50 protein-coding genes and 1 pseudogene (1 of these 51 running past the window's edge) are annotated in these 48,843 nt (G+C 71.4%); 29 read left to right on the top strand and 22 right to left on the bottom strand.

The annotated features are described in order from the left end of the window. Positions 1–626 (bottom strand): annotated as a pseudogene (locus tag BM339_RS44285) (lysine 2,3-aminomutase); the annotation flags it as partial. Positions 627–1,016: 390 nt separating this feature from the next. Between BM339_RS44285 and BM339_RS44280 the strand changes: the two are divergent. The 6 genes from BM339_RS44280 (at position 1,017) to argS (ending at position 6,720) form a co-directional block, all read left to right on the top strand. Beyond that, positions 1,017–1,739: a DUF998 domain-containing protein gene (locus tag BM339_RS44280; protein ID WP_143118837.1), complete on the top strand. Its 723-nt coding sequence runs from the start codon at positions 1,017–1,019 to the stop codon at positions 1,737–1,739. A gap of 17 nt (positions 1,740–1,756) precedes the next feature. Further along, the gene (locus BM339_RS44275) at positions 1,757–2,629 is read left to right on the top strand and encodes an alpha/beta fold hydrolase (RefSeq protein WP_256255830.1); all 873 of its coding nucleotides are present in this window, start codon (positions 1,757–1,759) and stop codon (positions 2,627–2,629) included. Then, positions 2,626–2,997 carry a hypothetical protein gene (locus BM339_RS44270; RefSeq protein ID WP_021600153.1) on the top strand — a complete coding sequence of 124 codons (372 nt, stop codon included), beginning with the start codon at positions 2,626–2,628 and terminating at the stop codon, positions 2,995–2,997. Before BM339_RS44275 ends, BM339_RS44270 begins: the two co-directional genes overlap by 4 nt. 117 nt (positions 2,998–3,114) lie before the next feature. Continuing rightward, positions 3,115–3,546 (top strand): hypothetical protein, encoded by a 432-nt coding sequence (locus tag BM339_RS44265; protein WP_075024728.1) that lies wholly within the window; start codon positions 3,115–3,117, stop codon positions 3,544–3,546. A gap of 239 nt (positions 3,547–3,785) precedes the next feature. Then, positions 3,786–4,904, top strand: a complete 1,119-nt coding sequence (plsX, locus tag BM339_RS44260; RefSeq protein ID WP_420883418.1) for a phosphate acyltransferase PlsX — start codon at positions 3,786–3,788, stop codon at positions 4,902–4,904. Positions 4,905–4,974: 70 nt separating this feature from the next. Continuing rightward, complete coding sequence (argS, locus tag BM339_RS44255) at positions 4,975–6,720, top strand: arginine--tRNA ligase (protein WP_021600100.1); 1,746 nt, start codon at positions 4,975–4,977, stop codon at positions 6,718–6,720. Between the two features lie 18 nt (positions 6,721–6,738). On the opposite strand, the gene BM339_RS44250 is transcribed toward argS, so the two are convergent. Further along, positions 6,739–7,641 carry an LLM class flavin-dependent oxidoreductase gene (locus tag BM339_RS44250; protein WP_143118835.1) on the bottom strand — a complete coding sequence of 301 codons (903 nt, stop codon included), beginning with the start codon at positions 7,639–7,641 and terminating at the stop codon, positions 6,739–6,741. Then, positions 7,638–7,883, bottom strand: a complete 246-nt coding sequence (locus BM339_RS44245; protein WP_021599930.1) for a DUF2630 family protein — start codon at positions 7,881–7,883, stop codon at positions 7,638–7,640. Before BM339_RS44245 ends, BM339_RS44250 begins: the two co-directional genes overlap by 4 nt. 94 nt (positions 7,884–7,977) lie before the next feature. Between BM339_RS44245 and BM339_RS44240 the strand changes: the two genes are divergently transcribed. After that, entirely contained in the window at positions 7,978–8,865 is an 888-nt protein-coding gene (locus BM339_RS44240) for a hypothetical protein (RefSeq protein WP_143118834.1), read from the top strand. Positions 8,866–8,877: 12 nt separating this feature from the next. On the opposite strand, the gene BM339_RS44235 is transcribed toward BM339_RS44240, so the two are convergent. The 3 genes from BM339_RS44235 to deoC are packed head-to-tail and all read right to left on the bottom strand — an operon-like array spanning position 8,878 to position 12,096. Continuing rightward, entirely contained in the window at positions 8,878–9,741 is an 864-nt protein-coding gene (locus BM339_RS44235; protein WP_075024721.1) for an aldehyde dehydrogenase family protein, read from the bottom strand. Further along, on the bottom strand, positions 9,734–11,164 hold the full coding sequence (locus tag BM339_RS44230) for an aldehyde dehydrogenase family protein (protein WP_075024720.1): 1,431 nt from the start codon (positions 11,162–11,164) through the stop codon (positions 9,734–9,736). The genes BM339_RS44235 and BM339_RS44230 overlap by 8 nt, the downstream gene beginning before the upstream one ends. Before the next feature lie 2 nt (positions 11,165–11,166). Then, positions 11,167–12,096: a deoxyribose-phosphate aldolase gene (gene deoC / locus BM339_RS44225; RefSeq protein WP_024935625.1), complete on the bottom strand. Its 930-nt coding sequence runs from the start codon at positions 12,094–12,096 to the stop codon at positions 11,167–11,169. Between the two features lie 143 nt (positions 12,097–12,239). Here deoC and BM339_RS44220 point away from each other — a divergent pair, with 143 nt between their 5' ends. Genes BM339_RS44220 through BM339_RS44210 form a run of 3 tightly spaced genes read left to right on the top strand, consistent with a single transcriptional unit; the run spans position 12,240 to position 14,553 of the window. Continuing rightward, positions 12,240–12,632 carry a GntR family transcriptional regulator gene (locus BM339_RS44220; protein WP_021592740.1) on the top strand — a complete coding sequence of 131 codons (393 nt, stop codon included), beginning with the start codon at positions 12,240–12,242 and terminating at the stop codon, positions 12,630–12,632. Further along, the gene (locus BM339_RS44215; RefSeq protein WP_021592741.1) at positions 12,629–13,504 is read left to right on the top strand and encodes an ABC transporter ATP-binding protein; all 876 of its coding nucleotides are present in this window, start codon (positions 12,629–12,631) and stop codon (positions 13,502–13,504) included. Before BM339_RS44220 ends, BM339_RS44215 begins: the two co-directional genes overlap by 4 nt. Beyond that, positions 13,501–14,553, top strand: a complete 1,053-nt coding sequence (locus BM339_RS44210) for an ABC-2 transporter permease (RefSeq protein ID WP_021592742.1) — start codon at positions 13,501–13,503, stop codon at positions 14,551–14,553. The genes BM339_RS44215 and BM339_RS44210 overlap by 4 nt, the downstream gene beginning before the upstream one ends. Before the next feature lie 22 nt (positions 14,554–14,575). On the opposite strand, the gene BM339_RS44205 is transcribed toward BM339_RS44210, so the two are convergent. Next, positions 14,576–15,334 (bottom strand): IclR family transcriptional regulator, encoded by a 759-nt coding sequence (locus BM339_RS44205; RefSeq protein WP_021592743.1) that lies wholly within the window; start codon positions 15,332–15,334, stop codon positions 14,576–14,578. Positions 15,335–15,458: 124 nt separating this feature from the next. On the opposite strand from BM339_RS44205, the gene BM339_RS44200 reads away from it, so the two are divergent. Continuing rightward, positions 15,459–17,420 carry an acyl-CoA dehydrogenase family protein gene (locus BM339_RS44200; protein ID WP_021592744.1) on the top strand — a complete coding sequence of 654 codons (1,962 nt, stop codon included), beginning with the start codon at positions 15,459–15,461 and terminating at the stop codon, positions 17,418–17,420. 197 nt (positions 17,421–17,617) lie between these two features. Then, entirely contained in the window at positions 17,618–18,442 is an 825-nt protein-coding gene (locus BM339_RS44195) for a class I SAM-dependent methyltransferase (protein WP_021592745.1), read from the top strand. Between the two features lie 281 nt (positions 18,443–18,723). Here BM339_RS44195 and BM339_RS52395 read toward each other — a convergent pair whose 3' ends face one another. Continuing rightward, positions 18,724–21,591: a helix-turn-helix transcriptional regulator gene (locus tag BM339_RS52395; protein WP_075024719.1), complete on the bottom strand. Its 2,868-nt coding sequence runs from the start codon at positions 21,589–21,591 to the stop codon at positions 18,724–18,726. A gap of 57 nt (positions 21,592–21,648) precedes the next feature. Continuing rightward, positions 21,649–22,683, bottom strand: a complete 1,035-nt coding sequence (locus tag BM339_RS44185; protein ID WP_075024718.1) for a CaiB/BaiF CoA transferase family protein — start codon at positions 22,681–22,683, stop codon at positions 21,649–21,651. Positions 22,684–22,814: 131 nt separating this feature from the next. On the opposite strand from BM339_RS44185, the gene BM339_RS44180 reads away from it, so the two are divergent. Continuing rightward, a complete protein-coding gene (locus BM339_RS44180; RefSeq protein WP_075024717.1) occupies positions 22,815–24,485 on the top strand; it encodes an LLM class flavin-dependent oxidoreductase in 1,671 nt (556 codons plus the stop codon). A gap of 83 nt (positions 24,486–24,568) precedes the next feature. On the opposite strand, the gene BM339_RS44175 is transcribed toward BM339_RS44180, so the two are convergent. The 4 genes from BM339_RS44175 to BM339_RS44160 form a co-directional block, all read right to left on the bottom strand. Then, the gene (locus BM339_RS44175; RefSeq protein WP_021592749.1) at positions 24,569–25,309 is read right to left on the bottom strand and encodes a hypothetical protein; all 741 of its coding nucleotides are present in this window, start codon (positions 25,307–25,309) and stop codon (positions 24,569–24,571) included. Between the two features lie 59 nt (positions 25,310–25,368). After that, the gene (locus BM339_RS44170; protein WP_075024716.1) at positions 25,369–26,232 is read right to left on the bottom strand and encodes a glutamate ABC transporter substrate-binding protein; all 864 of its coding nucleotides are present in this window, start codon (positions 26,230–26,232) and stop codon (positions 25,369–25,371) included. Between the two features lie 16 nt (positions 26,233–26,248). Then, positions 26,249–27,589: a hypothetical protein gene (locus BM339_RS44165; RefSeq protein WP_075024715.1), complete on the bottom strand. Its 1,341-nt coding sequence runs from the start codon at positions 27,587–27,589 to the stop codon at positions 26,249–26,251. A gap of 111 nt (positions 27,590–27,700) precedes the next feature. After that, positions 27,701–28,033: a cupin domain-containing protein gene (locus BM339_RS44160; RefSeq protein ID WP_024935627.1), complete on the bottom strand. Its 333-nt coding sequence runs from the start codon at positions 28,031–28,033 to the stop codon at positions 27,701–27,703. Between the two features lie 54 nt (positions 28,034–28,087). On the opposite strand from BM339_RS44160, the gene BM339_RS44155 reads away from it, so the two are divergent. Beyond that, a complete protein-coding gene (locus BM339_RS44155) occupies positions 28,088–29,074 on the top strand; it encodes a GlxA family transcriptional regulator (RefSeq protein WP_218163920.1) in 987 nt (328 codons plus the stop codon). On the opposite strand, the gene BM339_RS44150 is transcribed toward BM339_RS44155, so the two are convergent. After that, positions 29,046–29,639 (bottom strand): TetR/AcrR family transcriptional regulator, encoded by a 594-nt coding sequence (locus BM339_RS44150; protein ID WP_075024713.1) that lies wholly within the window; start codon positions 29,637–29,639, stop codon positions 29,046–29,048. The genes BM339_RS44155 and BM339_RS44150 overlap by 29 nt on opposite strands. 77 nt (positions 29,640–29,716) lie before the next feature. Here BM339_RS44150 and BM339_RS44145 point away from each other — a divergent pair, with 77 nt between their 5' ends. Then, positions 29,717–30,097 (top strand): ester cyclase, encoded by a 381-nt coding sequence (locus tag BM339_RS44145; RefSeq protein WP_075024712.1) that lies wholly within the window; start codon positions 29,717–29,719, stop codon positions 30,095–30,097. Between the two features lie 5 nt (positions 30,098–30,102). On the opposite strand, the gene BM339_RS44140 is transcribed toward BM339_RS44145, so the two are convergent. Next, entirely contained in the window at positions 30,103–30,537 is a 435-nt protein-coding gene (locus tag BM339_RS44140) for an ATP-binding protein (protein ID WP_218163919.1), read from the bottom strand. Positions 30,538–30,712: 175 nt separating this feature from the next. On the opposite strand from BM339_RS44140, the gene BM339_RS44135 reads away from it, so the two are divergent. Both BM339_RS44135 and BM339_RS44130 read left to right on the top strand, forming a co-directional pair. Continuing rightward, positions 30,713–31,522 (top strand): helix-turn-helix domain-containing protein, encoded by an 810-nt coding sequence (locus BM339_RS44135; protein ID WP_075024710.1) that lies wholly within the window; start codon positions 30,713–30,715, stop codon positions 31,520–31,522. Then, positions 31,519–31,719 carry a DUF397 domain-containing protein gene (locus BM339_RS44130; RefSeq protein ID WP_075024709.1) on the top strand — a complete coding sequence of 67 codons (201 nt, stop codon included), beginning with the start codon at positions 31,519–31,521 and terminating at the stop codon, positions 31,717–31,719. Before BM339_RS44135 ends, BM339_RS44130 begins: the two co-directional genes overlap by 4 nt. Positions 31,720–31,889: 170 nt before the next feature. Here the strand turns inward: BM339_RS44130 and BM339_RS44125 are convergent, their stop codons facing one another. Then, the gene (locus BM339_RS44125; RefSeq protein WP_256255832.1) at positions 31,890–32,555 is read right to left on the bottom strand and encodes a Uma2 family endonuclease; all 666 of its coding nucleotides are present in this window, start codon (positions 32,553–32,555) and stop codon (positions 31,890–31,892) included. A gap of 170 nt (positions 32,556–32,725) precedes the next feature. On the opposite strand from BM339_RS44125, the gene BM339_RS52560 reads away from it, so the two are divergent. Next, positions 32,726–33,235, top strand: coding sequence for a DUF397 domain-containing protein (locus tag BM339_RS52560; RefSeq protein ID WP_075024707.1), 510 nt, complete (start codon positions 32,726–32,728; stop codon positions 33,233–33,235). On the opposite strand, the gene BM339_RS44115 is transcribed toward BM339_RS52560, so the two are convergent. After that, positions 33,168–34,700, bottom strand: a complete 1,533-nt coding sequence (locus BM339_RS44115) for an MFS transporter (RefSeq protein WP_075024706.1) — start codon at positions 34,698–34,700, stop codon at positions 33,168–33,170. The genes BM339_RS52560 and BM339_RS44115 overlap by 68 nt on opposite strands. A 460-nt stretch (positions 34,701–35,160) precedes the next feature. On the opposite strand from BM339_RS44115, the gene BM339_RS44110 reads away from it, so the two are divergent. After that, entirely contained in the window at positions 35,161–35,385 is a 225-nt protein-coding gene (locus BM339_RS44110) for a DUF397 domain-containing protein (protein WP_075024705.1), read from the top strand. Here BM339_RS44110 and BM339_RS51010 read toward each other — a convergent pair. Continuing rightward, complete coding sequence (locus BM339_RS51010) at positions 35,377–35,700, bottom strand: hypothetical protein (RefSeq protein ID WP_218163918.1); 324 nt, start codon at positions 35,698–35,700, stop codon at positions 35,377–35,379. The two genes, BM339_RS44110 and BM339_RS51010, sit on opposite strands and share 9 nt — an antisense overlap. On the opposite strand from BM339_RS51010, the gene BM339_RS44100 reads away from it, so the two are divergent. Genes BM339_RS44100 through BM339_RS44085 form a run of 4 tightly spaced genes read left to right on the top strand, consistent with a single transcriptional unit; the run spans position 35,699 to position 38,932 of the window. Beyond that, on the top strand, positions 35,699–36,418 hold the full coding sequence (locus BM339_RS44100) for an ABC transporter ATP-binding protein (protein WP_075024704.1): 720 nt from the start codon (positions 35,699–35,701) through the stop codon (positions 36,416–36,418). The genes BM339_RS51010 and BM339_RS44100 overlap by 2 nt on opposite strands. Then, a complete protein-coding gene (locus tag BM339_RS44095) occupies positions 36,415–37,134 on the top strand; it encodes an ABC transporter permease (RefSeq protein WP_075024703.1) in 720 nt (239 codons plus the stop codon). The genes BM339_RS44100 and BM339_RS44095 overlap by 4 nt, the downstream gene beginning before the upstream one ends. Continuing rightward, positions 37,131–38,267 (top strand): sensor histidine kinase, encoded by a 1,137-nt coding sequence (locus BM339_RS44090; protein WP_075024702.1) that lies wholly within the window; start codon positions 37,131–37,133, stop codon positions 38,265–38,267. Before BM339_RS44095 ends, BM339_RS44090 begins: the two co-directional genes overlap by 4 nt. Then, complete coding sequence (locus tag BM339_RS44085) at positions 38,264–38,932, top strand: response regulator (RefSeq protein ID WP_075024701.1); 669 nt, start codon at positions 38,264–38,266, stop codon at positions 38,930–38,932. The genes BM339_RS44090 and BM339_RS44085 overlap by 4 nt, the downstream gene beginning before the upstream one ends. 58 nt (positions 38,933–38,990) lie before the next feature. On the opposite strand, the gene BM339_RS52915 is transcribed toward BM339_RS44085, so the two are convergent. Together BM339_RS52915 and BM339_RS44075 are read right to left on the bottom strand one after the other, a co-directional pair. Continuing rightward, positions 38,991–39,248, bottom strand: coding sequence for a VOC family protein (locus BM339_RS52915; protein ID WP_177287921.1), 258 nt, complete (start codon positions 39,246–39,248; stop codon positions 38,991–38,993). A gap of 51 nt (positions 39,249–39,299) precedes the next feature. Further along, a complete protein-coding gene (locus tag BM339_RS44075) occupies positions 39,300–40,238 on the bottom strand; it encodes an AraC family transcriptional regulator (protein ID WP_075024700.1) in 939 nt (312 codons plus the stop codon). 130 nt (positions 40,239–40,368) lie between these two features. On the opposite strand from BM339_RS44075, the gene BM339_RS44070 reads away from it, so the two are divergent. The 6 genes from BM339_RS44070 (at position 40,369) to BM339_RS44045 (ending at position 47,283) form a co-directional block, all read left to right on the top strand. Next, entirely contained in the window at positions 40,369–41,316 is a 948-nt protein-coding gene (locus BM339_RS44070; protein WP_218163917.1) for an NADP-dependent oxidoreductase, read from the top strand. Positions 41,317–41,862: 546 nt separating this feature from the next. Next, complete coding sequence (locus tag BM339_RS51005; protein WP_256255826.1) at positions 41,863–42,468, top strand: LuxR C-terminal-related transcriptional regulator; 606 nt, start codon at positions 41,863–41,865, stop codon at positions 42,466–42,468. A 21-nt stretch (positions 42,469–42,489) separates the two neighbouring features. Beyond that, positions 42,490–43,023 (top strand): YciI family protein, encoded by a 534-nt coding sequence (locus tag BM339_RS44060; RefSeq protein WP_075024699.1) that lies wholly within the window; start codon positions 42,490–42,492, stop codon positions 43,021–43,023. 207 nt (positions 43,024–43,230) lie between these two features. Next, a complete protein-coding gene (locus BM339_RS44055) occupies positions 43,231–44,583 on the top strand; it encodes a B12-binding domain-containing radical SAM protein (RefSeq protein ID WP_075024698.1) in 1,353 nt (450 codons plus the stop codon). A gap of 1 nt (position 44,584) precedes the next feature. Beyond that, positions 44,585–46,840 carry a phosphotransferase gene (locus BM339_RS44050; RefSeq protein WP_075024697.1) on the top strand — a complete coding sequence of 752 codons (2,256 nt, stop codon included), beginning with the start codon at positions 44,585–44,587 and terminating at the stop codon, positions 46,838–46,840. Beyond that, a complete protein-coding gene (locus tag BM339_RS44045; protein WP_075024696.1) occupies positions 46,837–47,283 on the top strand; it encodes a nucleoside 2-deoxyribosyltransferase in 447 nt (148 codons plus the stop codon). The genes BM339_RS44050 and BM339_RS44045 overlap by 4 nt, the downstream gene beginning before the upstream one ends. 3 nt (positions 47,284–47,286) lie before the next feature. Here BM339_RS44045 and BM339_RS44040 read toward each other — a convergent pair whose 3' ends face one another. Both BM339_RS44040 and BM339_RS44035 read right to left on the bottom strand, forming a co-directional pair. Further along, the gene (locus BM339_RS44040; protein ID WP_075024695.1) at positions 47,287–48,594 is read right to left on the bottom strand and encodes a hypothetical protein; all 1,308 of its coding nucleotides are present in this window, start codon (positions 48,592–48,594) and stop codon (positions 47,287–47,289) included. Then, positions 48,569–48,843: the 3' end of an SMODS-associated NUDIX domain-containing protein gene (locus tag BM339_RS44035; RefSeq protein ID WP_021592774.1), read on the bottom strand. It continues 403 nt past the right edge of the window; 275 of the gene's 678 nt are visible here — the last part of the coding sequence; the start codon falls outside the window, past its right edge — the gene reads right to left on this strand; the stop codon is at positions 48,569–48,571. The genes BM339_RS44040 and BM339_RS44035 overlap by 26 nt, the downstream gene beginning before the upstream one ends.

The following is a 48,843-nucleotide window of genomic DNA, read 5'->3' as shown; positions in this document are numbered from 1 at the left end:
ATGATCATCGCGTCGCCGCCGGTGAACAGCACACTGGTCACCTGCGGATGCGCCAGCAGGTAGTCGCGCAACGCGGCCGGCTGGTCCCCGGCCATCTTCAGATCGGCCTCGCCCACGAACTGGGCCCACCGGAAGCAGTAGGTGCAGTACGCGTGACAGGTCTGCCCCTGCTTGGGGAAGTACAGCACCGTCTCGTCGTACTTGTGCTGCATCCCGGGGATCTTGCCGTCCCCGAAGCTGGGGATGTTCAGCTCCATCTGCCCGGCCGGATGCGGGTTCAGCTTCATCCGCACCCGATGCGCCGCCGCCTCCACCTCGGCCTTGGGCGCCTGGCGCCGCAACAGATCCGACAACACCGCCACATCCTCGGCCGGCAGCATGTCCTCTTGGGGGAACACCAGCCGGTACATCGGATCATCGGGCGCCGCCGACCAGTCGATGAGCTCCTCGACCACATAGGCGTTGGTCCTGAACGGCAGCACCGTGGCCACCGCCCGGGTCGCCAGCCGCTGCTCGGGCGACAACCCCGCCCGAGCGGTCAACTCCTCCAGGTGCTTGGCCGTGAAGGCACGGAACTTGCGACCGGTGGATCCCACCGCGGGAGCCGCGTCGTTCACCAGTGTCACGTGTTGGTACTCCTTGCTGTCAGCGGGGAAACGCACAGCCGGCGGGAAGCGCACCCCCGGTGCGTCGTCACGGACCGTGATCCGGTCTGCTCAGGACACCCCCATTCAACCGTTTGGGACATGTATATGCCGAATTGATACCCTCTCCAACTCGGAGACAAAGCCAGGTCACGGACGATTCAGACGAATGCCTCGTCATCATCGTTGACGTCCTGCCGGTTGTACAACGACTACGGGACGTCAACTTCTCCCTCACCAGGCGGTAAGCCCTCGGCCAGCGGATACGCGCCGAACACCGGCCCCGGTCACCGGCAGTCGTGATCTTCATAAATACTGGGCTGGGCGGGCATGACCGATCGGCGCACGGGAGTGCGGGCGTGAGGGGGCCGGGTGGACTCTGACGGACGGGACGGACCGGGCGTCGTCCCCATGCGCGTGATCGCCCTCGCGGCGGTCGCGGCGGTCACCTACGCCACGTTCGTGCTGGAGAACCTGCTCAGCCCCAAGCTGGACTTCTTCAACGGCTACGTGAGCGAGCTGTCGGCCGTCGACCAGCCGTTCCACCTCGTCTACAGCGCCGGCGACCTCGCCACCGGGGTCCTGTCGATCATGGTGGCGACCGGGACGCTCCGCCGGCTCACCCGCAGGCCCCTGGCCACCGCCGGGTGGACGTTCCTCGGCCTCTTCGGCGTGTGCGCCATCGGCGACGCGTCCTTCCCGCTGGACTGCGCGCCGAGCCTGGAGACCTGGTGCGCGCTGCGGGAGCGGTCCGAGCACGTCTCGTTCTCCCACGAGTTCCACTCGGTGACCAGCAGCGCCGTGATCGTCTGCGGGGTGGCCGCGCTGCTGCTGCTGTCCCTGGCGGCCCGCCGGTACGGATGGTGGCCGGCGCTCGCCCGCTGGGGCTGGCTGCTCGCGCTCGCCGAGACCGTGCTCGCGCTCGGCACGCTGGTGGCGATGTACCTGGGACAGTGGCTCGGGGTGATCCAGCGGGCCCAGATCAGCGTGCTGTGTCTGGGGCTGCTGACCATCGCGTGGGCGCTGTACGCGGACCGGAGGGACGCGGCGCGGGCCGCGCGGAGGGCGGCGGCGCACGAGGGGGCGTACCTGTGACGCGAGGGGGCGTACCGGTGAGCGGTGCGGGCGAGATCGTGAACGTGGGCCGGGAGCAGGTGCACCTGGTCGAGTCGGGGCCGGCGGACGGGCCGCCGCTGCTGCTCTCGTCCGGGCTGGGCGGCGCGTGGTTCGACTGGACGCCGTCCGTCGCGCTCCTGCGGGACGAGTACCGGGTGACCGCCTTCGACCGTCCCGGCCTCGGGCTCAGCCCGGCGGCGGCCGCGCCGCCGTCGCTGCGCCGCGACACCGGTGTCCTGGCGGCGCTGGCGGAGCGGGCGGGGCGGCCGGTGGTCGTCCTCGCGCACTCGATGGCCGCCTTCCCCGCGGAGGCGCTGGCCCGGCTCCGTCCGGAGCTCGTCGGGGGCGTGGTGCTGGTCGATCCGAGCTACGAGCGGAACCCGCGGGTCGTCGTTGGGGTCGCCAGGGTGCTGACGCCCCTGGCCACGGCGACCGGGGCGGTCCTCGGCGCGACGCGGCTGGCGCGGGTCGCCGGGCCGTTCGGGCGGCGGATGGTCCTCAAGCACACCAGCCGCCGCGACGAGGCCGTCCCGGCCTCGGTGGTGCGGTCGGTGTACGGGCGCGGGACGGTGATCGGCACGGTCATCGCCGAGGAGCTGGCGTACCGGGAGATGGCCGCCGACCTGGCGCGGCTGCGGGAGCGGCGGCCGTTCCCGCCCGTCCCGCTGGCCGTCGTGACCGCGCTCGGCGACGTGCGCGAGCCGGAGAAGAGGCGGGAATGGTCCGAGGGGCACGCGCGGCTCGCCCGCATGAGCCCGCACGGCCGGCGGATCGAGCTGCCCGACGCCCTGCACATGGTCCCGCTCGACCGTCCCGACGTGGTGGCCGACGCGGTCGCGGGCCTGCACCGCGCGGAGGAGCGGGCGTGAGGCGCGTCCCGGCCGTCGCGCTGGCCGTCCTGCTCGCCGTGACCCTGTCCGGCTGCAAGGTCATGCAGAGGATCTCCGACGGCGCGTACCGCAACGCCGTCACCGACGGAGTCGTCGACGAGCTGAAGGCCAAGGGCATCGAGCTGCGGGACCGTCCGGCGTGCGAGTCGCCCGGCCGCGAGACCGACTCGGTGGTGCGGGTGACCTGCACGGCCGAGACCACGACCGGCGAACCGGTCGCCGTGAACGGGATCGCCCTGGCCGCCGACACCGACCGCCCGCGCGAGTCGTACGTCGTCACGGTGGACGGGCGCGAGGTCCTGCGCAAGGACTGCCTCGGCCTCGGCTGCGACCGCCGGGGCACCTGACGCCGCCCCACCCGGCGGGGCAAGGAATCCGCATACGGGACGGAAAAACCCACCACGTCACGCATACGATCACCTACCGTCGGTGACGTAGCCGATGTGAAGATTCCACGCGTGAAGATGCCTCCTTTCCAACTGCCGGCCCGCCTGAAGGTCGGCCGCAGGACGGCGCTGATCATCGGTTCCGCCGGCCTCCTGGTCCTCGTCGCGGTGGGCGGCGGCGCGTTCGTGCTGCTGTCGGGCCGCGACGAGCTGACGTACAAGACGCAGGCCGCGCTGCGCAACGCGCTGCCCGTGACCGCCGCCGCCGAGCTGCGCGAGCGCGGCGTGACGCTGGCGTCCCCGCTGAAGTGCGCGGACCTGCCCGGCTGGACGAAGACGAAGATGCGCGTGTCCTGCCACGGCACGACATCGGACAAGCGGCCGGTCGAGGTCATCGGCAGCGGCGAGCAGCGGACCAAGAAGAGCTACTACACGATCCTGGTCGGCGGCCGCCCCGTGGTGGAGAACGCGCCGTGCCTGGGCGCGGACTGCGCCAAGGAAGAGGGCTGACCGCGGCCGGGTGATGATCGCCACTCCGGCAGGGTGCCGTCAAGGCGGGTGAAAGAACGCCATACGATGCGATGAGCTGCGTTCTTGCGGTGCACCGCATTTCCTTTCACCCTCCTGGAGCGGCCATGACCGGCACTGGCGAGCCGCCGCGCCCGGCGGCGCCTCGCCCCGCGGCGGCCCGCGTCCCGGGGGCGCGCCGCCCCGCGACGGCGCGTCCGCTGCCGATCGCGGTCGACACGATGGGCGGCGACCACGCCCCGCGCGAGATCATCGCGGGCGCCGTCGAGGCCGCCACCGAGCACGGCGTCCGGCTGGTCCTGGTCGGGCAGGCGCCGCGGATCCGGCGGGAGCTGGACCGCTACGGCTTCCTCGGCAAGATCCCGATCGTGCACGCCGACGAGGCCCTGGACATGGGCGAGGGCGCGCTCGCGAGCTGGCGCAAGCCCCGCTCGTCCATCGCGATCGCCTGCCACCTCATCAAGCAGGGGCGGGCGTCGGCGCTGGTGTCGGCGGGCAGCACCGCCGGGGTGGTGGCGACGTCGCGGCTGCGGCTGAAGGGCCAGCAGGGCGTGATGCGGCCGGCGATCGCGGTGGCGCTGCCGACCCGCCCCCGCCCGACGATCCTGCTGGACGCGGGCGCCACCGCCGACGTCAAGGCAGAGGGGCTCGTCCAGTTCGCCGCCCTCGGCACCGCGTACGCGCAGATCCTGCTGGAGGTCGACCGTCCCACCGTGGGGCTGCTCAACATCGGCGCCGAGCCGGGCAAGGGCAACAAGCTCACCAGGCGGGCGCACGAGCTGCTCGCGGGCGGCAGCCACGGCCTGGAGTTCACGGGGAACGTGGAGGGCCACGACCTGCTGGCCGGCCGCGCGGACGTCGTCGTCGCGGACGGTTTCACGGGCAACGTCGCGCTCAAGACCATGGAGGGGACGATCGGCACCGCGTTCAGCGAGGTCCGCGACGCGATGACCGCCAGCCCGGCCGCGCGGATGGGGGCCCTGCTCCAGCGGCGCCGCCTCCAGGACCTCCGCGACCGCCTCGACCCCGACACCTACGGCGGCGGCGTGCTGCTCGGCCTGAACGGCACGGTCGTCATCGCGCACGGCGCGTCCCGGGCCCGCGCGATCACCTCGGCGTGCGAACTCGCGCACCGGCTGGCCGCGGGGCGGATCGTGGAGCGGATCCGCGAGCAGGTCGCCGCCACCCGCACGTCCCGGTTCGGCCGCTGGACGCACGGCGAGCGCGACGGCGACCGGGCCGCGCGGAACGCCGACCGGCCCGCCGAGGCGGCGCCGGACCCGGAGCTCTCGCCCGCCGACACCATGCCCGACCGCATCGAGCCGCCCGGCACGCCGTAGCCCGCGCCGCAGTGGCCGGGCCGCGAAAAACCGGGTCCGGGCCGGGGCGCGTCGCCGATAACCTTGGGACATGCCCGATCCGCAACTCGTACTCGCCGCCCGGGTCCAGGAGGCGCTGAGCGCCGCCTTCGGACCGTCGTACGCGGACGCCGACCCGGTCATCCGGCCGTCGCAGTTCGCCGACCTTCAGGCCAACGTGGCGCTGCCGCTGGCCAAGAAGCTGGGGCGCCGGCCGCGAGAGGTGGCCGAGGAGATCGTCAAGAACCTCGACACGGCCGATGTCGTGGCGGAGGTGGAGGTCAGCGGGCCGGGCTTCATCAACCTGACGCTCAGCGACGCGTGGATCGCCGCGGCGGCGCAGCAGGCCCTGGAGGACGAGCGGCTCGCCGTCCCCCTCGCGGACGAGCCGCAGAAGGTCGTCGTCGAGTACTCGTCGCCGAACGTGGCGAAGGAGATGCACGTCGGGCACCTGCGGACCACGATCGTCGGGGACGCGATCGCGCGGATCCTGGCGTTCCTCGGCCACGACGTCGTCCGGGACAACCATGTCGGCGACTGGGGCACCCCGTTCGGGATGCTGATCGAGCACCTGCTCGACCTCGGCGAGGACGCGGCGGAGCGGGGCGACTCGTCCGTCAGCGACCTGACCGCGTTCTACCAGGCCGCGCGGGAGAAGTTCGAGAGCGACGAGGCGTTCGCCGACCGGTCCCGGAGCCGGGTCGTGGCGCTCCAGGCGGGCGACCCGGAGACGCTGCGGCTGTGGAACGTCCTCGTGGAGGTGTCCAAGCAGTACTTCAACGCCGTCTACGGGCGGCTCGGCGTCACCCTCACCGACGACGACATCAGGGGCGAGAGCTTTTACAACGACCTGCTCGCCCCGACCGTCCAGGAGCTGGAGGACAAGGGCATCGCGGTGGTCAGCGACGGGGCGCTGTGCGCGTTCCCGCCCGGGTTCACCGGCCGGGAGGGCGAGCCGCTCCCGGTGATCATCCGGAAGAGCGACGGCGGCTACAACTACTCCACCACCGACCTCGCGACGATCCGGTACCGGGTCGACACCGAGCACGTCGACCGGATGGTCTACGTGGTCGGCGCGCCGCAGTCGCTGCACTTCGAGATGGTGTTCGCGGTCGCCCGGATGGCGGGCTGGCTGGGCGACGAGGTGAAGGCCGAGCACGCGAAGATCGGCAACGTCCTCGGCACCGACGGCAAGATCCTGCGGACCCGGGCCGGCGGCACCGTCAAGCTCTCCGAGCTGCTGGACGAGGCCGTCGAGCGGGCCGGCGCCGCGTTCGACGAGATCCAGCACGACGAGCCGTTCGACGACGCGACCCGCGCGGAGATCGTCCAGGCGGTCGGCATCGGCGCGGTGAAGTACGCCGACCTGTCGGTGGCGCTCGACAGCGAGTACGTCTTCGACTTCGACCGGATGATCTCGTTCCACGGCAAGACCGGCCCGTACCTGCAGTACGCGACGGCACGGATCCGGTCGATCTTCCGGAAGGGCGGCCTGTCCCCCGAGGACGCGACCGGCCCGATCACGCTCGCGCACCCGGCCGAGCGGGCGCTGGCGCTGGAGCTGCTCGGGTTCGGCGCCGTCCTGAAGCAGGCCGGCGAGACCGCCGAGCCGCACCGGCTGGCGAGCTACGTCTACGCGGTCGCGGACGCCTACACGACGTTCTACGAGAACTGCCCGGTGCTGAAGGCTCCGGACGAAGCGACGAAGGCGTCCCGCCTCGCCCTGTGCGCCGCCACGCTGCGCACCCTCGTCACCGGCCTGGACATCCTGGGCGTCCCCACCCCGGAACGCATGTAGGGCCGAGCGCCGCCGGAGTCAGGACTGGAGGACGGCCCCGCGCTCGCGGGCGACCTGTTCGCGGACGGCGGGGACGACCTCCAGGGCGAAGATCGGCAGGTGCTCCGGGTCGCCCGCGAACAGGAACGAGTCGACGCCGTGGCCGACGGCCAGCTCGGTCAGCTCGTAGATCCACTGGCGGGGCGGGCCGTGCAGGAAGCCCCGCGACTCGCGGGCGTCCACCGCCCCTTCGAGGACGTAGACGCGGCGGAGGTCGGCGGGGTCGCGGCCCGCCCGCAGCGCCGCGTCGGCCAGCCGGCGCTGGCCGTCCGCGAGGCGCTTCGGCGGGATCAGCGACGACGGCGCGATCCAGCCGTCGGCGACGCGCCCGGCGAGGTCGAGGCCGCGCGGCCCGGTGACGCCGAGCCAGATGCCGATCTGGTGCGCGGGCGCCGGGCCGGCCTGGGCCGCCGCGAACCGGTAGTGCTCGCCCTGGAACCGGAGCCCGTTCTGGTCGCTCCAGTGCAGCCGGATGATCTGCACGGCCTCCTCGACGGCCCGGCGCGCGGCGGCGGCGCCGAGCCGCGGGCCGCCGTAGGTCTCGATGCCGTCCGGTGCCGCCCCGGAGCCGAGGCCGAGCTCGACCCGGCCGCCGCTCAGCCGGTCCATCGTGGCGAGCGCCTTCGCGAGCACGGCCGGCGGGCGCAGCGGCAGGCACGCCACCGCGGGCAGCACCCGGATCCGGGACGTGGAGGCGAGCACGGTGGCCATCAGCGTGAGCGCGTCGGCGGTGTCGCGCCGGTACGGCTCGTCGCGGACGCCCAGGAGGTCGAGCCCGAACCGGTCCGCGTCCTGCGCGACGCGGATCAGCGGGACGGACGGGTCCGGGGCCAGCGACACGCCGAACCGCAGCGGTCCCCGCGTCGGTCGGGCCGCCGTCACTGCAGGTAGCCTTCGACCTCGTCCGGCGGCCGGGCCTCGGTGTCGTCCGGGTCGGCGCCGGCCTCCAGCCTGGCCCTGCGGCGGCGCAGCAGGTCCCAGCACTGGTCGAGCGCGACCTCCAGGGACTCCAGCCGCCGGTGCTCCTCCTCGCGCCCGAGCTCGTCGCGCTGGTACCGCTCGCGGAGCCGCTGCTCCTCGCCGACGTACTCGCCGATGCGCTCCAGGACGTCCTTCTCGTCCATCGGCTCTCAGCGCTCGCGGTTCGCGTCGGTGAGCCCGCTGAGGAACCCGCCGTCGGTCCGCGTCGAGTGCTGCATCGAACCGGTCTTCGGCTCGATGACGGGCGACGCGGGCGGCGCGGCGGCGGCGCTCGACCCCGCGGCGCGCCGGGCGGGCGCCTTGCGGGACGCCGTGCCGGATCTGGCGCCCCCCTTCGCCGTGCCGGACTTCGTGCTCGCCGTCGTCCGCCCCGCCGACGTGGACTTGCGCGCGGCGGTGGTCCTGGACTTCGGCGCCGCCTTCTTCGCCGTGCCGGACGCCGAGGTCTTCCGGGTCGTGGACGACTTGGACGCCGTCCGCGTGGACGTCGTCGACCGCGACCGGCTCGACGCCGCCGACGTGCGCGCCGTGCCCTTGCTCGCCGTGCTCCGGCTCCCGGCGCTCCTGCTCCCGGTGCTCTTGCTCGCGGTGCTCCTGCCGGACGAGGGCGTCCGCGCCGCCGTGCTCCGCGTGCTCGCGGACTTGGCCGACGTGGTGATGACCTTCGCCGCCGCGTCCATCGCCTTCGCGGCGTCGGACATGGCCTTGGTCGCGCTTGTCATCGCCTTGGTCATCGCCGTCATGGCCTTGGCCGACGAGGACGCCTTGGTCGCCACCGACTTCATCTGCGTCGCGGCGGTCTTGGCCTGGCTCGCGGCCTTGGTGACCCGGGTCGCGGCGGCCGACGACGAGGCCGTCGTCCGGCCGGACGAGGCGGGCTTGCGCGCCGTGCTCCTCGTCCCGGTCGACCGGGATGTCGTGGACCTCGACGACGACGCCGAGGTCCGCTTCGCCGCCGGCTTCTTCGCGGTGCCGGACTTGGTGGCTGATGTGCTCTTCGTACGAGCGGCCGTCCCTCGGCCCGTCGTCGTACGCGCTGCGGTCTTGGTAGGCACTGATCTCCCCCCAGTGATGATCAGTTACGGGGAGATCTATTCCACAGTTCGTGACCCTCTACACACGTAGCGTCATACCAACTCAGACGCCCACCGGATGCCAGACGGTCTTGGTCTCCAGGAACGCGGTGAGGCGGGCGGTTCCGGGCGGTGCGGTCCAGTCGGTCCCGGCGGGGTGGTGGACGCGCTTGAGGTTGCCGGCGGCCTTGTCCTCCAGGTCGGCGACCTGGTCCTCCGGCACGCCGGTGAGGTCGATGGCGTTGACGTCCATGTGGGAGGCCAGCCAGGGCGCGAGCTCGGCGCGGCGCCCGGTCAGGATGTTGACCACGCCGCCGGGCAGGTCGGAGGTGGCCAGCACCTCGGCCAGGGTGATCGCGGGCAGCGGCGCCGGCTCGGCGGCGACCACGACGGCGGTGTTGCCGGACACGATCACCGGCGCGACGACCGAGACCAGGCCGAGCAGCGGCGAGTCGGGGGCGACGACGGCGACGACGCCGGTCGGCTCGGGGGTGGAGAAGTTGAAGAACGGCCCGGACACCGGGTTGGCGGCGCCAGCGACGGCGCTCAGCTTGTCGGCCCATCCGGCGTACCAGACCCACCGGTCGATCGCGGCGTCCACCTCGGCGGCGGCGCCGCTCTTGGACGCGCCGGTCCGGCGGAGCTCGCCGGTGAACTGGTCGCGGCGGCCTTCGAGCATCTCGGCGACGCGGTAGAGGATCTGGCCGCGGTTGTAGGCGGTGCGTCCCGACCAGCCGCCGAACGCCTTGCGGGCGGCGGCCACCGCGTCGCGGGCGTCCTTGCGGGACGCGTGGGAGGCGTTGGCCAGGAACCGGCCCTTGGCATCGTTCACGGGGTAGGACCTGCCGGACTCCGAGCGCGGGAACGCGCCGCCGATGTACAGCTTGTAGGTCTTGCGGACGGCGAGGCGGGCGGGCGGGTTAGACATCGAGGTAGGCCTCCAGTCCGTGGCGTCCGCCCTCTCGGCCGAACCCCGATTCCTTGTAGCCGCCGAACGGGGAGGCGGGGTCGAACTTGTTGAAGGTGTTGGCCCACACCACCCCGGCCCGGAGCCGCTGCGCGGTCCACAGGATCTGCGAGCCCTTCTCGGTCCAGATCCCGGCCGACAGCCCGTAGGGGGTGTTGTTGGCCTTGGCGACCGCCTCGTCGGGGGTGCGGAAGGTCAGGACCGACAGCACCGGCCCGAAGATCTCCTCCCGCGCGATCCGGTGCGACTGGGCCACGCCGGTGAACAGCGTGGGCGCGAACCAGAACCCGCGGGCGGGCAGCTCGCACGGCGGCGACCAGGCGTCGGCGCCCTCGGCCTCGCCGGCGGCGGTGAGCTCGCGGATCTTGGCGAGCTGCTCGGCGGAGTTGATCGCGCCGATGTCGGTGTTCTTGTCCAGCGGGTCGCCGACCCGCAGCGTCGCCATCCGCACCTTGAGCCGGTCCAGGACCTCGCCGGCGACCGATTCCTGCACCAGCAGCCGGGACCCGGCGCAGCACACGTGCCCCTGGTTGAAGAAGATCCCGTTGACGATGCCCTCGACGGCCTGGTCCAGCGCGGCGTCGGCGTACACGATGTTGGCGGCCTTGCCGCCCAGCTCAAGGGTCAGCTTCCTGCGGGTGCCGGCCAGGGTGCGGGCGATCTGGCGGCCGACCTCGGTGGAGCCGGTGAAGGCGACCTTGTCGACGCCCTCATGGGCGACCAGGGCGCGGCCGGTGTCGCCGGCGCCGGTGATGATGTTGACCACCCCGGGCGGCAGGTCGGCCTGGCGGCAGATGTCGGCGAACAGCAGCGCCGTGAGCGGCGTGGTCTCGGCCGGTTTCAGCACCACCGTGTTGCCGCAGGCCAGGGCGGGGGCGATCTTCCACGCCAGCATCAGCAGCGGGAAGTTCCACGGGATCACCTGCCCCGCCACCCCGACCGGCCGCGGGTCCGGCCCGAACCCGGCGTGGGGCAGCTTGTCGGCCCACCCGGCGTAGTAGAAGAACCACGCCGCCACCAGCGGCACGTCCACGTCCCGCGACTCGCGGATCGGCTTGCCGTTGTCGATCGACTCCAGCACCGCCAGCTCGCGGGACCGCTCCTGGACGATCCGCGCGATCCGGTACAGGTACTTGGCCCGCTCGGTGCCCGGCATCGGGCCCCACACCCGCTCGTAGGCGGTGCGCGCGGCCCGCACGGCGCGGTCGACGTCGGACTCGTCGGCGCGGGCGATGTCGGCGAGGACGCTCTCGTCGGCCGGGTTGACGGACTTGAACGGCTCCCCGTGCCCGTCGGTGAACTCGCCGTCGACGAACAGGCCGTAGGAGGCCCGGATGTCCACGACGGAGCGGGATTCGGGTGCGGGCGCGTACTCGAAGACCATGATCAGTCCACCGTGAAGTAGTCGGGACCCGAATAGACGCCCGTGGCCAGCTTGCGGCGCTGCATCAGCAGGTCGTTCAGGACGCTGGACGCCCCGAGGCGGAACCGGTCCGGGGTCAGCCAGTCGGGGCCGGCGGTCTCGTTCACCAGCACCAGGTACCGGATCGCGTCCTTGGTGGTGCGGATGCCGCCCGCCGGTTTCACCCCGACCTGCCGGCCGGTGGCGGCGCGGTAGTCGCGGACCGCCTCCAGCATCACCAGCGTCACCGGCAGCGTCGCGGCCGGGGAGACCTTGCCCGTGGAGGTCTTGATGAAGTCGGCGCCGGCCCGCATCGCCAGCCAGCTCGCCCGCCGCACGTTGTCGTAGGTGGCCAGCTCGCCGGTCTCCAGGATCACCTTCAGGTGCGCGTCCCCGCACGCGTCCTTGACCGCGACGATCTGGTCGAACACGGTGCCGTAGTCACCGGACAGGAACGCGCCCCGGTCGATCACCATGTCGATCTCCGCCGCCCCGGCCCGCACGGCCGCGCGGGTGTCGGCGAGCTTGGCCTCCAGCGGCGCCCGCCCCGACGGGAACGCCGTCGCCACGCTGGCGACGCCGATGCCCGTCCCCGCGAGGGCCGCGACGGCCGCCTCCACCATGTCGGGGTACACGCACACCGCCGCGACCTTCGGGACGGACGGGTCCGCCGGATCGGGGTGGGCGGCCTTGGCGCACAGCGCCCGCACCTTGCCCGGGGTGTCCGCGCCTTCCAGCGTGGTCAGGTCCACCATCGAGATCGCCAGATCGATCGCCTCGGCCTTCGCCGACGTCTTGATCGACCGGGTCGCCAGCCGCGCCGCCCGCTCCTCGGCCCCCACCTGGTCCACACCCGGCAGGCCGTGCAGGAACGCGCGCAGGTCGGCCGCGCCGTTCAGAGTCTCCGTTGACACGCCCCCAGCATCGCCGAACTACGCCCCAGGCACAAAACAGACACCTAACGAACCGATGTCACCGGAGTCTTCCCTCCCGCGCCTTGACAGCGGATAGAGCCATACATCTAAAGTACTAGCATCCTAGTTAAATGGAGGTGAGGATGATCGAGTTCCATCTGGACTCCGGCTCGGGCGTGTCGCCCTACATGCAGCTGGTCCGGCAGGTGCGGCACGCGCTGCGGCTGGATCTGCTGCGGGTCGGCGATCAGCTGCCCACCGTCAAGGACGTGGTGGCGCAGCTCGCGATCAATCCGAACACGGTGCTCAAGGCCTACCGGGAGCTGGAGCACGAAGGGCTGGTCGCACCGCGGCCGGGCCTCGGGACGTTCGTGACGCGGACGCTGGCGGGCGAGTCGCTGCACGCCCACGGCCCGCTGCGCAAGGACCTGGAGCGCTGGCTCGCGAAGGCGCGGCTGGCGGGGCTCGACGACGAGAGCATCGAGGCGCTGTTCATGACCACATTTCGGTCCGCCCGACAGGAGGACATAGCGTGACCGCCGTCCTGAAAGCCCAGGGGCTGGGCAAGAGATACGGGCAGCGCTGGGCGCTGGCCGACTGCACACTGGAGATCCCCGCCGGGCGGGTCGTGGGGCTCGTCGGGCCGAACGGGGCCGGGAAGACCACGCTGCTCAACCTGGCGGTGGGGCAGATGGCGCCGACCGCCGGGAGCATCGAGGTGCTCGGCGGGCGGCCGGCGAGCGGGCCGGACCAGCTGGCCAAGGTCGGGTACGTCGCGCAGGACACGCCGACGTACTCCGGGCTCAGCGTCGGCGACCACCTCACCCTGGGGGCGCGGCTCAACCCCCGCTGGGACGACGCCGTCGCCCGCGAGCGGATCGGGCGGCTCGGGTTCGACCTGCGGCACAAGGCCGGGAAGCTGTCCGGCGGGCAGCGCGCCCAGCTCGCCCTGACGCTGGGCATCGCCAAGCGGCCCGAACTGCTGGTCCTGGACGAGCCCGTCGCCGCGCTCGACCCGCTGGCCCGGCGCGAGTTCCTCCAGGGCCTCATGGAGGCCACCGCCGAGCATTCGCTGAGCGTCGTCCTGTCGTCCCACCTGGTGTCGGACCTGGAACGCACGTGCGACTACCTGATCGTCATCGTGGACTCGCGCGTCCGGGTCGCCGGGGACGTCGACGATCTCCGCGCCGCCCACCACCGGCTCACCGGCCCGCGCCGGGACGCGCCGCCGTCCGATCAGCACGTGGTGTCCGAGAGCCACACCGACCGGCAGAGCACCTTCGTCGTCCGGTCGGACGGTCCGATCCACGACCCGGCATGGACGGTCGGGCAGATCGGGCTCGAAGACCTCGTCCTCGCCTACATGACCCCGGGCCAGTCCCGTCCCGCTCTGGAGGCCGTCAAATGATCTGGCTGACGTTAAGGCAGTTCCGCGTCCAGGGCGCCGCCCTGTTCGGCGCGCTCGCCGTCCTCGGCGTGGCCCTCGCCCTCACCGGGCCCGGCCTCGCGGACGACTACGGCAAGGGCCTCGCGTCCTGCGGCACCGAGGACGCGTGCGCGCACTTCAGCAGGCGGTTCTTCACCGACCACGAGGTGTACTACGGCGCCATGATCGCGATCGTGATGATCGTGCCCGCCCTCATCGGGCTCTTCTGGGGCGCGCCGCTGATCACCCGGGAGCTGGAGAGCGGCACGCACCGGCTCGTCTGGAACCAGAGCGTGACGCGGTCCCGCTGGCTGGCCGTGAAGCTCGGCGTCGTCGGCCTGGCCGCCATGGTCGCCGCCGGGCTCACCGCGCGCGCCGCGAACTGGTGGTCCGAGCCGCTGGACAAGGCCGTGGCCGACCGGTTCGCGCGGGTCGAGCCGCTGAACTTCAGCGTGCACGGCATCGTCCCGATCGGGCACGCCGCCTTCGCCTTCGCGCTCGGTGTGACGGTCGGCGTCCTCACCCGCCGCACCCTGCCGGCCATGGCGATCACGCTCGCCGTCTTCGCCGGCGTCCAGGTCGCGATGCCGCTGTGGATCCGCCCCCACATCATCCCGCCCGAGACCGCGACCGTGGCGATCACCGCGAACAACATGTCGCAGATGACGCTGGACCAGGGCGCCAAGGAGATGACGCTCCGGGCCGGGGTGGGACCGGGAACGTGGACGCTGTCGAACCACACGGTCGACGCGTCCGGGCGCCCCGCCGACCCGCCCGGCTCCCTGCTCGCGAGCGCGTGCGCCCCGAAGATCCCGCCCGCGCCGGCGCCGGGAGCGGAGCCCCCGGTCCCGGACGGGCCGCCCGAGCAGTGCTTCGCCGAGATCGCCCGGCTCGGCTACCAGCAGAAGGTCGTCTACCACTCCGCCGGGCGCTTCTGGCCGCTGCAGTGGGCCGAGACCGGCCTGTTCGCCGTCCTCACCGCGGGCCTGACGGGTCTCTGCTTCTACTGGACGCGACGCCGCCTCTTCTAGAGGCCGCCTCTTCCAGAAGCGGTCAGGGCGTCAGGGTCAGGGATCGCTGGATGCGGTCGGCGGTCGCGCGCAGGCGGTCGGCCGACCGCTCGATCCTCGACAGCCGTCCGGGACGGCACGAGATGGCGAGCGCGCCGCGGACGGTGCCGGTGGCGTCCGTCACCGGCACCGCGGCGCAGCCCGTGCCGAGCGCGTACTCCTCGCGGTCGAAGAGCAGGCCGGCCTCCGGCTCCAGGGAGCGCAGCAGCCGCGCGGGCTCGGTGATGGTGTGCGGGGTCAGGTCGTGGAGCGGGTGCCGGGACAGGTAGTCGCGGCGCCGGTCGTCGTCGAGCTGGCTGAGCACGCACTTGCCCATCGCGGTGGCGTGCGCGGCGTCCTCGAAGCCGATCCACAGGTCGACGCGGGGGGCGCGCGGGCCGTCGGCGATGTCGATGAGGCGGATCTCGTCGTCCACCTGCATGCCGAAGTAGGCCGCGACGTTCAGCTCGTCCCGCAGCGCGACGAGGGTCGGGCGGACGCGGGCGAGGAGCTGCTGCGTGCGGCTCTGCCCGTGCAGCGTCTCGACCCGCTCGCCGAGCACCCAGAAGCCGTCCGGCAGGCGGGTCGCGTATCCCTCGTGGGCGAGGGTGCGCAGCAGGTGATAGGTGGTCGCGAGGGGCAGCTTCGCCTCGCGGGCGAGCTGTTTGGCGGGGGCGCCGTTCGGATGCGACGCCACCGTCTCCATCAGGCGCAGGGCGCGCTGCACCGAGGCGATGAGAGTGGGTTTGCGTGCCTCACCCATCACGCTCGGCGACCCCCTCTGGCCCGGTTCCGTCAAGGCCGTCGGCGACGGTTCCCTCCATTGCAGCATCCCGGCCGCTCCGCCGGAGGGGGTTTCCCGATCCGGCCACGGGAATGTCCGGTCCATGAGCCAGCGGACGCATGACCACGTGGACGAACGGACGGCAAGGAAGGTCGCCGAAGAGGCCCGGGAGACCGAATGGCGCCTGCCGAGCTTCGGCAAGCAGTTGTTCCTCGGCGACCTGCGCCTCGATCTGATCCATCCGCATCCCCGCCCGGACGGGGAGGCGCGGCGCAGGGGCGAGGAGTTCCTCGCCGAGCTCACCGAATTCTGCGCCACCCGGATCGACCCCGCCGTGATCGAGCGGGAGTCGCGCATCCCCGACGACGTCGTCCGGGGCCTGCGCGACCTCGGCGCGCTCGGCATGAAGATCCCGGAGAAGTACGGCGGGCTCGGGCTGAGCCAGTTCTACTACGGCCGCGCGCTGATGGTCGTCGGCTCGGTCAGCCCGGCGCTCGCCGCACTGCTGTCGGCCCACCAGTCCATCGGAGTCCCGCAGCCGGTCAAGCTGTTCGGGACGCGGGAGCAGCAGGACGCGTGGCTGCCGCGCTGCGCCCGGGAGGTCAGCGCGTTCCTGCTGACCGAGCCCGACGTCGGCTCCGACCCGGCCCGGCTGCGCGCCACCGCCGTCCCGGACGGCGACGACTACGTCCTGAACGGCGTCAAGCTGTGGACGACCAACGGCGTCATCGCCGATCTCGTCGTCGTGATGGCGCGCGTCCCGAAGTCGGACGGCCACCGCGGCGGCATCTCCGCGTTCGTCGTGGACATGGCCACGCCCGGCATCACCGTCGAGAACCGCAACGCCTTCATGGGGCTGCGCGGCATCGAGAACGGCGTGACGCGGTTCCACGACGTCCGCGTCCCGAAGGCGAACCTGATCGGCAAGGAGGGCGCGGGCCTGAAGATCGCGCTCACCACGCTGAACACCGGGCGGCTGTCCCTGCCCGCGATCTGCGCGGCGAGCGGCAAGTGGGCCGCCCGGATCGCGCGGGAGTGGTCGCGGGAGCGGGTGCAGTGGGGCCGTCCGGTCGGCGAGCACGAGGCGGTGGCCCGCAAGGTCGCGTTCATCACGGCGACCGCGTACGCGATGGAGGCGATGCTCGACCTGTCCGGCCAGCTCGCGGACGACGAGCGGGGCGACATCCGGATCGAGGCGGCGCTCGCGAAGCTGTGGTCGTCGGAGATGGCGTGCCGGGCCGCGGACGAGCTGGTCCAGCTGCGCGGCGGGCGCGGCTACGAGACTGCCGAGTCGCTCGCGGCGCGCGGCGAGCGCGGCGTCCCGGCCGAGCAGGTGCTGCGCGACCTGCGCATCAACCGGATCTTCGAGGGCTCCAGCGAGATCATGCACCTGCTGATCGCCCGCGAGGCGGTCGACGCGCACCTGTCGGTGGCCGGGGACATCATCGACCCGGAGGCCTCCCCCGGCCAGAAGGCGCGGGCGGCGGCGAAGGCCGGCGGGTTCTACGCGCGCTGGCTCCCGACGCTCGTCACCGGCGCCGGGCAGCGCCCGAGCTCCTACGCCGAGTTCGGGCCGCTCGCGAGGCACCTGCGGTACGTCGAGCGGGCGTCCCGCAAGCTGGCCCGGTCGATCTTCTACGCGGCCGGGCGCTGGCAGGGCGGCCTGGAGTACCGGCAGGGGTTCCTCGGCCGGATGGTCGACATCGGCGCCGAGCTGTTCGCGATGAGCGCGGTGTGCGTCCGCGCCCACGCCGACGCGTCCGCCGACGGCCCGCTCGGCGCCGCGGGCCCGGACGGGTCCGGCCCCGCCACCGCGCCCGGCGCCTCGGCGCTGCTGCTCGCCGACGCGTTCTGCCGGCAGGCGCGCGTCCGCGCCGAGGAGCTGTTCGACGGGCTGTGGCGCAACACCGACGCCATGGACGTGAAGCTGGCGCGGGCCGCCCTCGCCGGGGACTTCGCCTGGGTGGAGGAGGGCGTCCTCGACCCGTCCATCCCGGGGCCGTGGATCGCGCCGTCCGACCCCGGGCCGAGCGGGAAGGACGACGTCCACCGGACCATCGGCTGAGCCGGCCCGCGGCGGCGGGGCAGGGGCGACACGCCCGGCGGATCCCCGCCGCCCGTCACCGCGGGGCGTCCGGCGCGTACGCATGGGTAGACTGACCCGACCTTCGCGCCAGAGATCGAACCGTCCTGCGGACGGTGTTCCGGTCCGGCGAACGAGAACTCCAGCCGAACGCCAACGCACCCAGCGAGCGGGATGTAATGCAGTCACCTGGTCAGAAGAAGTCCATCGCAGGCTCCCTCCTCAACCTCATCGGCAGCGGACCGAAGAAGGCCGGCCCGGCCGCCACCGGGCCCGCCGCGGACGGGGACGTCGTCCAGCCCGCCGCCGGGGAGGGCGCGCTGGAGAACCATCTGGGCGGGGACGAGGCCCGCAACTACCGCAAGTACGAGTACGAGACGGTCGCGCCGCACGTCGGCCGGTCCATGCTGGAGGTGGGCTCGGGTCTCGGGCACTTCTCCGAGCAGTTCGCCGGCCGCCTCGACTACCTCGTCGTCAGCGACAACGACCCGTACTGCGTCGGTGAGCTGCGCGACCGCTACGAGGGCAACGACGACGTCGAGGTCATCGACCTGGCGCTGCCGGCCGACATCAAGATCCGGCAGAAGGTCGACACCGTCGTGATGATGAACGTCCTGGAGCACATCAAGGACGACGTCCAGGCGCTGCGCGACCTCGCCGCCGTCACCGAGCCCGGCGGCCGCATCGTCATCTGGGTGCCCGGCTACATGCAGCTCTACGGCGACTTCGACCGCAAGGTCGGGCACGTCACCCGGTACACGCCGGCGACGCTGGAGAAGTCCGTCCGCGAGGCCGGGCTCGTGCCCGAGGTGCTCAAGCCGATCAACTTCCTGGGCGGGATCGCCTGGTGGTTCGCGGTCCGCCGCGGCGGCGCCGGCTACCCCGACCCCAAGCTCGTCAAGATCTACGACCGGACGGTCGTGCCGCTCACCCGCACCATCGAGCGGGTCGTGAAGCCGCCGTTCGGGCAGACGGTCATCTGCGTGGCGCGCGTCCCCCGCTGACGCCGTACGAAGCCGGGAAGGCTCCCCGATGGGGACGGGTCACGAAACACGGCCCGTCCCCGTCGCTTTTTTCTGTCGCCCGTAACGGTATGTCTCGTGCGGCGTCCGGGCCCCGCGACCGGGAGACTGGAAACGGCCGGACGGGTCCCGGGCCGCCTCTCCGGGCGGGGAAGCACCGCCTGCTTCCGCGGGCCGTGGCCGTGAAGGCCAGCCACGAAGTTCCCGTGTGGCCTGACGATCCGCGTGGCGGGGGTCCGGGAGGGGAGATCCTCGCCACGCGGTCAGGCGCGCGCCTTCGCCGCGGCGAACAGGCCGAGCCGGTGGGCGGTGGCGGCGGCCTCGCCGCGGCTCGTCACCTCCAGCTTGCCGAGGATGTTCGACACGTGCACGCTGGCCGTCTTCACCGAGATGAACAGCGCCTCGGCGATGTCGCGGTTGCTGCGGCCCTCGGCGACGAGCCGCAGCACCTCGAACTCGCGCGGCGTCAGCCCGAGCGGCGCGGACCCCGTGCGCGGCGCCCGGGTGCGGCGCAGCAGGCCGGCGGCCTCCTCGCCGAGCGGGACGGCGCCCAGCCGGTCCGTGATCTCCACGGCGGTGCGCAGCATGGCCGCCGCGCCGTCGTGGTCGCCGCCCGCGAGCGCCGACTCCGCGGCACGGCACAGCGCCCGCGCGTGGTAGTACGGGTTGCCGAGGCCCTCCCACGCGGCGGCGGCCTTCTCCCAGGCCGCGCGGTCGGGGAGGCCGTTCGCCTTGGCCAGCTTGGCGTCGTAGGTGAGCCGGTACGCCCGCTGCAGGGGTCCGCTGGTCTCCAGCCCGGCCACGCGCTCCCGGATGCGCCGCAGGTCGCCGGCGGCCTCCTCGCCCACCTGGTCGCAGGCCGTCACGGCGGTGACGAGGACCGGCCAGGCGTACCGGGCGTCGTCCGGCAGGCCGCCGTGGTCGAGGACGGGCCGTGCCGCGTCCAGCGCGGCGGCCGGGTCGCCTCCTTCGAGCGCGATGCTCGCCTCCAGCCAGAGGGCGCTGAAGTAGTCCTGCGTCTTCAGCCACTTCAGCTTGAGCTTCATGATCTCGCGGGCCCGGTCCAGCCGCGCCCTGGCCGTCGCGAGATCGCCGCGCGACAGCGCCACCCAGCCGGACAGGACGAGCAGCGAGGTCCGGGTCGTGATCGCCGGGTCCTGCTCCATCGCGTGGCCCATCACCGCCATCGCCTCGTCCCACCGGCCGAGCGAGACCAGCGGCTCGGCCTGGTTGATGGACAGGAACGTGCCCTGGGTGCGGGCCACCCCGTACTCGCGCGCCAGCTCCTTGCCGCGCTCGGCGACCGCGGCGGCCTCCTCGTGGCGTCCGGCGCCCTCCAGGAAGTGCGACCTGATCACGTGGTAGCGGAGCAGCACCCGGTGGTCGCCGCAGCGCCTGGTGGCCTCCTCGATCTCGGTCAGGCGGTCCGCGCCCTCGTAGTCGATGTGCGCGCAGAACAGCGTGATCAGCGCCTCGGCCTCCGCGACGGGGTCGCCGAGCTCCCGTGCGATGGACAGCGACTCCAGCGCCGCCGCGCGGGCCGCCTCGATCTCCGTCATGATCCGCACGTAGTTGCCGAGCGTGGACAGGGCGCGGGCGCGCATGATGGTCGGCGGGTCGGCGGGCAGCGCGTCCACCGCGGCGCGCAGATCCTCGACGAAGCCGGGGCGCGCGAGCTGGTAGAGCATGCGGCCGCGCAGTTCCAGCAGCATCGCCCAGCGCGCCGTGTCGCGTTCGCCGCCGGCGGCCTCGACCTCGTTGATCGCGGCGGTGACGAGCCTGACGCCGCGGTCGTACTCGCCGGCCCCGTCCGCGGCGGTCGCGGCGTCCTCCAGGACCCTGACATGGTCGGCGCCGATGCGCTCGGCCGCGTCCGGCACCTTGTCCCACAGTTGCAGGACGCGTTCGAGCATGGCGAGCCGCTCGGCGTACGCGAGCGCCTTGCGTGCCTCCCCGGCGGCGCGCCAGGACGCGACCAGCGCCCACGTGCTGTCGTGGGCCTGCGTCCAGTGGTAGCTCAGCTCGACCCAGAGGCGCCCGGCGGGGACGAGCCCGGGGTCCTTCTCCAGGGCCTCGGCGTAGCGGGTGTGGAGCCGCGTGTACTCGCCTGGCAGCAGGTCGTCGTGGACGGCCTCGCGGATCAGGGCGTGCCGGAACGCGTAGCCGTCGCCGTCCACGACCAGCACGTTCGCCGCGACGGCGGGCCGCAGGACGCGGGCGAGCGCGGCGTCGTCGAGCCCGGACACGGCCGCCAGCAGGGCGTGCTCGATGCGGGTGCTGCCGCCGCTGGCGTCCCGCAGGACGTCCTGCGTCTCCTCGGGCAGCCGCTGGACGCCCGCGAGCAGCAGGTCGCGCAGCGACTCGGGCAGCTCGCACGCCAGCGTGCCGTCGTCGTCGAGCAGCGCCTCGATGAACAGGGGGTTGCCCTCGCTGCGGGCCTCGACCCGCTCGACGAGGCCGGGCGGCGGGGCGTGGCCGAGCAGCTCGGTGACGAGCGCGGCGACGTCGCCGCGGGCCAGCCGTCCGATCTCGATCCGGCGGACGCGGTCGAGCCGCTCCAGGCCGGCGAGCAGCGGGCGGAGCGGGTGGGTGCGGTGCAGCTCGTCCGACCGGTACGTCATGACGATCAGCAGCGGCACGGTGCCGAGGTTGCGGATCAGGAAGGCGAGCAGGTCGCGGGTGGAGCGGTCGGCCCAGTGGGCGTCCTCGATGACCAGCACGACCGGGCCGCGCTCGGCGAGCCGCTCCAGCAGGGTCAGCACGACCTCGAACAGCCGGGCGCGCTCCTCGCCGGACGCGGCGTCGGTCTCCGGCTCGCCGAACTCGGGCAGCAGCCGGGCGAGGCCGCCGGTGTCGCCGCGCGGGACGAGGCCGGCGACGCCGTCGATGCCGATGTCGCGGACGAGCCCGCGCAGGACGGTGGTGAACGGGGCGAACGGCAGGCCGTCCGAGCCGAGCTCCAGGCAGCCGCCGACGAGCGCCCTGGCCTCGGCGGCGCGGGCGAACTCCGTGATGAGGCGGGTCTTGCCGAGCCCGGCGTCGCCGCCGACGAGCACGGCCCCGGGCGCGGCGGCGAGGGCCTCCCGCAGTCGCGCCAGCTCGGCCGACCTGCCGACCAGGACGGAACTCATCGCATGGGCGTTCACGACACAAGCATGCCAAACGGATCGGACATTCCCACCCGAATATCACTTGGTGAGATGCCGCCAGGTCTGGCCGCGGTGCTCGTCCAGCTCGGGGATCTCTCCCCTCGGGAGCGGCGGGTGGACGCTGGTGCGCACCGGCCCCTCCTCGTGGATCCTCCGCTGCCGGAAGTGGTCGAGTCCGGTCATCTCGGCATGCGAGAGCACCGGCGCGACGGGGGCGCCGGCCGCGGTGAGGCGCTCGATCGCCTCCGCCCGGGTGAGCCTCGCGACCGCGGCGGCGACCGTCCCGTCCAGCTCGCCGATCCGGCCGAGCCGCTCGGCGAACGGGACGCCGGCGTGCTCGGCGATCCCGAGGGCCCGGCAGGTGGCGTCCCACAGCCTCTCCTCGGAGACGACGCCGAGGGTGATCCTGTGGCCGTCCTTGGTCGGGTAGACGCCGTAGCCGGGGACGGGGCCGACGCCCGACCTGCGCGTCGCGGGCGGGACGGTGCCGACCCAGTGCGCGAGGACGTCCGCCATGCCGAGGTCGACGCGGTCGCCGGTGCCCGTCTCGCGGGCCTTGAGGCAGGCGGCGGTGATCGCGAACGCGGCCATCGTGGCGGCCGACATGTCGGCGACGGGCAGCTCGTCGGCCTCCGGGGAGACGGCGTCGGGGGGCAGCGCGGCGGCGTAGGCGCGGTAGTTGATGTCGTGGCCGGGGACGTCCGCGAGGGGGCCCTCCGCGCCGTAGCCGGAGATGGAGCAGTAGACGAGCCGCGGGTTGAGGGCACGGAGCGTCTCGTGGCCCACGCCCAGCCGCTCGGCGACGCCGGGACGGAACCCCTCCACGAAGACCTCGGCGTCTCCGGCCAGTTCCTTGAGCCTCGCGAGCCCCTCCTCCGACTTCAGGTCGAGCACGATGCCGCGCTTGTGCCGGTTGAGGACGTCGAAGTGGTCGCGGAACATCCGCATCGGCTCCCCGCCGGGCGGCTCGACCTTGATCACGTCCGCGCCGAGCTGGGCGAGCAGCTGCGTGGCGTACGGGCCGGGCCGCCACATCGTCAGGTCGAGGACGCGGAGTCCGTCCAGCGGCGCCATGGCGCTCCTCTCGTCTCGTCGGCTTCACCGTGCCGGTCGGGGCGCCCGCCGTCAAGCGAGCGCTTGGTCACTCCCCGCCGTTGTTGACGCCGCGTCCAATCCGGGTGAGGCTGGCCCGGAGGTGGTTCGCCATGCGGTTTTCGTTGTTCTACGAGCACCAGCTGCCGCGGCCCTGGAGCGACGGGCAGGAACTGAGGCTCTACCAGGACGCCCTGGACCAGGTGGAGCTCGCCGACCGCATCGGGTTCGACTACGTGTGGGAGGTGGAGCACCACTTCCTGGAGGAGTACTCGCACTCCTCCGCGCCGGAGGTGTTCCTCGCCGCCGCGTCGCAGCGGACGAAGCGGATCCGGCTCGGGCACGGCATCGTCCAGCTGCCGCCGGCGGTGAACCACCCGGCGCGGATCGCCGAGCGGATCGCGACGCTCGATCTCGTCTCGAACGGGCGGGTCGACTTCGGGACGGGCGAGTCCAGCTCCAGCGCAGAGCTCGGCGGGTTCGGCGTGCGCCGCGGCGACAAGAGGGCCCAGTGGCAGGACGCGATCGACGCCATCACGCGGATGTTCGTCGAGGAGCCGTTCGCCGGATGGTCGTCGCCGGACATCACGATGCCGCCGCGGAACGTGCTTCCGAAGACCGTCCAGAAGCCGCACCCGCCGCTCTGGGTGGCGTGCTCGCGCCGGGAGACCATCCAGTTCGCCGCCCGCAACGGCATCGGCGCGCTGTCGTTCTCCTTCGTGGAGCCCGAGGACGCCGGCAAGTGGGCGGACGAGTACTACCGCATCATCGCGTCCGAGGAATGCGTTCCGGCGGGGTTCGCGGTGAACCCGAACCTGGCCGTCGTCCTGCCGATGATGCTGCACGAGGACGAGGCGACCGCCATCGAGCGCGGCATCGACGGCGCGCATTTCTTCGCGTTCGCGCTCGCCCACTACTACGGGCCCACGCCGCACGACCCCGGCCGCACCAACGTGTGGGAGGAGTTCCTTTCACGGCGTGACGCCCGGGGCTTCTCCCGCGAGCAGATCATCGCCAACGCCGAGACGCTCAACGTCAACGTCGGCTCCCTACGCGGCGCCGTGGGCACCCCGGAGCAGATCATCGACCTGATCCGGCGCTACGAATCGGTCGGCGTCGACCAGATCGCGTTCGTCCTCCAGGCGGGACCGAACCGGCACGAGCACATCTGCGAGTCGCTGGAACTGTTCGGGAAGGCGGTCCTGCCGCACTTCACCGACGGGCGCGAGGAACGCGAGGCCGCGAAAGCCGAACGCCTCGCGCCCGCCATCGACGCCGCCCTCGCGCGCCGGAAGCCCGCTCGGACGTCGCCGCCCGGCTACCGCATCGACGAGGACGCCGAAGTGGCCCGCGCGCACCGGTCCCGGGACATCCGCTCGGCGGGCCGCAGGCGTTTCCGGCGGGGGTTCTCCAGGTTCGTCCACGGCCGGTCGGACGAGCAGATCGAGCGCCTTTTCGGCCCTGCCGCACAGCGCGCGTTCTTCGCCGGGATGGCCCGCGCGTTCGACCCGTCCGCCGCGGGCGGCTTCACCGGGGAACTGGAGTTCCGCCTGACCCGCACCGTCTGGACGCTCGAACTCGGCAAGACGCGCGCCCGCGCCCGCGTGGGCGCGGCGAAGAACCCCGCCCTCACCCTCACCTTGTCGACGGCCGACTTCCTGCGCGTCCTCGCCGGGGACGCCAACCCGGCGTCGCTGCTGATGGACGGCCGCCTGCGGCTGCGCGGCGACGTCGAGCTGGCCCCGCGCCTCAGCGAGATGTTCGGCGGCCCGTCCCCGTACTGATCTGGAGGTGGCCGTGGTCCCCCGACGTCCACGGCCACCGCTTGTTCAGATGCCCGCGAACCCACCGGAGTTCGCGCCGATTTTCACGAACCACCGGACGGGCGTCCGGCGACCAGATCGCTCAGCCAGTCCCCGAAGCGCTGCACCGGGATGCGGTACCGGCGCTCCCGGATCCGCGCCCGCCGCTCCTTGCGCGAGCCCGCCGAGTACCGGCGCCGCGCCCACGGCGAGTCGGGACGGGCCAGCCGGACGGCCCCGACGATCGCGATGATGCCGATGAACAGCCCGATGACGCCCGTCCAGACCTTGCCCTTGAGCAGGGCGATCACGGACACGAACAGGTCGAACAGGATGACGCTCACGATGCTCCACAGGCCGTCCCCGGCGACGTCGTCCACACCCAGGGGATGGAGCCCGAGCAGCATCAGCCCGCACAGCGCGATCGTGATGAACACGACCTCGACCGACAAGCGTCCCTGCTCGCTCCAGTAGACGTCCTTCAGGTGCAGGACGAGCGCGAACTCGTCCAGGACGAGCGCCGTCCCCACCCCGAACACCGCGGCGGCCGCCGCCGCCAACCCGGACGCGTCGTCCGGTATGGCCAGGCCGCCCACACCACCGACGCACATGAACACCAGCCCGAACACCACGTGGTGGATGTGATGCCCGCCCGGCGTGACGTTCCCGGGCCACCACTTCACCTGCCGCCGGATCATCCGCACGCTGAACCGGATGAAGAGGAACCCGGCGATGAACGCGACGAGGAAGCAGAAGAGCCGGACCCGGCCGGCGTCCGCGATCTCCCGTGTGAACCACTCCTCCACACAGGCCCTATTCCCGGGGCCAGGGCAAACGCAGACCAACGCCGTCCCAAGTCGGGTCCTCAGCGGCAGCCCTCGAACCGCGGCACCGCCGAGGCGGCGTCGAAGCCCGGTGCGGTGAACCACTGGTCGAGCAGGGTGTCGGCGGCGCCGTTCTGGTACATCCCGGTGAGGATCCGGTTGACCGCCTGGCAGCCGTCCACGTCTCCCTTGCGCAGACCGATCCCGTACCGCTCGTCGGTGAACGGCGCGTCGACCAGGGTGGCGCCGGATCCCGGGGCGGCGGCGAGCCCGGCAAGGGTCAGGTCGTCGGTGGACACCGCGTCGACGCGTCCATCCGCCAGTGCCTTGACGCACTCGCCGTAGGTACGCGCGGGCACCGGCGACGCGGCCACCTTCCTGTCCTCCGTCACCCGCCGCCACGAGTCGGACCCGGAGACCTGGCAGAGCCTCTTGCCGCGCAAGTCCCGCACGTTCCGCACTGACTCGTCCCCCTGGCGGACGAGGATGTCCTGGTGCGCGACGTAGTACGGCCCGGCGAACGTGACCCGTTCCTTGCGTTCGGGCGTGATGGTGTAGGCCGCGACCACCATGTCGACGGTGCCCCGGTTCAGCGCGGTCTCCCATTCGTCCGGTGCCAGCACCCGGAAGGTCAGGTCGCCGGACGTGACGCCGAGCCGCCCGGCGATGTAGGTCGACACATCGACGTCGAACCCTTGGAGCGAACCGTCCCCGGCACGGAAGGCCAGACCTGGAGGGGTGTCCCTGACCCCGATCACCAGAGTGTCCCGGTCGGTGACGGACGGCGGTCCGTCGTCGCCGTGCACCAGCGGCGCCACCGCCAGTGGCACCACCAAGAACAGGACCGCCAGGACGGTCAGGACGGCCGTGGCGACGAGGGTCAGTCTGCTGCGTGCGGCATGCACGGCCGGCTCCCGTTCATCAGCGGTATTCCGACAGGCGCGGCCAGACCCCGGCCGCGATGAGCGCCGCGATGGCCAGCGCACCGGCCGCCGGCAGCCACGTCCAGGGCTCCGCGGCGCGGTCGCCCCTCGCCACGGCGCGGATGAGGAGGAACTCGTGCCGGCTGATCAGGGCGTCGAGTCTCTGGTGGTAGGTCCGGAAGGCCGGGTGAGGCAGAGCCGTCCAGCGCGGGTCCAGGTGGGCGTGGGCCGCGGCCACTCGGTCGCCGCGCTCGGCGAGGTCCCGGACGGCCCGGTCATGGTCCTGGTAGACGCGGTAGGCGGCCGCGGCCCCGTCCCGCGCCACCGGCCGGTCCAGTGCCCGGTCGTAGGCGTCCATGCCGGTCGCGCCCTTGACGTAGCGGATCGTCTGAGCCTTCTCCAGGTACATCTGGTCGTAGCGGACGGCGCCGGCCGGATCGATGAGCCGCCTGCTCCGGTCGGTGTCCATGCCCTGGCCGATCGCCCGGAGGCGGGTGAGGTCGAGGACCGGATCGAAGCCGGCGCTCTTCGCCGCCCGCAGGCGGTCCGCCTCCGTGGCCAGCAGCGACGCTCCCGCCACGGTCAGCGCCAGCGCGCCCGCGAGCGCGGCGGCGAGCGGCAGGCTGACCAGCCGCCGGAAGCGCCGGGCCAGGTACACCTGGAGGCCCGCCAGTGCGGCGAGCAGCGCCAGCCCCGCGCCGATCACCCGGAACCGTCCCGCGAGGACGGCCGAGTGCTCGTCCTCGTAGGCGGCGTCGACGTCGGCCGCGCCGTCCAGCGTCAGGTTGCGGGCCTTCGGCAGCAGGTCCTCCGTCATCAGCGCGGTCGCCGCCCGGTATCGCCGGACCGCCTCCGGCGGCGGTTCCGCCATGGCCTTCGGCGAGCGCGCGGCCTGCATCGCCGCCTGGACGTTCTGGTCGTAGGCGTGCAGTCCGTCCAGGACCGCCTGGACGGTCCGCAGCCGCACCGGGTCGTCCTTCGCCAGCCGCGCCGCCTGCAACCCGGCCCGCTGGGCGTCCTCGCGGCGGATGTCGTAGACGTACCGCTGAGTACCGCGTTCGCAGTCGGACGCCTCCGGATCACACAGCCAGCCCTCCTCGTCACCGGTCAGCAGGACATTGGTCACCTGCGCGTCCATGTCGCTGAGCGCGAGGTACATGTCCCCCGTGGCCAGCACCATGGGGCCCTCGCGGTCTCCCAGCGTCCGCAGCCCGTCACGCGCGTGCCCGACCGCCACGCCCGTCGTGGTGGACAGCACGGCGAGCGCGACCAGCGCCAGCGCGGCCAAGCCCCGGACCCGGCCCGCGACGGTACGGAGGCCGATGAGCTTCGAGGGCACGCTCGGACCCTCTCCTTCCGGGGCACGGTTTCCGGGGGCGGACGTCCCAGTGTCGGGCGATGATCACTTCCCCCGCAAGATCGTTGCCAGACCTGGCCGCCTCCGCGCGGTCTAGCCCTCCGGGTAGAAGAGGAACAGCGTGCAGCCCGTTCTCGTCTGCGGGACGTGCGATGAGCCCGCGGGCGCGTGGATGAACGAGCCGGCCGGGTAGTCCCGGACGCCGTCGTTGAAGACGCCGGAAACCACGTAGACCTCTTCGGGACCCGGCTCGTGGACGTCGATCCCCACCCAGCCGGTGTTCGCGTCCATCTCCAGCACATGGGCATGGGCGCCGTTGTCCCCCTTCCACAGGGAGCGCAGGCGGATGCCCGGGAAGAGCTCGCGAACGGGCGCGTCCTGCACAGCGGACCAGACGTAACCGGGCATGTTCTGTCCTGTCGTCATGGCCCCCAGCCTCGCCACCAGGCCTCCGACCTGGCGAGTGTCAGGAATGACATCATGAGGTACTTTTCTGTCATGCACCGCGTCGTGGCACTCGTCCGGCCCCCGCAGTCGACCTTCGAACTCGGCTGCGCGGCGCAGGTGTTCGGGATCGAGCGGCCGGGGCTCCCGACCCGGTACGGCTTCCGCGTGTGCACGGAACGGCCCGGCCCGGTCGCCACGCACGCCGGGTACGACATGCTCGTCACCACCGGCCTTGAGGCACTCGACGAGGCGGACACCGTGATCGTCCCGGGCTGGCTGCCCACTCAGGAGCCGCCCTCCCCCACGGTCGTCCAGGCCCTCCGCCGCGCCCACTCCCGCGGAGCGCGGGTGGCCAGCATCTGCTCCGGCGTCTTCGCGCTGGCCCACGCCGGCCTCCTGGACGGACGCGCGGCGACCACCCACTGGGCCCTGGCCGACGAGTTCGCCGCCCGCTTCCCGCAGGTCAAGGTCGACCCGGACGTGCTCTACGTCGACCACGGCGACGTGGCCACCAGCGCCGGAGCCGGGGCCGGCTTCGACCTGTGCATGCACCTGCTCCGCAACGACCAGGGCGCCCGGTACGCCGCCCACGTCGCCCGGACCATGGTCATGCCGCCCCACCGCGAGGGCGGCCAGCTCCAGTACTCGGCACCGCCGCACCCCGAGCAGATCGACGGCACCCTCGCCCCCCTCCTGGAGTGGATCGCCGGGAGGCTCGGCGAACCGGTGACCGTCGAGCACATGGCCGCGCACGCCGGGATGTCGGCCCGCACCCTCGCCCGCCGGTTCGCCGGCCAGCTCGGCACCAGCCCCGGACAGTGGCTCCTCACCCAGCGCATCGCCGCGGCCCGTGACCTCCTGGAGTCGACCGACCTCCCGCTGGACGCCATCGCCCGCCGCGTCGGCCTCTCGTCCGCGACCAACCTCCGCAGGCGCTTCCTCGCCGCCCTGGGCACCACCCCCGGGGCCTACCGCCGGGCCTTCCGTCCGTCTATCGAGGTCGCAGCCCGTCAAGGATGAGCCGGGCGATGCGTCCCGACCGTTCCCGGCTGGCCTCCGCACCCGCGTGGCGGATCGCGGCGAAGGCACCGGCGACCAGCGCCATCACCTCGTCCACGGTCAGGTCGTCGCGCACCACGCCCGCCGCGTGCGCCCGATCCAGCAACTCTGCGACCTGGCTCGTGAGGTCAGCGGCGACGTCCGGGGCGGCGGTGCGCAGGTCGAACTCCGCAGCCGCCAGCGCGCTCTTCACCGCCACGTTCTCGGCACCGTTGGCGATCATCCGGGACAGCAGCGTGAACAGCGCCGCCGGATCATCGGTCGCGGCGAGCACCTCGGCCTCCGCGATCAACTGCCTGAGCTGATCCGTCGCGACGGCGAGATACAGCGCCTCCTTGGCCGGAAAGTGCCGGTGGACGGTACCGGGCCCGACACCCGCGCGACGGGCGATCTCGTCCAGCGAGACGCCGAGCCCCTCCGTCGCGAACAACCGCTGCGCGGTCTCAAGCACCCGCTCCCGATTACGCCGCGCATCGGCGCGCACGCGACGAGCCGCAGGCGACTTCCCCTCAAACCGGTCGGACATGCCCCCTAGCTTAACCGGGTCGCCGCCCCGTATCCTCCCAACCGGGGCGCCGCACCGCTTAGCACGAAGGAGCCACGATGACCCGCGAACACGTCACCGTCCTGATACGGCAGATGCAGGAGTGCTTCAACAGCCGCCGCTTCGACCAGGGCGACGACCTGCACGCCCCCGACTTCTTCAGCCACCCGCTCGGCACCACCGGCTTCGAGGCGGGCAAGAACGCCTGGCGCACGCTCGTCGCCCGCTACCCGGACATGCGCGTCATCGCCCAGGACATCCTGGTCGACGGCGACAAGGCCGCCGTCCGCTCCACCGTCGAGGGAATCCCGATGCCGGACGGCGACGCGCCGCCCATGCTGTTCGAGATCTTCCGCATCGCCGACGGCCGCTTCGCGGAGATGTGGGGCGCCGGCACCGGCTTCCCGCCCGACTCAAGCCCCGAAGAAGTGCTCGCCTGACCGCATCACCGGTAGACCGCGTTCAGCAGCGCCCACACGATCTTCCCGTCCAGCTCCGCGCGGACGCCCCGCTCCGCGGACAGGCATTCGACAATGCCCAGCCCCCAGCCGCCGGGATCGGGAGCGTCATCAGGAACCGGCCCTTCCGGCATCGAGAGATCGGGCGCGGACGCCTCCGGCCGCACGGGCGAGGCGTCCCAGACCTCCACCCGAAGGCCCGCCTCCGACAAGACCATCCGCAACGACACGGGCTGCCCCTGGGTGGCCCGCACCGCGTTGGTGAGCAGTTCCGACACCACTAGAACGGCGTCCTGCACCGTCTCCTCGGCGAGCCCCCACTGCAACGCCTGCGACTCGGCGATCAGGCGCCCCTGCTGGACGACCTCCGGCACGGCCAGGAACCCCCGCCGCACGGCCCGCGCCCCGGCCGCCGTCTCCACCCGAACCAACCCGTCCGTTCTGTCGAAATGTGTCGCCTGCCACCGTCCGCCGCACACCATGCCCGGCCACTCCCGTCCCTCGATGCGTGTGATCCGGCACACATGCTGTGACGATTTGGCTACCGTCGGGAGTGGGACCAGCTTTGTCCAACTCGATACTTCCGGAGGGCAACTCATGGTGAATCGGAAGCGCCTCGACCCGACCGAGTCGGCAGCCGCACTTTTCGGGGCAAAACTCCGGAAGCTCCGCGACAAGGCCGGACTCTCCCAGGCCCAGCTCGCCGCCGAGGTCGGCTACTCCCACGACACGATCTCCAAGGTCGAGACCGCCGCCCAGGCCCCGTCCCCCGAACTGGCCGAACGCCTCGACACCCACTTCAACACCGACGACCAGTTCCAGGAACTCCAACCCCTCGCCGCCAAGGAGGGCATCCCCCTCTTCTTCCGCCCCTACGCAGAACTGGAGAGCACCGCCAACGCCGTCCGGGTCTACGAGCCCGTCGTCGTCACAGGACTACTCCAGACCGAGGACTACGCTCGGGCGGTCCTTCGCCCAGGCCAGCACTCCAATGCCATCGACTTAGCGGTCGCCGCACGGATCAACCGTCAAGACACACTGCGAGGAGACGACCCACCATGGGTGGTGATCGTCATGCTGGAAGCAGTGATCCGGAAGATCGTCGGCAATCGAGAGATCACTAGGGCTCAGCTTGAGCGAGTCCTTGAACTCATGAAAGAGCCCAACATCAACATCCTGATCATTCCAGATGAGGCCCAGGTCTTTCCCGCGGCCGGGTTCACGCTGTTCAGTCTGGAGGACGAGCCGGAGATCGCATTCGTGGAAAGCGCAGGGGGCACCGGCCGGGTGATCACACTAGGCTCTCATGTCGAAGAGCTCCGGCGATTGTGGGACTTGATCGGCAACTCGGCTCTGACCGACGTGGCCTCGGAAGCTCTGGTCCGTGAGGTGATGGAGGGCATGTGAAAGACCTCAAGAACGTCAACTGGCGCAAGAGCAGCTACAGCAGTCAGGAGGGTGGCACCTGCGTCGAAGTCGCCAACCTCCACACCAACGTCAGCGTCCGCGACAGCACCGACCCCCACGGACCCGTCCTCCACTTCGGACGAGACGCCGTCGCCGACCTGGTAAGCCGCATCAAGAGCGGCGACCTCGACCGCTGAACCCCCACCCGCAAGCCCCCTCTCCGGAGGGGGCTTTTCCTGTGTTTCGGCTGTTCAGCAACCCGCCAGAATCTCGCCATCCGCGGCCCAGAAGGACCTCGACCTGCTCACTAACCTCCAGATGCCCATCAAGGCCCTCAGCCAGACCCTTCAGCGACCCGCTGCAGCGCTCAGGCCCTCCACGGCATCCACCCGCTGGTGCTGATCTCGATATTGAAAGGCTCGGGGAGGTAGATCGTTGTGCCGAAGTCCCAGGACTCCCGATGCAGGTAGGCGCAGGATCCGAGATCCGGGATCGAGTAGAGCGTGGTGTTCGCGACCTTCGGGTCCCGGTCGACCAGAAGGTAGTAGGGGATGCCGACCCGTGCGTAGCCCCACCATTTGGTCGGCTTCCGCAGCTCCCGGTCGCCGGCGGGCGGCCTGTCGAAGACGGCCAGGTTCTTGGAGGTGACTTCCACGACCATCTCCAGTTCGTCGGGCCTCAGCTCTACCTCGTCGGCCTCGCCCGCGGTCTCGAACACGCCGTCTTCCGCCACGATCAGGTCGGGGACGTACCCCTGCTCAACGCCGGTCAGGTTCAGAGTCATCACCTGCCGGGACGTCCACGGGTAGGACGGATCGGCGAACCTGGCCCGGTCGATCGCACTGGAGATGCGGTGAATCATGTTGCCGTGCGACACGGTGGGCGTGGGGGACACGACGATCTCTCCTCCGATGATCTCAGCCCGAGATCCCTCGGGCAGGTGAAGGAAGTCGTCAAGCTCGCCGCTTGCCCACAAGGCGTATGGCGTGTCCGGCAGAGCCGCCTGGTAAGACGGCAACGTCTGAATTGTCACGTTCGGCGACCCTTCCCTCACGATCTGCTCCAGTCATCGTAGGGAACATATGTACGGAGTGTAGGCAAGACGTCGCATTGGGTCACGCGGAACCTTGCGATCGCTGACTTCACGCTAGCTCCAAGAGCACACCATCACTCTGAGAGACCCGACCCAGACTCGGAGGCTCCATGGATGAGGACGCCCCGCGCGCCATGTGGCGCAAGAGCAGTCACAGCGGTCAGGAGGGCAGCACGTGCGTCGAGGCAGCAGAACTTGGAAGCTGTGTGGGCGTCCGCGACAGCACCAACCCCCACGGACCCGTCCTCCACCTCACACGAGACGCCATCGGCCGGTTCTTGACCTGCATCAAAAGCGAGCCGAACTCACCCGCATGGCGCAAGAGCAGCTACACGAACCAGGAGGGCGGCACCTGTGTCGAACTTGCCGGCCTCGATACCGGCATCGGTGTCCGCGACAGTACCGACCCCAGCGGGCCCGTCCTTCACTTTGGGCGAGACGCCGTCGCCAATCTCGTGAACCGCGTCAAGCGCGGCGAACTCGATCAGCGTCGATCTCGCGGAAGCTGCCCCTCCCCGAGAACGGCGTCTCCGGCCGAGCTGGTCGACGGTCTCAGGGCGTGGTGGTGGAGGCGGGCGTGGTCTTGTCCGGGCTCGGTGCGGTCGGACGTCGCCTGGTGATGAGCAGTACCGCGGTGAGGAGTGCGGCGGCCATCAGAATGACGAACGCGACCGTCAGGGCGGTGGTGTAGCCGTGCACGGCGGCCGCGTCGGCCGTGGCGTTGCGACGGGACGCCAGGTAGGTCGCGGTGGCACCGGCGGCCAGGGTGTTCAGCAGTGCGGTGCCCGAAGCCGCGCCGAGTTGCTGGGCGGCGTTGTAGGCAGCCGACGCGGCACCGATGTCGTGCCCTTCCATGCCCTCCGTGGCCAGGCTGGCGGTCGGTGGCATGAAGCAGCCGAGGCCGAGCCCGGTGAGCACGAGCGCGGGCAGCAGGTAGAGAGCGAAGACGTCGGTGCTCCCGGCCGGCAGGCGGGTCAGGACGAACATCCCGGCGGCCGCGGTCAGCAGCCCCGGCACCAGCAGCGCGGCGGGCGGGACGCGGCCGTGCAGCCTCCCGGCGATGAGCATCGATCCGGCGAGCGCGGCCAGCGCATTGATGATCAGTGCCAGGCCGGCCCGGACCGGTGAGTGGCCCAGCACCGTCTGCGTGTAGTAGCTCATGAACAGGTAGAACCCGAACATCGCCACGAACATCAGGGTGATGGCCAGGAACGCACCGGCACGGGCGCGGTGCGCGAGCACCCGCATCGGCAGCAGCGGGTGCGCCGCCCGGACCTCCACGACGACGAACGCGACCAGCAGCACCATCCCACCGGCCAGCCACATCGTCACCCCGCCGGAGCCCCATCCGAGGGACTCGGCTCGGGCGAACCCGTACACCACCGAAGTGAAGCCGGTGAGGCTGAGCAACGCACCGGCGACGTCCAGCCCTCCTCTTGTCCCGGCGATCGGGCGGTCGGCCGGCATCAGCGCGAGGCCGAGCGCCGCCACCAGCGCGATGGGCACGTTGATGTACAGGCACCAGCGCCAGTCGGCGTACTCGGTCAGCAGGCCACCGGCGATCAGGCCGACCGCCGAGCCGGCGGCACCGACCGCGGCGAACACCCCGAACGCCCGGTCGCGCTCACGGGCCCGGGTGAAGGTACCGGCCAGCAGAGACAGTCCGGCGGGCGCGAGCACGGCGGCGAACGCCCCTTGCAGGGCCCGCGCCCCGAAGAGCATCACCGGGTTCACTGCCGCACCGCCCTGGGCGGACGAGACACCGAAGCCCAGCAGTCCGATCAGGAACGCGCGCCGGTGGCCGAGCGCGCCGCTGACCCTGCCGCCGATCAGGAGGAGTCCGCCGAAGGTCAGCGCGTACGTGGTGATGGCCCAATGCCGGTTCCCGTCCGACATGTGCAGCGCCTGCTGCGCCGACGGCAGCGCGATGTTCACGATCGTCCCGTCCAGGACCACCAGCAACTGAGCCGCGCTCACCACCGCCAGCGTCCACCACCGCCGCCCTGGTACCTGCCCCGGCGGACTGCCGGTCGTCGCGCCCGCAGGTTCCGCCCTCTGCCGTCCGTTGCCGTCTTCGAGATCCATGTCTTCGAGCGTTCCGTTGAACTGATCCCGGAGACTTCCGGCCGCCCACGCCCCCGCCGACCAAAGGCACACGACCGACAACCCTCAACCGGCCGTCGAACCCCCACCCCTTGATCAGCGCTCTGGTCGTTCGCCGCCAAGCCCGCACTGCACACCAGTGACGCTGAACGTCACCTGCCCCGGGCACACCCACACCCCGATGAACAAGAACCTCGCCCTTGGCACCTACCCGCCGCCGACCCGCCCGATCGCGCGCTCCCCAGGGTTATCCGCGCCAACTTCGTGGCCCGATGCAGTCCTGGACGAAACCACCCGCAACACCATCTGGGAACTGTGCGAGACACACCGCGACTGTCTGACGACGTGACACCCTGCTCACCAACCCCCGCCAGGCTCTCGCCATCCGCCCTCCCAGAGCACACCATCTGTGTGAGCGACTCGATCCGAGCTTGGAGGGCCTATGGAAGACGCCCCGCAGGCCAGGTGGCGTAAGAGCAGCTACAGCACCCAGGAAGGTGGTGCCTGCGTCGAACTCGCCGGCCTCGACGCCGGCGCCGGCGTCCGCGACAGTACCGACCCTCACGGGCCTGTCCTCCACCTCACGCGAGACGCCGTCGCCGACCTCATGAACCGCATCAAGAGCGGCGAGAGGCGCGACCGGGGTGGCCTGGGCATCTCAGGGTGAGGTCCCCGGGTGTGGGGATGCGGGCTGGGTACGGTCGGCGCCGATGCTGTCGGTGGTGTGCATCCCCGGCGCGTCGGGCTCCATCACGGCCATCGCGCCCGGCATCTGCCGCTCCAGCACGGCCGAGGCCGCAGCCGTATCGAGATCCGGGGGCGGGAACCACGCCTCGGTGAAGCCTGCCGAACGACGGGTAGATGCCCGATGAGGCGACCGGTCGCCGTTCGGCAGGCGCTGGAATTCAGACTGTGGTCGAAGATCGGGTTTCGACCGTGGTCGGATGACCGGGAGATGCGGGCGGCCGAAGCTGTCGGGCATGACATCACAGGTGAGCGTCGCCCCGGCGATCAGGGTCGAGGGGCTGACGAAGCGGTACGGGCGGCGTGCGGTGGTCGACGATCTGTCGTTCACGGTCAGGCCGGGCGCGGTGACGGGCTTCTTCGGGCCGAACGGCGCGGGCAAGACCACGGCGATGAAGGTGATCGTGGGGCTGTCGCGGCCGTCGGCGGGCGCGGTGACGGTGCAGGGCGTGCCGGTGGCGGAGATGGTGCCGGAGGCGGGTCGGCTCGGCGTCCACATCGAGCCGTGCGGCGCCCACCCGGGGCGGTCGGCCCGCGCGCATCTGCGTGCGCTGGCGCTGCTGGCGGGGCTGCCGCGCGGGCGGGTCGAGGAGGTCCTGGACCTGGTCGAGCTGACGGACATGGCGGGCCGCCGGGTCGGCACCTTCTCGCTCGGAATGCGGCAGCGGCTCGGGCTGGCGGCCGCATTGCTGGGCGATCCGGACATACTGGTGCTAGACGAGCCGGCCAACGGGCTGGATCCGCAGGGAATCCGCTGGTTGCGGACGATGCTGCGGGACCGGGTGGCGAACGGCGGCACGGTGCTGCTGTCGAGCCACCTGCTCGCGGAGGCCGCGCAGACCGTCGACGACGTGGTCGTCATCGACCACGGCAGGCTCCTGCACGAGGGGCCGATCGGCGCGGTGGATTCGCTGGAGGACGTGTACTTGGAGCTCACCGGGGGGTCGCAGCGATGATCGGCCTGCTTCGAGGGGAACTGCTGAAGTCGCTGACGGCCCGCGCCCTGTGGGGGTTCACGGCCGGCGGGATCGCCTTCACCGTCCTGAACGCGGTGATCGTCGCGCTGGCGTCGGGCACGCTCGACGAGGTGCCGGAGAAGGAGGAGGCGCTGTCGGGGCTTCCGGTCCTGCTCCTGCTCTGGGGACTGGTCGGCGCGGCGGGCGAGTACCGGCATCGGACGGCCGCGCCGGCTGCGCTGGTGGCCCGCCGCGGCCGCGGAACCGTCCTCGGGGTGCGGATCGCGGCGTACACGCTGACGGGCCTGGTGCTGGCGCTGGTGACCAACGCGGTCGCGGTCGGCGTGGGCCTGCCGCTGCTGGCGCGCCACCCCGGCCCGGACCTGACGTCCGGTGACGTGGTCGAGGTCGTGGCGGGCAACGTCCTGGCGCTCGTGCTGGCGGCGATGATGGGCGCGGCGCTCGGTGCGCTGATCCGCAGCCCGGTCGTCGGCGCGGTGGTCCTGCTGATCGTGAACCTGGTGGTGCTGCCCCTGGTGAGCGGGGCGTGGGAGTCGGGCGCGAACCTCACACCGTTCGGCGCGGCGGGAGTGCTGACCCGCGGGACCCACAACACGACCCTGTCGGTGATGCAGGCCGGAGCGGTGTTCGCGGTCTGGACGGCCGTCGCCGTGCTGGTCGCGGTGTGCTGCGAACGGCGACGTGACCTGGCGTGAGCGTGACGGCGAGGATCGAGGCGGTGCGGGGCCTGTCGGCCGCGCACCGCCGGGTGCTGTTCGACATCGTGCTCGCCGTGGCCGCGACCGCGGTGGAGGTGGGGCTGCTGTTCAACGACTCCACCCAGCCGGTGCCCCTGCCGATCGCGGTGACCGTCCTGTCGGGGGCGGCTCTGCTGTTCCGCCGCCGGTTCGGGGTGACGGCGACCGCGGTGACGGCCGCGACGGCCGCCGCGGTGACCGCGGCCGGGTACTCCCCCGGAGGCGCGCCGGCCGTCGTCGCGCTGTGGTCGCTCGCCGAGACGCGCGACCGGCGCGTCTCGCTCGCGGTGCTGGCACCGATGGTCGTGTTCCTGGAGGCCGACAACGTCTGCAGCCCGCCGGTGTCGATCGGGGCGTGGATGCTGGGCGTCTACATGCAGACGCGCCGCCGCTACGTCCGGGCGGTGGAGGAGCGGGCCGCCACCCTGGAACGCGAGCGGGAGCAGCTCGATCTGATCGCGGCGCAGCGGGAGCGGACGTCGATCGCCCGGGAGCTGCACGACATCGTCGCGCATTCGGTGACGGTGATGCTGATCGGGGTGCGCGGGGCCCGCGACGTCCTGCCGACGGACCCCGAGGTGGCCGCGCGGACGCTGGCGCGGGTGGAGACCACCGCCGAGCAGAGCCTGACCGAGCTGCGCCGCATCCTCATCCTCCTGCGCGGGCTGGACGCACCGGAGACGCGGCCGCAGCCGTCGCTGGCGGACCTGGACGACCTGGTCGCCGGGTACGGCGCGGCGGGACTGCCCGTCCAGGTGGAGATCTCCGGGGACCGGCGGGATCTGCCGAGCGGGGTGGAGCTGTCGGCCTACCGGATCGTCGAGGAGGCGTTGACCAATGCGCTGAAACACGCCCAGGCGACGATGGTCACGGTATCGCTGCGCTTCGGCGGGACCGATCTGGAGGTGCGGGTGCTCGACGACGGGACGGGGAACGGAGAGGAAGGGCACGGTGAAGCGGGGCCTGGAGGGCACGGCCTGGTCGGGATGCGGGAGCGGGTCGCGGTGATCGGCGGGGAGTTGGAGACGGGCCGGGGCCCCGGTGGCGGGTTCCGGGTGGCGGCGCGCCTGCCGCTCGGGGAGGGCGCATGACGATCCGGGTGCTGATCGTCGACGATCAGGAGCTGATCCGGATCGGTTTCCGGCTGTTCCTGCAGACCCAGCCCGACCTGGAGGTCGTCGGCGAGGCCGCCGACGGCCGCGAGGCGCTCGCCCTAGCCGCCGACCTGCGTCCCGACGTCGTCCTGATGGACGTCCGGATGCCGCGCATGGACGGCGTCGAGGCGACCGCCCGCCTCACCAGCACGTCCCGTCCGCCGCGAGTGCTGGTTCTGACCACCTATGACCTGGACGAGTACGTGTTCGGCGCGCTCAGGGCGGGCGCGTCGGGGTTCCTGCTGAAGGACGCCCCCCGCGAACGACTTCTGGAGGCGATCCATGTCGTCCACGAGGGTCAGGCGCTGCTGTCCCCGTCGATCACCCGGCGCCTGATCGAGGACTACGCCGAGCGCACCGATCCGGTCACGCCGTCACCCGATCTCCTGGCCGGTCTGACCCCGCGCGAACGCGAGATGCTGCTCCTCGTGGCGCAGGGCCTGTCGAACCAGGAGATCGCCGCCCGGCTCGTCGTCACCGAGGCCACCGTCAAGAGCCACGTCGGCAGCGTGTTCGCCAAACTCCACCTCCGCGACCGGGTCCAGGCCGTCGTCCTGGCCTACGAACACGGCATCATCGTTCCGGGCCGCCGCGCCCCCTGACGTCCGGCAGAGGCAGGCGAGGCGGCGAAACCCAGCATGCCTCCGCGCAGAGATCGCCTCACCGCGGGGTGGTGGTCAGGTCAGGCGGGCTCGCCGCAGGCAGAACTCGGCGGCTTGCCCGCCTTGGGTCAGTCGTGGGGCTGAAGACCAGAGTCGGCTGCAATCCGCCGAAGCCTTCCCGTGGTCCGATCTCCACCGCGCCGTCGTCGGTGTCGAGCACGACGAAGTCCAGCACCTCGCACCAGAACGCCGCCAGCCGCTGCGGATCCCGGCAATCGACCACCAGTTCGGAAATGCGCCAAGCATTGAGCGGCACCCCTGCGGCGCGTCGACCGCACCCAGCCGATCCTTAAACGGCCCAGGGTCGCTACCGGCCACGGCGATGGCGCCCCGGGGCGATGCCGTATTCGCGTTTGAAGGCGTTGGCGAAGGCGTATTGCGACGTGTAGCCGACTTGAGCGGCCACCGCCCCGAGAGGGGCGTCGGAGTCGCGGAGCAGGCGTGCCGCGGTCGCCAGGCGCCACCAGGTCAGGTACGCCAGCGGCGGTCGTCCTACCGAGGTCGTGAAGCGGCGGGAGAAGGCGGCGCGTGACAGTCCCGCCTGCGTTCCCAGCGTGGCGACGGTCCAGGGGTGGGCCGGGTCGCGGTGGATCGCGGCCAGGGCCGCGCTGATGGCCGGGTCGGTGAGCGCCGCCGCCCAGCCCGTGGCCTCGCCCGGCGCGGGCTGCTCGGCGAGCCACGCCCGAAGTATGTAGAGCAGAAGGGTGTCGAGCAGGGCGGGCACGATGGCGTCCGTCCCCGGCTGCGGTCGCTCCAGCTCCGCGCCGAGCAGGTCGACCGCGGCGCGCAGGTGCGGATGATGCCCGACGCGGGCGGGCAGGTGCAGGAGCGGCGGCAGATCGTCCAGCAGCGGGTGGCTGTATCCGGCGTTCAGTTGGTAGGCGCCGCACAATGTCACCGTGGCCGGGGCGTCGGCGTGCACGCGGCCGACCGGCGCGGCGGCGTACCTGCGTTCGAACCTCGGGTCGTCCTGCGGGTCGCAGACATGGTCGGCGAGCGGTGTGGACGGGGCGTCGGCCAGCCCGTGCTCGCCTCCGTGCGGGAGGAACAGCACATCGCCGGCGGCCAGCGGAAACGGCTCACCCTTCGGTGGGATCACCCAGCAGGGGCCGCGCAGGACGATCTGGAAGCCCGCCGCTCCCGGGACCGTCCTGAACCGCTGCCCCCACGGGGCCTGCCATTCCACGAGGGCCGACCGCGGCTCACCGGTGCGCATAACCGCGATCACGTCGCTCAGCACGTCCACCCGAGAAGGCTAGCCGCGTCTTGGGCGAGAGACGCTCGCGTATGAATTCGAGATCAACACGCATTGGTCGTCTGAGCATCGGGCCTTACGGTCGAGACGACCGAAGATCACTAGATGACGGGGGCGGCTCATGGCGGTTCGGCGGGACTCGATGATGATGGCGGCTCGCGTCCACGCGTACGGCGGGCCGGACGTGATCCGCTACGAACGCGTGCCCCGTCCGACCCCTGGGCCGGACGAGGTGCTGGTGCAGGTGGCCGCCGCCGGGTTCAACCCCTCGGACGTCGGGTTCCGGGCAGGCCTGATGCGGGACATCGTCCCGCTCGACCTCCCGTTCACCCTGGGTGCCGAGGCCGCCGGGACGATCGTCGAGAAGGGAGAGGGCGTCGAACACCTGCACACCGGTGACGCCGTCGTCGGACGGCTCGACAAGAGCGGCGCCGCGGCCGAGTACCTGACCGCGCCCGCCGCTCTGATGGTGCGCGCTCCCCGCGACATCCCGCTCGCCCATGCGGCGGCGCTCCCCGTCGCCGGACTCACCGCGTGGCAGGCCGTGTTCGAGCACGCGCGCCTCGGGCCAGGCACACGTGTCCTCGTCAACGGCGCGGGCGGCGGGGTCGGGATGTTCGCCGTCCAGTTCGCCCGGCACGCCGGCGCGCACGTGATCGCCACCGCGAGTCCGCGGAGCGCGGAGCGGGTTCGCGGCTACGGCGCCGAGCAGGTCATCGACTACACGCGGGAGCGCCCGCACGAGGTCCTGGACCGTCCCGTGGACGTGGTGCTCAACCTGGCCGCGATACCGCCCAAGGAGGCGGCGGAGCTGTGCCGGGCGGTCCGGCCGGGCGGAGCAATCGTCTCGATCACCGTTCCGGTGGAGCCTTCGGCCGGAGCCCAGGTGACGACCGAGCACTTCGTCGTCCGCAACGACCCCGATCGGCTGGCCGAACTCGTCACCCTCGTCGACAAGGGCGTGATCCGCGTGGACGTCGCCGCCGCCCGCCCGCTTGCCGAGGTCGCGGCCGTGCACCGGGACGCCGAGGCAGGACGCGGCAGCGGCAAGACCATCCTGATCCCGTGACGCTACGTCCGCGTCCAGGTGGTGAGGCGAGCGCCGCCGGCGGCGACGGCCCGGCCGTCCGGGCTGACGGCCACGCACGTGATCCCGGACGTGGCGCCGTTCTGGAGCCTGGCGATCCTCCTGCGCCGGGTGACCGTCCCACAGGGTGACGGTGCCGGTTTCGGAGCCGGTCGCGAGGACGCCGCCTCCGCTGGACGCGAGGCAGGTCACGCCAGAACCAGGCCCGGCCAGGGTACTGATCGTTTTGCGCGGCGACGTCCCAGAGCGTGACCGTCCCGTCGTTGCAGAGGTTCGCCAGGGCCTTGCCGCCCGGCCCGAACGCCAGGGAGTTCACGTCGGAGTTCGTGTGCGCGAGGGCGCTGATCAGCTCGTTGGAGGACGTGTCCCACAGTTGCAGCAGACCGTCGGTGCTGGTGTTCCCGGAGTTGCCGTTCCCGTCGGCGGTGGCCCAGGAGGCGGCCGTCCGGGCTGAACGACACCGAGCGCACCCGGTCGTGGCCGTCGGGCAGCGTGACCGGTGCCCCGAATCGCGGCGATCCGTCCGGCTTGCCCGCGCCCGCCGGGGGGCGCAGCAGCCACGCCGCGGGGACGGTCGCCGCGGCGGCGGCCCCCAGCCCGGCCAGCACCACGCCGCGCCGGGTCGGACGCCACCCACGGGGCTCGCGCGAGGTCAGGGCATCGGGCGAGGTGCCCGGGCCCCGGTCGTCCGCATCGATCACCGCCGTAACGGCGGGCGGCGGCCAGGAGCCGGCGGCATCGGGCGGATTCTTCAACTCGCTGCGCGCCGGTGCCGCGGGCTTCCTCGTCAAGGACATCGAGCCGGAGGACCTCCTCCACTCGGTCCGCGTCGCCGCGCGCGGGGACGCCCTGCTCGCGCCGTCCATCACCCGGATGCTGATCGGCCGGTACGTCGCGGAGCCGCTAGGCACGGACGCCGGGACGGCGCTGAAGGAGCTGACCAACCGCGAGCGGGAGGCCGTCGCCCTGGTCGCGCGGGGCCTGCCCAACGACCAGATCGCCGCCCGCATGGCGATCAGCCCGGTCACCGCGAAGACCCACATCAACCGGGCCATGGCCAAGCTCGGCGCCCGCGACCGCGCCCAGCTCGTCGTCCTCGCCTACGAGTCCGGCCTGGTGTCCCCGCGGACCTGACAGGGGTGAAGACTGTCGGGCATGGAGTTCTTCGTCTACCACCGCGACCGTCCCGGCTCCCGGGAGCTGCGCGAGAAGCTGCTGGAGGAGCACTGGTCCTACATGGACGGGTACGCGGCGGAGATGATCGCCCGCGGCCCGACCTTCGACGGCGAGACGCTCACCGGCAGCGTCCACATCGTCGACCTGCCGGACCCCGCCGCCGCTCGCGCGTTCGCCTTCGACGAGCCCTGCTACCAGGCCGGCGCGTACCGGGACGTCCTGATCCGCCGGTGGCGCAACCAGCTCGGCCGCACCATGTGGGACGTCCCGGGCGACCTGACCGGCGGTTACCTGGTGCTCGGCCTGGGCTCAGGCGAGGCCGCCGACACCACCCCACCCGACCAAGACGGCCTGATCGCCTACGGCCCACTCCTGTCCGACGACGCCACCACCTGGCTCGGCACCGCAGCCCTCGTCCAGACCCCGGCCCCACAAACGGCCCGCGCCACCCTCACCTCGGACCGCTACGCCGCCCTGGAAACCCACCAATGGCAACCCGGCGGCCGCCGCTGATCAACCCACCCCAATAGAGAATTCCCGACGCCCGAATTCTCTGCGTGCCCGCGGCGGCGAGAAAGATGATCAAACACTGACCGGTTCCGGCAATGTGTGCAATCGGCCACGGACCGGAGTGCGCCGCCGCGTTAGCGTCCAGTGAAAGCCCGTTGGGGGAGCCAGGGACGGCGAACACTGGAGATCCTTTCCGCAAGGTTGGCCGCAATGTCAGATCTCGTGCTGATCAACAGTCCCATCCACGACTACTCCCGCTACCCCCGTTACACCAGCTCCTACTCCACTCCGGTCGGCCTGTTGTACGTCGCCACCGCCGCCAAGGGCGCGGGATTCGACGTGAGCATCCTGGACGCCGAGGAGAAACAGCTGACGCCGGCCGAGATCGCATCGGAGATCGATCGCCGGAAGCCGCGCGTGGCGGGCTTCAACGCGTTCTCGATGAACTTCCCGATCGTCGAGGACATCACCGAGCGGATTCCGGGCCCGGTCACTGTCATCGCGGGCGGCCCGCATGTTTCCACCATGCCGCCCGGACATTTCGCGAAACGGCTCGGGCGGGCACGGATCTTGGTACGCCATGACGGCGAACAGAAGATCGTGGACATCCTCAAGGGCGTTCACCCGCTCACCATCCCGGGAATACACTTCCGGGACGCCATCGGCAGCATCGTCACGACCGCGCCGGACGCCCCGCTCGACCTCGACGCGCTTCCGATTCCGGACAGGACCCTGCTGGCGACCGAGCCCTACCTGCGGGACGGCCGCCGCTGGATGGACATGTCCATCAGCCGGGGCTGCGTGTTCGCCTGCACCTTCTGCGCCGGAAGCTGCCGGAGCAACGGAACCAGCTACCGGAGCCGCTCCCTGGGCTCGGTACGCCGGGAGGTCCACCACCTCCGGGAGAGGCACGGCGTCGAAGGCATCCAGATCGTCGACGACCTCCCCTTCGACGGGCGCGCGAGCCTGGAGGCGTTCCTGGACTTCCTCGAACGCGACGAAATCACGCTGCAGTGGGAGGTCAGCTTCCCGTTGCAGTTCCTGCGCCGCCTCCCCGCGGAGACGATCGCGCGGGCCGCCGCGGCGGGAGTCGCGCGGCTCTCCTTCGGCATCGAGTCGGGTTCCTTCGAAATGCGCCGTGCGGTGGGCAAGCTGAGCAAAGAGCCCGAACTGTACGAGGCCGTCGGAACACTGACCAGGAACCGCATCGCCTCCAAGGGATATTTCATCATCGGCTTCCCCGGCGAGACGAAGGCGGAGATGGAGGCGACGATCGACCTCGCGCGAGGCCTGCACGCCGCCGGGCGGCTCGGCACGGAGCACCTTTTCAGGCCACGCGTGTTCATGTTCAAGCCGATGCCCGGCTCCGCCCTGTGGACGCGGCTTCGTGCCGAGGGACGCACCGAGCGGGAGATGCTCGACTACTCCGACTTCGAGGTCGACAAGGAGTACTTCCGGAAGCACGCGTGGGGAGCGGCCACGCGGTACTCGCTCGTCGACGCGGCGGAGATCCATCAAATGATCAATCGCTTCTACAGCGAAATCGGAGAACCGGCGTCCTGACATGAGCGATCCCCCCGTCCGGACACGTACCTATCTGGTGCACGCCCGCCCGCGCATGATGTTCCATCTCGGTCACCTCAAGATGCTCAACTACCTCTACCGGCTGCTCGTCGAGGGACACGACGTCATCATCCTTCTCATTCCCTATGACGAACATGAAAGCCGGAACAGGACCATACGGATCCGGCTGAACGAGGAGATAGAGCTGACCAAGGGCTTCTACCAGAACTATCTCGGATTCGACCGGCCTCGGCTGCGCGTCCTCAGCACCAGCGAACTGGACCTGGCGCGCGACCGGATGATCGAGATCCAGGAACGGTACAACGCGCTCTATACAGCCGATTCTCGCGCGGTCCGGCGTCTCATCGACGAGCAGAACCGGGCATGGGCGTCCCCCAACATCCTGTTCGTCCCCAAGTGCCTGGCGGCCATCGAGTACCTGCGCCCGGACGAGCTCGTCTGCGGGAGGAAGCACCGCGCGATCGCCGAGTGCTTCGACGAGGTCCTGCACGATCTGGGGATCGAGGTCCCCTTCCAGACCTTCGAGGACTTCCCCGATCTGTTCATGGAGGCGGGGATGGACCGCACCGACAGCGTGAACAGCTTCATCGACATCAACGACAACGAGGACTTCGTCTCGCACAAGCTGTCGTTGCTGCGGAGCAGGCCGACGCTCAGAAGCGATTGGCTGCAGGAGTTCAAGGAGCACATCCTGGAGCCGGCACCGGAGCGGGTGAGAGAGGGCCTCAACCGGATGCACCGCTCGGAGTCGGAACTCCAGATGGCGCTCACCAAGGTCCTCGCCAATGTCCGCGCGATGATCCCTTACTCGCTGGACGACGGCGACGGCGACGTCGAGATCGCCTGGCGCTGGGAGATCGGCTCCAACTTCTCCTGGCACGAACGGCGCCGCATCGAGCGCATCGCGCGCCAGCTGTTCCTCGGGGAGAACTCGAAGAAGATCGTGCTGTACCGCGAGTTTCGAGGTGGAAAGAGCGGCGCCACGGTCCTTGAAGCCCGGGAGTACGAAGAGCCCAACGAACTGCGGGTGTCCAACGTTTCCATCCTGAAGATCGGCCCGGAGTACGACGTGCGCAAGGAGCGCCGTAACTACGAGAGGTTCGTGCGCAACCGCGCGACCGCCGCCTTCATGACGATCAAACGCACCGGCGGCTCCGTCGACGGCCTCGCCGGCATCGTCTACCAGGACGCTCAGCACTATCTCGGCATCAGGAGGCAGGAACGCATCGACGACATCTCCGCGCTGTTCCGTCCGGTCCATGATGATTTCGAGCTCGCCCGCGCACGACTCGACCGCCTCCTGGAGGCGCACCTGCACGAGGTCCTTTACAAGCATGGGACGAGGGTCGATGCGGGCAGCCTGCGAACGTACATCAACGAGTTCCTGCCGGCGGAGTACCGCGTCGAGGTGGCCCGCTACGACCGGGCCGGGAACGCGATCGCGTCCCGCCCCGGTGAATCGGCCGAGGCGCCCCTGAGCGTGGAGGTGGACATCGCCGAGGTCGATATCGGCAGGAGGGTGGCGCGGGCGTACACATGCGACGACCACAGGAAGCTCGACATCTTCCTTTCCGGCGGGAACGAGATCTTGCTCAACGAGGTGACCCCGGGACGCCGGCTCCATCTCGAAGGACGGGTACTGGCCGGGCGCAGGGAGTTCTACGATTCGCTGCTCGACCGGCTCAAGGTGCCCCGCAGCGGCCATCTGCTGGAGATCGGCGGGGTGCGCATCCCGGATCCGGCCGCGCGGACGGAGGAGTTCCTCGAGGACGAGCACTATTCGTTCGTTCTCTCCCCGATCCACGGCGATCTTCACGCCGGAAACGTCCTCTTCGGCGGCGGCGGATTCGGGATCATCGATTACGCCAGGATGCGCGAACGGTTTCCCGCGCTCTACGACATCGCGTACCTCTTCGCCGACCTCAAGTCGCGGCTCGTCGCGGACCGGTTCGACATGCCCACGCTGGCGGCCCTGGAGCGGTCGCTCATGGACGGCGATGAGCGTGGCTGGATGCGGCGACTTGTCCAGAGAAGTCGGAATCGCCAGCACATTCGTCAGCTATCACTGTTCGAGTACAAGAATCTTCCGGAGGAGATAATGTTTCTGGGGAAGCCGACCACGTTTTATTCACTCATGGGGCTGATCCTGTTGGGGCGCCTGAAATTCGATGTGCCGGAAGTGGAGAAAAGGGCCTGTCTGGTGCTGGCCCATTATGCGTTCGAGAGGGCTCGATGACCCGGTTCATCTTTATCTGCTACGCATTGGACGGCGAGCATCTCGACTTACTCCGGGAGCGGCTGAGGCTCATCGCCCTGGGGGCCGGCGACGTCGGCCTGCAGACCTACGCCCACATCCGCGACGCGCAGAACTGGCACACCGGGCACCTGTCCAAGAAGGAGGTCCTCGAGGCGGCGTTCGCGCGGATCTCCCAGGCCGACGCGGTCCTGCTCGACCTCACGAGCAGCGCGGGGTCCAAGCGCGTGGGCCTGAACATCGAGGCCGGGTACGCCAAGGCACTGGAGAAACCGATCCTCGCAGTGTGGCATAAATCAGACAGGCCACCCATGACCACCGACCTCGCCGACTATGAGACCTGCTACGAGGAGAAGGCCGGGCTCAGGGCGGCGGTCCGCCGACTGCTCACCCAGGCGCGGTTGACATCCGTCACACCCGCTTGACGGTCACCTTCGCGGTTCCGGCACGTAGATCCAGCCGTCTTCCTCGAAGCCTTTGTCGGGAAGACGCACCGACACCCGGTCGAAGGCGTCCGCGGCCAGCCGCCCGTATCCATGTGCGATGACGTCCCGGAAGATGACATCGGACACGATGAAGGCGAGGTCGGCCTCCTGATGGTCGGCGAGCGCACGGCGCAGGGAGGGGGAGTCCAGGAGGCGGTGGACGGCGATCGTCGACTCCCCGAGCCATCCGTTGATGCCGCTGCTGACGTGGCCGCGGTGCAGCGCCGCCCTGATGCGCAGCCGGGCATGCGCGTTCAGGTCCGCGTTGGTCTCGGCCAGCGCGTCGACCAGGCCCTCGATGAGCCGCGGGATGACGCGGCTCTCGTCCAGGGCGGCCGGCAGGACGTCGAACTGGCCGTCCCCCGACCTCTGCAGGTCGGTGTGCGCCGTGGGCAGCCCCGCGTGGCGGCGGGCGTCATCGAGCAGGTCGACGAAGCGCCGCTGAGCGCGGGCCGCCTCCGGGGTGCGGAAGCGGCTGAACCGCTCGATGTCCGCCGCGAAGCACAGCCGCACTCCCGACGCCGCCGGGGCGGTCTTCTCGGCCGGCCGGGCCGGGCTCGCGATGGGCGTGCGCTCGCCCGGCAGTTTCAGGGCGAACCGTGCGGGCTCGCGGCCATGCGCGTGCTCCACCCGGCGCGATGCCCGGACGACCGACACGTCCACGCGCAACGTACCGGTCAGTTCCGGCAGGGCGACCGGCGCGCTGACGACAGCCTGCACGAGGTAGCCGACCGGCTCGCCGCCTGCGGCCGGCCGCCCGGCCGGTTCGGTACTGCCGAAGAAGAGGCCGGCGGCGTGGCCGTCCAGCTCTGCCGACGAGTACGCCAACCGCCCCGCGTCTGAAGGCGGGCGTTCCCGGGCCGCCGGCTCCTGCACGGCCGCCGTCGTACCGCCTTCGCCGTCGAACCGCTCGCCAAGGGGGTGCAAGGCGAGCACGGTCACCCGCCGGTCTTCGAAGCACACCCGCAGGTACACCCCGGCGTACCGGGTCCGCGACGGCGGCCGGCCCAGAACGCACGCCAGCCGCAGGCCGAACAGGTCGTGGCCCTCGGGAACCGGCTGAGCGCCCAGATGATCGGGAAGCGCAGGGATGGCGTGCACCCGCGGCCTCTCGATATCGACGCGGGTCACCCGGACGAGGCGCGACCGCCGAACGGTGCACACGTCGACCGTCGCCAGAAAGCGGTCGCGGTCCGGTGGACGACCGTCCGACCTCGCGGCCTCCTCATCGGACCATGGGAAGATCCGCATGAAACCGCCTGTCGCCGATGAGGTAGGCCGCGTGTCCGCCGATCAGCGCGGCGCCGCTGCGGCCGTGCGCGATCTGGTCCGACGAGGCGCAGATCACCGCGGGCACCCCTTCGTCCATCCCGGACGCGACCAGCGACCGGCAGAGCCGCGCGATCGCGTCTCCGTTCAGGATCGGCTCGTACACCTCCAGGTGGCGTACCTGCCGGTAGGCCCTGCCCGGCCTCGCGGGAACGTCCTCGACCACCGTCC

Origin of the sequence: Actinomadura madurae, assembly GCF_900115095.1 — a bacterium.
In the GTDB taxonomy this organism is placed as follows: Bacteria; Actinomycetota; Actinomycetes; order Streptosporangiales; family Streptosporangiaceae; genus Spirillospora; species Spirillospora madurae.
The sequence above is the reverse complement of the archived record's forward strand: the minus strand, read 5'-3'. Positions and strand labels throughout refer to the sequence as shown.

Excerpts from the sequence above, each read along its gene's own strand:
- BM339_RS44160 (WP_024935627.1), bottom strand. The coding sequence starts at position 28,033 with ATGACGACAGGACAGAACATGCCCGGTTACGTCTGGTCCGCTGTGCAG.
- argS (WP_021600100.1), top strand. The coding sequence starts at position 4,975 with ATGCCCGATCCGCAACTCGTACTCGCCGCCCGGGTCCAGGAGGCGCTG.
- BM339_RS44045 (WP_075024696.1), top strand. The coding sequence starts at position 46,837 with ATGACCCGGTTCATCTTTATCTGCTACGCATTGGACGGCGAGCATCTC.
- BM339_RS44230 (WP_075024720.1), bottom strand. The coding sequence starts at position 11,164 with ATGGTCTTCGAGTACGCGCCCGCACCCGAATCCCGCTCCGTCGTGGAC.
- BM339_RS44245 (WP_021599930.1), bottom strand. The coding sequence starts at position 7,883 with ATGGACGAGAAGGACGTCCTGGAGCGCATCGGCGAGTACGTCGGCGAG.
- BM339_RS52395 (WP_075024719.1), bottom strand. The coding sequence starts at position 21,591 with ATGAGTTCCGTCCTGGTCGGCAGGTCGGCCGAGCTGGCGCGACTGCGG.
- BM339_RS44150 (WP_075024713.1), bottom strand. The coding sequence starts at position 29,639 with ATGTCCGACCGGTTTGAGGGGAAGTCGCCTGCGGCTCGTCGCGTGCGC.
- BM339_RS44070 (WP_218163917.1), top strand. The coding sequence starts at position 40,369 with ATGGCGGTTCGGCGGGACTCGATGATGATGGCGGCTCGCGTCCACGCG.
- BM339_RS44060 (WP_075024699.1), top strand. The coding sequence starts at position 42,490 with ATGGAGTTCTTCGTCTACCACCGCGACCGTCCCGGCTCCCGGGAGCTG.
- BM339_RS44200 (WP_021592744.1), top strand. The coding sequence starts at position 15,459 with ATGAGCCAGCGGACGCATGACCACGTGGACGAACGGACGGCAAGGAAG.
- BM339_RS44110 (WP_075024705.1), top strand. The coding sequence starts at position 35,161 with ATGGAAGACGCCCCGCAGGCCAGGTGGCGTAAGAGCAGCTACAGCACC.
- BM339_RS44235 (WP_075024721.1), bottom strand. The coding sequence starts at position 9,741 with ATGTCTAACCCGCCCGCCCGCCTCGCCGTCCGCAAGACCTACAAGCTG.
- BM339_RS52560 (WP_075024707.1), top strand. The coding sequence starts at position 32,726 with ATGGATGAGGACGCCCCGCGCGCCATGTGGCGCAAGAGCAGTCACAGC.
- BM339_RS44220 (WP_021592740.1), top strand. The coding sequence starts at position 12,240 with ATGATCGAGTTCCATCTGGACTCCGGCTCGGGCGTGTCGCCCTACATG.
- BM339_RS44050 (WP_075024697.1), top strand. The coding sequence starts at position 44,585 with ATGAGCGATCCCCCCGTCCGGACACGTACCTATCTGGTGCACGCCCGC.
- BM339_RS44100 (WP_075024704.1), top strand. The coding sequence starts at position 35,699 with ATGACATCACAGGTGAGCGTCGCCCCGGCGATCAGGGTCGAGGGGCTG.
- BM339_RS44040 (WP_075024695.1), bottom strand. The coding sequence starts at position 48,594 with ATGCGGATCTTCCCATGGTCCGATGAGGAGGCCGCGAGGTCGGACGGT.
- BM339_RS44185 (WP_075024718.1), bottom strand. The coding sequence starts at position 22,683 with ATGGCGCCGCTGGACGGACTCCGCGTCCTCGACCTGACGATGTGGCGG.
- BM339_RS44095 (WP_075024703.1), top strand. The coding sequence starts at position 36,415 with ATGATCGGCCTGCTTCGAGGGGAACTGCTGAAGTCGCTGACGGCCCGC.
- BM339_RS44055 (WP_075024698.1), top strand. The coding sequence starts at position 43,231 with ATGTCAGATCTCGTGCTGATCAACAGTCCCATCCACGACTACTCCCGC.
- BM339_RS44265 (WP_075024728.1), top strand. The coding sequence starts at position 3,115 with ATGCCTCCTTTCCAACTGCCGGCCCGCCTGAAGGTCGGCCGCAGGACG.
- plsX (WP_420883418.1), top strand. The coding sequence starts at position 3,786 with ATGGGCGGCGACCACGCCCCGCGCGAGATCATCGCGGGCGCCGTCGAG.
- BM339_RS51010 (WP_218163918.1), bottom strand. The coding sequence starts at position 35,700 with ATGCCCGACAGCTTCGGCCGCCCGCATCTCCCGGTCATCCGACCACGG.
- BM339_RS44180 (WP_075024717.1), top strand. The coding sequence starts at position 22,815 with ATGCGGTTTTCGTTGTTCTACGAGCACCAGCTGCCGCGGCCCTGGAGC.
- BM339_RS44145 (WP_075024712.1), top strand. The coding sequence starts at position 29,717 with ATGACCCGCGAACACGTCACCGTCCTGATACGGCAGATGCAGGAGTGC.
- BM339_RS44135 (WP_075024710.1), top strand. The coding sequence starts at position 30,713 with ATGGTGAATCGGAAGCGCCTCGACCCGACCGAGTCGGCAGCCGCACTT.
- BM339_RS44210 (WP_021592742.1), top strand. The coding sequence starts at position 13,501 with ATGATCTGGCTGACGTTAAGGCAGTTCCGCGTCCAGGGCGCCGCCCTG.
- BM339_RS44085 (WP_075024701.1), top strand. The coding sequence starts at position 38,264 with ATGACGATCCGGGTGCTGATCGTCGACGATCAGGAGCTGATCCGGATC.
- BM339_RS44115 (WP_075024706.1), bottom strand. The coding sequence starts at position 34,700 with ATGGATCTCGAAGACGGCAACGGACGGCAGAGGGCGGAACCTGCGGGC.
- BM339_RS44240 (WP_143118834.1), top strand. The coding sequence starts at position 7,978 with ATGACGGGCGACGCGGGCGGCGCGGCGGCGGCGCTCGACCCCGCGGCG.
- BM339_RS44195 (WP_021592745.1), top strand. The coding sequence starts at position 17,618 with ATGCAGTCACCTGGTCAGAAGAAGTCCATCGCAGGCTCCCTCCTCAAC.
- BM339_RS44155 (WP_218163920.1), top strand. The coding sequence starts at position 28,088 with ATGAGGTACTTTTCTGTCATGCACCGCGTCGTGGCACTCGTCCGGCCC.
- BM339_RS44205 (WP_021592743.1), bottom strand. The coding sequence starts at position 15,334 with ATGGGTGAGGCACGCAAACCCACTCTCATCGCCTCGGTGCAGCGCGCC.